The organism is Sphingomonas sp. Leaf67 (genome assembly GCF_001421965.1).
GTDB lineage: Bacteria > Pseudomonadota > Alphaproteobacteria > Sphingomonadales > Sphingomonadaceae > Sphingomonas.
Genome location: NZ_LMLP01000025.1, coordinates 57672 through 115342 on the forward strand (window position 1 = coordinate 57672; position 57671 = coordinate 115342).

Below are 57671 nucleotides of genomic sequence, written 5' to 3' on the forward strand. Positions count from 1 at the left end.
TCCGGGTTGACCGGCATCCGGCAGCCGCGGCACAGGTCGTGGGTGCCCTGCGTCAGGCCGTGGCCGACGGCGACGCGTTCGTCGAAGACGAAGCATTCGCCCTGCCACGCGCTGGCGTCGGCGGGGACTTCTTCCAGATATTTCAGGATGCCGCCGTCGAGGTGGTAGACCGCGTCGACGCCTTCGCTTTTCAGGAAAGCGGTCGATTTTTCGCAGCGGATGCCGCCGGTGCAGAACATCGCGACCTGCGTCTTGCCGGCCAGCAGCTCGGTCCGATTGGCGCGGAACCATGCCGGAAAGTCGCGGAAGCTGTCGGTCTGCGGATCGACCGCGCCGGCGAAGGTACCGACCTTCACCTCATAGGCATTGCGGGTGTCGATCACGACGGTCGACGGATCGGCGATCAGCGCGTTCCACTCGGCGGGCGCGACATAGGTGCCGACGATTCTGGTCGGATCGGTGCCGGGCACGCCCATCGTCACGATCTCGCGCTTCACGCGCACCTTCAGCCGGTGGAACGGCATCGTCTCCGCCGTGCTGAACTTGGGGCTCAGGTCGTCGCAGCCGGGCAGCGCATGGATCACCGCCAGGGCGGTGTCGATCCCCTCCGCGCTACCGGCGATGGTGCCGTTGATCCCCTCGGACGCGATCAGCAGCGTGCCGCGAATGCCGGCGCGGTCGAGCACCTGCTCCATCGCATCGCGGAGCCCTTTCGGATCGGCAATCGAAACAAAGCGGTACAGCGCCGCGACGGTAATCCTGGCCATCAGTGGACGAAGCGCGCCACCACGTCGCGGTACGACCGGCTGACCTTCACCTGCGCGCCCGATTCGAGGATCAGGAAACATTCGCCATTGGTGTGCGGCTTCACCTGCTTCACCAGATCGAGGTTGACGATGGTCGAGCGGTGGACGCGCTGGAACCGGCGCGGGTCGAGGCGCTTTTCGAGGTCCTTCATCGTTTCGCGCAGCACCAGCGAATTGTCGCCGGTGTTGATGACCATGTAGTCGCCCGCTGCCTCGATCATTTCGATCGTATCGACATCGACGCGGAAGATCTGGCCGCGATCCTTGATGTTGATGAGCTTTTCGAAGCGATTGGCCCCGTGCGCATCGTCGCCGCCACCATCGGCCGCTTCCATTTCCGCCGCGGTGTCGGGGGCGACTTCGGCGAGCACTTCCTTGAGCTTCTCGACCTCGGCCTGCCCGCGCTTTTCGGAGAGGCGCTGGCGCACCCGGTCGAGCGTGTCGGCGAGGCGCGATTCCTCGACCGGCTTCATCAGATAATCGACGGCCTGCGCCTCGAACGCGCGGATCGCGTGGTCGCTATAGGCGGTGACGAACACCACCAGCGGCGGTTCGACCTCCATCAGCCCCTGCACCACCGAGAAGCCGTCGAAACCGGGCATCTGGATGTCGAGGAAGACGAGGTCGGGCTTGTGGGTCTTGATCGAACGGATCGCCTCGCGACCGTTCTGGCATTTGTCGATGATTTCGACATCGTCATGCGCCTGCAACCGCAGTTCGAGGCCCTGAATCGCCAACGATTCGTCGTCGACAAGGATGGTACGGATGGTCATGCAGCCTCTTTGGTAACGTCTTGCGTCTGGAACGGCAGTTCGATCTCGACCACGAATCCGCCCCCGTTGCCCGAACGGGTGTCGAACCGATGGTCGGGGCCATAGGCCTGCGCCAGCCGGTCCCGGATATTTTGTATGCCGACACCGGTGGACAGCGTCGGCCGCTTCGGTCCGTCGATCAAGCCGGGGCCGGTATCGGAAACGGCGATCTGCACCCGATCCCCGGCCAGTCGAGCGGTGATCGCGATATCGGCCCCATCCTCCTGCGGCGTCACCGCATATTTGATCGCGTTTTCGACCAGCGGCTGGAGCAGCAGCGAGGGCAGCCGCGCGTGCATGACGCGGGCGTCGATATCGAATTCGGTGCGCAGGCGATGTTCGAACCGCATTTTTTCGATATCGAGATACAGTTTCAGCGTTTCAACCTCCTGCTCCAGCGTGACGTGCGCGGTCGGCTCGTTCGCCAGCGTGTACCGCAGGAACGAGGCGAGGCGGCTGAGCATCACATTCGCCTTCTCGGTCTGTTTGAGCAGCACCAGCGTCGAGATCGAATTGAGCGTGTTGAACAGGAAATGCGGGTTCAGCTGATAGCGCAGCATGGCCAGCTGTGCCGACGATGCCTGCATCTCCAGCATCCGCATCTCGTCGACCTGCTGTTCGACGACCAGATAGAAATTGATGCCGAAATAGGCGGCCGACCAGCCGGCCAGCACGGTGAAATTGATGAACAGCGTACCCAGCACCAGCGAGAAGCTGACATCGGGCGACACGTTGCGGATGAAGGTGAAGACGAACGCGTCGATCAGCGAATAGGCGAAGGTCGCCGCCGACAGGGTGCACAGCGTCAGGAAGATCGCCGGCACGCGCGGCAGCGAGCGGTAATAGCCGTAGAGCACGCTCATCAGCAGCGTCAGGCAATAGCCGACGATGACCTCGACGATATTTGCCAGCACGCTTTTGAGCGACGCGGCGTTCGACAGCGTCGAGACCGAGCGCAGGATCAGATAGCCGGTCCAGCCGGCGGCCTGCAGCAGCCAGAAGGCGCGGTTCTTCTGTTCGAAGAAGGGGCGCGAGAAAATGGCGGGCTTAAGCGTCATGCGCTCCGTCGCAACTATGGCCCCTTGTCGCCGTCATATCGCGGCGGGGCCGGGATGGAAACCGGGCTGTAGCGCAAAGCCGCCCCAAACGAAAACCGCCGCCCCGTTGCCGGGACGGCGGTTCGCGTCGGTTGGTCCGGTTGGGCTTAGAAGCCGAACTTGATCGAACCGATGACGGTGCGCGGATAGCCGACCGACAGGTTCGGGTTGCCGGACGATGCATCGACCTGCGTGCTGATGTTGCCGAAATACCGCTCGTTGAAGAGGTTGCGGACGTTGAGCGACAGGTTGGTCTTGGCGAGGCCGTACTGTTCGAGGCTGAAGCGCGCGTCGAGATCGACGAGCGTATAGGCACCGACCACCACGTCGTTCAGGTCCGTCAGGAAGCGTTCGTCGACCCACTTGCCCTGCACGCCGACATTGACCGGACCGTAGTTGAATTCGGCGCGACCGCCGAACTGCCATTCCGGAGTCTCCGGCACGGCCTTGCCCTTGGTCTGCGCAACGGCGGTACCGGTGGTCTGCACGTTCGAGAGGAGCTCGGTATGGGTGTACGATGCGATCGCCGTCAGGCCCAGCCACGTGGTCGGACGCACGGTGACGGTGCCGTCGAAGCCATAGCTGTCCACGGCGCCGATGTTGCGGTCGAACGAGATGCCCTGATCGAAGTCGAAGGACGACACGATGCGGTTCTTGTACTTGATGTACCAGCCGGTCAGCTGCGACTGCACCATGCGGCTGTTGTAACGCAGACCCAGATCGAACGAGTCCGTCTTTTCCGGCTGCACGCCGATGAACGGCGCACGATACAGGTTGTCGGTGCGCGGTGCGGAGAAGCCCTTCGCATAGCTACCGAACATGCTGACGTTGGTATCGACGAAGTTATAGGTGAAGCCGGCGTTCGGCAGGATCGCGTCGTACTTGTAGGTCGTCGCGAACGGCGCATAGTACGGCGTAGCCCCCGTGGTCGGCACGACGGCGTCCGGCGCGATGATGCGCAACGACGTGAGCGGCTCGCTGGTGCAATAGGCGAAGCCCGAACCGCGTGCCTCGATCGGGCAGTTGGTCTGCAGGTCGCGCTTGAAGAATGGTGCCCGCAGACCGACCTGCAGCGTGAAGGCGCGATCGAAGAAGCGACCGATATATTCGCCCGACACCTGATTCAGGAGCGCGGTCGATTCACGGTCACGCTGGCTAATGGTGAAGCCATCGGCGGTCAGTACCGGACGACCGTTACGACCCGAGAAGATGTCTTCGGGCATGCCGTTCGAGAAAAGGTTGCCCCATTCTCCGGTCTGGCGGTGGTTGGCATTGTCGTAGGTATAGGCGACGCGGACGCGCTGGTCTTCGGTGATGTCGTAGCGCAGCGATGCGATGCCGGTGTAACGATTGGTGTTGGTGATGTTCGGCGAGAAAAAGCGGACGGTGTCGAGGACATCGCCGTCGCCGTTGAAATCAACGCCCGCCGACGTGGTCAGGCCGCCCTTTGCACGCGCCGAATTCTCGGCCAGCGTCGAGGTGCCACCGCCATGGGCCAGCGTATACTGGTACGAACCATCGAGCGTCAGCGTCAGCTTGTCGGACAATGTGAAGCGCGAGTTGGCGCGGATGTTGCCGGTGTTCGACGGGTTGACGCGAATGCCGTAATAATTCGAGCAGTTCGCGGCGTCGCCCTGCGCCTCGTTCTGGGCGGTGCCGCGAACCGGGGTCGGACGGTTGCAGAACTCGTTGTTCTCGAAATTGTTGACAGTTTCGAACTGCTGTTCGTTCAGATCGATGCGGATCGGATTGGCGGGCGACGCGCTGGCGTTCGCCGGGATCACGCCGGTGCCGAACAGGGTGCGCATGTCACCCACCGATACCGCACGATAGAAGTTGTTGCGGTTCTCGTTGTAATGGCCCGACACCCGGATGAAGTCGCCATTGTCGCCAAGCGGCTGATAGATGCCGGCGTTGAACTGCTGCTTGCGGATTTCGCCGGGGCCACGGAACTTGTCGTTCGACGCGGTCGACGCCGACAGGAAGGCGCGGGTGCCGAACGAGGTCAGGTTGCCGGTTTCGATCAGGCCGAACACGCGGTGGAAATCGAAATCGCCGTACGATGCGACCATCGTCGCCGACAGCGTTTCCGACGGGATCAGCGTGCGATAGTTGATCGTGCCGCCGGCCGCCGATGCGGTCGGGCTGTCGATGTCGGTCGCGCCGAGGTTCACGTTAATCTCGTCGACCAGTTCGGGATCGAGCTGCTGGTTCGAATAGATCGCGTAGTTGCCTGAATCGTTCAGCGGGAAACCGTCGAACGTCAGCGAGACGCGGTTGCCGTCGAAGCCGCGGATACGGATGTTGCCGCCCGACGAACCGAACGGATCGCTCTGCGTGAAGTTGACGCCGGGAACGATGTTCAGTGCGTCGAGCACCGTGTTTCCGGGGGTCTGCTTGGCAAGAAATTCCTGATCGAGCACGACGCGTGCCTTGGGGCCGTCGGGGATCTTGATGCCGTCGACGCCATTGTCGGTGCGGCTGCCGGTGACGACGATGTCTTCCGATTCGAAATCGGTCGAACCGGTCGATTGCGCGAAGGCCGAGGCCGGGAGCAGGAGCGCGGCAAAGGCCACGCCGGCATGGAGCTTGGTGTTCATAGGTCCCCTTGGAATCGCAAATGGGTGGCGCGACTCTCTCGCTGGTTCAGGCGGTGCGCTTCACCGTCCCGGCGCCAATGAACGTCCCATATTTCTATTTTGCGACAACCGGAAGCGGGGGCATCAGTCTGTTTTGATGCGTTGCAAAAACATCACGTCGTCGCGCCGGATACGATCGCCGACCATGCGGCTTCGTCGATCACGCGGATACCCAGTTCCTCTGCCTTGGCCCGTTTCGATCCGGCATCGGCACCGACCACGACCAGATCGGTCTTCTTCGACACCGACCCGGCGACGCGGGCGCCCAGCGCATCGGCCTGCGCCTTGGCCTCGTCGCGGCTGAGGGTTTCGAGCTTGCCGGTGAAGACGACGGTCTTGCCGGTCAGTTCGCTCTGCGTCGTCGCATGGGCGATGTCGTCGGGGCGGACCTCGCGCAGCAGGTCGGCGACGACGTCACGATTATGTTTTTCGGCAAAGAAGGCGAGCAGCGCGTCGGCGACTTCGGGGCCGATCCCCGCCGTCTCGACCGCGGCGACCAGCGCGCGGCCGCGGCGCAGCGTGAATTTGCGGTCGTTCTCGCCGATTGCCGGCTGGGTGATGCGGCGGACATGGAGCGCGCGGCGGATCATCGCGGCGAAGTCCTTTGCCGAAGTCCAGCGGCGGGCGAGGTCGCGCGCGGTCACTTCGCCGACATGGCGGATGCCGAGCGCGAACAGGAACCGGTCGAGTCCGATCGTGCGGCGCGCGTCGATCGCCGTCAGCAGCTTGGTCACGACGAGGTCTGACATGCGCTCGCGCTGGACCAGCGCTTCGCGGTGGGTGTGCAGGCGGAAGATGTCGGCGGGCGAGGCGATCAGCCCGTCGCGGAAGAATTCCTCGACCCGGACCAGCCCGAGTCCCGCAATGTCAAAGGCGTGGCGCGAGACGAAATGGATCAGCCGTTCGACCCGTTGCGCCGGGCAGACGAGGCCGCCGGTGCAGCGCACCACGACTTCGCCCTCGCCGCGCTCGGCGAGCGAGCCGCATTCGGGGCATTCGGTCGGGAACGCCCAAGGATCGCGGACGTCGTCGCGGGTCAGGTTGTCAACGATCTGCGGGATGACGTCGCCGGCGCGCTGCACGACGACGCGGTCGCCGGGACGCGCGCCCAGCCGCTCGATCTCATCGGCATTGTGCAGCGTGGCGTTGGTGACGACGACGCCGCCGACCGTCACCGGCTCCAGCCGCGCGACGGGGGTGAGCGCGCCGGTGCGGCCGACCTGGATATCGATCGCCTTCAGCGTGGTCTGGGCGCGTTCGGCGGGGAATTTGTGGGCGATCGCCCAGCGCGGCGCGCGGCCGACGAACCCCAGCCGCTCCTGCCAGTCGAGCCGGTCGAGCTTGTAGACGACGCCGTCGATATCGAACGGCAGGTCGGCGCGGCTCCCCTCGATCGCGCGATAGACGGCCAGTGCTTCGGTCGCGCCGTCGCAGCGCTGAAAGGCGTCGGCGATCGGGAAGCCCCAGTCCTTCAACACCGCAACGACACCGGCTTGGGTGTCGGCGGGAAGCGCGGTGATTTCGCCCCAGCCATGCGCGAGGAATTTGAGCGGGCGCGCGGCGGTGACGGCGGCGTCCTTTTGCCGGAGCGACCCGGCGGCGGCGTTGCGCGGGTTGGCGAACTGGCGCGCCTTGGCCGGGTCGACCGCATCGGCCAGCAGGCGCGCGTTGAGCGCGGCGAAATCGTCCTTCGCCATATAGACCTCACCGCGCACCTCGAACACGTCGGGGGCGGCGGCGGGCAGGGTTTGCGGAATGTCGGCGATGGTCGCGACATTGGCGGTCACGTCCTCGCCCACCGCGCCGTCGCCGCGGGTCAGTGCGCGGACTAGTTGGCGGCCTTCGTAGCGCAGCGATGCCGAGAGGCCGTCGATCTTCGGCTCGGCAGTCAGCGATACGGCTTCGTCGTCGGACAGGCGCAGGAAACGGCGGATGCTGGCGACGAATTCGGCGACGTCCGCATCGGCGAAGGCGTTGTTGAGGCTGAGCATCGGGCGGGCATGGGCAACCTTTGCCAGATGCCCCGACGGCGCGGTGCCGACGCGCAGCGAGGGGGAGTCGGTGCGGACCAGCGTCGGAAACGCCGCCTCGATCGCGCGATTGCGCCCGGCCAGCGCGTCATAGTCGGCATCGGTCAGCACCGGCGCGTCCGCCCCGTGATAGGCGGCATCCGCCTCGGCGATCCGTTCGGCCAGTTCGGCCAGTTCGGCGGCGGCTTCGGCTGGCGTGGCGGGCAGGGGGGACGTGGTCATGTCCGGATCGCTACCCGGTCGGCGGGCCGGCGATCAAGGGGAAGGGGCAGTGTCGGCGTGCTTCATTCCTTGCGGCGGATGGTTATGCGGCGTTCGACCACGATCGGGCGGTCGAAATGGAGGCCGGCGCGGCCATCCTCCGCCCAGCGGATCGTCGCGGCAGCCCAGTGGCCGCCGCCGGTATCGATCCGGACGACCGATCCGATCGCGGCTTCGCCGAAATCGACCAGATCGATCAGCGCGCCGGTGGTCGACAGGTCGCGGATGCGCGCCGGGCGGGTGCGACCACCCAGTTCGATCGTGGTCGATCGCAGCATCCGCGTCCGTGCCGCGCGTTCCGCCTTTGGCCCCTGTGGGGTCAACGCGCCGCCTTCGTTCAACAGTCGCGCGGCGGCGGTGGCACCGTCGAGCGGCGCGCCATAGACCAGGCCCTGCACGTCGGTGCAGCCAAGGTCGCGCAGGACCGCCAGTTCGTCATGATATTCGATGCCCTTGGCCGTCGTGACGATACCGAGCTGGTCGGCGAGCGTCACGATCGAGCGGACCACGGCGGCGTTGCGTCCTTCGGGATCGCTGACGCCGCGCACGAACGACCGGTCGATCTTGATCCGGTCGAACGGCAGGCGGCGCAGGCAGGTCATCGACGCCTGTCCCGCCCCGAAATCGTCGAGCGCGAGGCGGATGCCGATCCCCTGCAACGCGGCGAAGGTCGCGACGGCGGCCCGCATGTCGCGAAGCACGCTCGCCTCCGCAATGCTTAATTCCAGCCGTTCGGCGGGCAGCCCGGAGCGCGCGACGGCGTTGGCCAGGATGGCGGTCAGCGCCGGATCGGCGAGTTGCGCGCCCGACAAATGGACCGACAGCCGCGTGGCTTCCGGCCAGGACGCCGCATCGTGACAGGCGGTGCGCAGGACCCATTCGCCGATCTGCCCGGTCAGCTTGCATTCCTCCGCCACGCCGAGGACATCCTGCGGCGGCACGGTGCCGCGGGTCGGATGGTCCCAGCGTACCAGCGCCTCGAACCCAGTGATCCGCCCGTCTTCCAGCGCGACGACCGGTTGATAGACGATGCGCAATTGGTCGCGCGACAGGGCGACGCGCAGGTCGTCCGCCATCTGCTGGCGCGATCGCGCACCTTCGAGCAGCGTATCATGGAAGAAGCGGTGGACCCCGCGTCCGGCATCCTTGGCGGCATACAGAGCGAGATCGGCGTGGCTGACCAGCATGTCGGGGGTGGCCCCGTCGTCGGGCGATACGGCGATGCCGACCGAACAGCCGATCGATACCGTATGGCCGTTCAGGAAATAGGGTTGCGACAGCGACGCGATGATCGCCTGCGCCAGCGTCGCCATCTGCGTCCGGTTGCCCATGCGCGGCAGGACGACCTGAAATTCGTCGCCGCCCAGCCGCCCGACGAGCCCGGCATCGTCGACGACGCGGAGCAGCCGTTCGGCGACCTGTTTGAGCAGCGCGTCGCCGACCGGATGGCCGAGCGTGTCGTTCACCGCCTTGAACCGGTCGAGATCGAGCAGGAACAGCGCGGTGCCGTCATAGCCCGGCTGCGCCAGCGTCTGTTCGAGTGAAATATGCATCCGCTGGCGATTGGCTAGGCCGGTCAGGCTGTCGAACAGCGCGAGGCGGGTGATCTCCGCATCCGATTCGCGCACCGCCGCCATGTCGGTGCCGGTGCCGACGAACCCCTCGAACCGGCCGAACGGATCGGTGAACGGGCTGCCCGATACGCTCCAGCTCCAGTTGCACTCGCCGGTGATGGCCGGGGTGACGGCGTAACCGGTGAACGCGGTGCGGGCCGACAGGTGAAAGGCGAGGGTGCGTTCCGGATTATCCGGTGCGGTTTCACCCCCGGCGATCCGCAACAAATCGGTAAGCGCGGAGCCGACCGGGTCGATGTCGGCTGCGGCGAATACGCCGACGATCTTGTCGCTCAGATAGGTGACGCGGCCGTTGCGATCGGTCTGCCAGAACCAGTTCGGGCCGTGATCCTCCGCCTCGCGCAGCAGCCGGACGGCACGCTCGGCGGGCAGGCCGGCCGAATCGTCCGGCCGCTGCACCCACGATCGCAACGTTGCCTTCATTCCGCCGATCGCCAACTGTCCGTCCCTTTCCGTATCGGGGCGATGATAGCGGCGCATCGTGAACGAATTCTTTGCAACGGGCCGCTTCCTGCCTGTAGGGCAGTATGGAAAAATGACCGATATGGACCCTGCGATGACCATCACCGAAGCCGATCTGATCGACAGCGTGGCCGATGCGCTGCAATTCATCAGCTACTACCATCCGATGGACTATATCCGCGCGCTCGGGGAGGCCTATGCCGCCGAAACCTCGCCGGCCGCCAAGGACGCGATTGCGCAGATCCTGACCAACAGCCGGATGTGTGCCGAGGGGCATCGCCCGATCTGTCAGGATACCGGCATCGTCACCGTGTTCGTCAAATGGGGCCAGAATTGCCGGCTCGACAGCGACCGGTCGTTGCAGGAGGTCGTCGACGAGGGCGTGCGCCGCGCCTATCTCCACCCGGAGAACAAGCTGCGCGCGTCGATCCTCGCCGATCCGGCGTTCACCAGGCGCAATACCAAGGACAATACGCCGTCGGTGCTGCACGTCGAAATGGTGCCGGGCGACAAGGTCCATGTCGATGTCGCGGCCAAGGGCGGTGGCTCCGAAAACAAGTCCAAGTTCAAGATGATGAACCCCAGCGATTCGATCGTCGACTGGGTGCTGGAAATGATCCCGCAAATGGGCGCGGGCTGGTGTCCGCCGGGGATGATCGGCATCGGCATCGGCGGCACCGCCGAAAAGGCGATGGTGCTCGCCAAGGAATCGCTGATGGCCCCGATCGATATGGGCCAGTTGAAGGAACGTGGGGCCCAGACCGATATCGAGGCGCTGCGGATCGAATTGATGGACAAGGTCAACGCCCTCGGCATCGGCGCGCAGGGACTGGGCGGACTGTCGACAGTGCTCGACGTGAAGATCCTCGACTGGCCGACGCACGCCGCGTCGAAGCCCGTCGCGATGATCCCCAACTGCGCCGCCACCCGCCACGCGCATTTCACGCTGGATGGCAGCGGTCCGGCCTATCTCGAACAGCCGAACCTTGCCGACTGGCCCGACGTCAACTGGACCCCGGACAAGGCCGCGATCCGCGTCGATCTCGACACGCTGACCCCGGACGTCGTCGCAACGTGGAAGCATGGCGACCGGCTGTTGCTGAACGGCAAGATGCTGACCGGCCGCGACGCCGCGCACAAGCGGATCGCCGACATGCTGGCGAGGGGCGAGGAACTGCCCGTCGATTTCCGCGGTCGCGTGATCTATTATGTCGGGCCGGTCGATCCGGTCGGCGAAGAAGTAGTCGGCCCGGCCGGTCCCACCACCGCGACCCGCATGGACAAGTTCACCCGCATGATGCTCGACCAGGGCCTGCTGGCGATGGTAGGCAAGGCCGAACGCGGTGCCGACGCGACCAAGGCGATCGCCGAACGCAAGTCCGCGTACCTGATGGCGGTCGGCGGGGCGGCCTATCTGGTCGCGCGGGCAATCAAGGGGTCGAAGGTCGTCGGGTTCGAGGACCTCGGCATGGAAGCGATCTACGAGTTCGAGGTGCAGGACTTCCCGGTCACGGTCGCGGTGGATAGCGAAGGGCAGAACGTCCACCACCTCGCGCCCTTGGTGTGGCGCGAGAAGATCGCGAAGGAGCGGTTGCTCGAAGGGGCGTGATCGTCTTCGGGTAGCGCTCCTTTGCCCTTCCCGCGCAGGCGGGAAGGGCAAAGGAGCGGGCGGCGTGTCCTCACCCATTCCGTCATCCCGGCGAAGGCCGGGATCCAAGGTTCCGCAAACCCCGAACCCGGCGATCGTGCGGCACGGTGGATCCCGGCCTTCGCCGGGATGACGAAAGGGTCAGCACGTTGCTTTCCTTTCACTACGTCACCCCGCACTTGATCCGGGGTCCCTTTTCTTCTGCGCAACGTCAGCGAACGACAGGATCCCGGCTCAAACCCGGGCAGCCGGCTCAGCCGTCATTCGTCTCCGCCGTCAGCGCATCGATGAACCGCTTGCGCCACCAGATGACATCCTCATTGACGACATTGTCGATCATCCCCTGCCACCGCTCGATCCGTTCGGCGCGGGGCATGCGCAGCGCCTTGTCGATCGCGTCGGCCATGTCCTCGGCGCTGTACGGGTTCACCATCAGCGCGCCGACCGCCAGCTGCTGCGCGGCACCGGCAAAGCGCGACAGGATCAGCACGCCGGGATCGCGCGGGTCCTGTGCCGCGACATATTCCTTGGCGACCAGATTCATGCCGTCGCGAAGTGGCGTCACCAGCCCGATACGGGCGGCACGATAGATGCCGGCCAGCACTTCGCGCGGATAGCCCTTGTTCACGTACCGGATCGGCACCCAGTCGGTATCGGCATACGCGCCGTTGATCCGGCCCGATTGCTGTTCCAGCGTGTTGCGAATGTCGCGATACGTCTGCACCGCCGTACGCGACGGCGGCGCGATCTGGAGCAGGTAGACAAGCGCGCGGCGATCGGGATGGTTCTGCAGGAACCGTTCATAGCCGGCGAAGCGTTCGGGCAACCCCTTCGAATAATCGAGCCGGTCGACCCCGACGATCAGGCTGCGCCCGACCGCGCTTTCGAGCTGGTTCAGCTGCGCCGCGCGCGCCACCGGGCCGGAGGCACCGGCGATGAAGTCCTTCGCCTCGATCCCGATCGGGCAACTGATCGCACGGATCGTTCGCCCGCCGACGGTGACCGAATTGCCGTCGATCGAACCACCCATTTCCTCGCGGACATAGTTGAAGAAACTGTCGAGCCACTCCTCGTTCTGGAACCCGATCACGTCATAGGCGAACAGTGCCTCGACCATGCGCCGATGATCGGGCAGCGCGGTCAGCAACCGGCGCGGCGGCCACGGAATGTGCAGGAAGAAACCGATCCGGTTGGTGATCCCCTGTTGCCGCAGCACCCAGCCCAGCGGGATCATGTGATAGTCATGGACCCAGATCAGGTCGTCAGGCTCGATATGCGGACCGATTCGCTCGCCGAATACCCGGTTGACGCGCTCATAGCCGCCCTGGAAATCGCGTTCGAACTCGGTCAGGTCGAGGCGGTAGTGGAATAGCGGCCACAGGGTGCGGTTGGCATAGCCGTCATAATATTCCTCGACGTCCTGTTCGGACAGATCCATCACCGCGCTGGTGACGCCGCCATAGGTCTGGAACCGCAGCTCGCGATTGTCGCCGGTCTCGCCCGACCAGCCGAACCAGATGCCGTCCTCTTCCGCCAATGCGGCGTTGAGCGCGACGGCAAGGCCACCCTGCGCCCCGCCGCCGGTGCCGGGCTGGGGAGCCTGCACCCGGTTCGAGATGACGATCAAACGGCTCATCGTACGACATTCCATGACTTGCTCAGCAGGACGGCGGAATTGATCATGCCGACCAGCGAGTAGGTTTGCGGGTAATTGCCCCAGAGTTCCCCGGTTTCCGGATCGATATCCTCCGACAACAGCCCGGCGGGGGTGCAGCGCGACAACATTTCCTCCAGCAATTCGCGCGCATCCTCGTCGCGGCCGGTCGCGTGCAGTGCCTCGATCAGCCAGAAGGTGCAGACGTTGAACGCGGTGTGCGGCAGGCCGAAATCATCCTCGATCGCATAGCGCAGCATGTGGCTGCCGCGCCGCAGCCCCTTTTCCACGGCCTCCAGCGTACCGATGAAACGCGGGTCGCTGGGTTCGAGGAAGCGCAGGTCGAGCAGCTGGATGATGCTGGCGTCGAGATCGTCGCCGCCGAAGGTCGCCGACATGCGGTTCGTCTCCGGCCGCCATGCCTCGCGCTCGATCTTGGTCCGCATCGCGGTCGCCCGGTCGCGCCAGAAGGTCTCGCGGTCGTGCAGCCCCAGCGTTCCCGCGACATTGGCCAGCCGGTCGCACGCCGCCCAGCACATCGCGGCGCTATAGGTGTGGACATGGCTTTTGGTGCGCAATTCCCACAGGCCGGCATCGGGCTTGTCATACGCGGCCCAGGCACGTTCGCCGATCGGCTCCAGCGCCTCGAAATCGGCTTGCTTGCCGACCCGGAACAGCCGCTGGTCGAAAAACCCCTGCGCGTTGGACAGGATGATCTGGCCGTACGCGTCATGCTGAACCTGTTCATAGGCCTGATTGCCGACGCGCACCGGCCCCATGCCGCGATAGCCGTCCAGCCCCTCGGCCTCGCGCTCGACCAGCGTCGCCTCGCCGCCAACGCCGTAGAGCGGCTGGATCTGCCCGTCGGCGGCATTGTCGACGATGTTGCGCAGATATTCGAGATACCCCTCCAGCACGTCGAGCGCGCCGAGGCGGTTCAATGCCTGCACCGTATAATAGGCGTCGCGAATCCAGCAGTAGCGATAGTCCCAGTTGCGCCCGCTATCGGCATGTTCGGGGATCGACGTGGTCAGCGCGGCGACGATCGCGCCGGTTTCCTCATGCTGGCACAGCTTCAGCGTGATCGCGCTGCGGATCACCGCCTGCTGCCATTCGACCGGCGTGGCGAGGCCGCGGACCCAGTGACGCCATTCGTCGATGGTGTTCTTCAGCATCCGTTCGATCGATGCCGGGATTTCGTCCGAAAAGCTCTCGTCCGGGCCGAGGAAGAAATGCAGCGTGCGTTCGACGCGGAACAGCCGTTCGTCCTCGATCCAGCCGACCGGTGCGCTGGTCGTCAGCCGGATCGCCTCGCCGTCGAGCAGGTAGCGGATATGGTTCGATCCGCGGGTACGCGGGGCGGGGGCGCTGCCCCAGTCGATCGACGGGCGCAGGCGCATGCGGATGCGCGGGGAGCCCGACAGCGGCCGCACGATCCGGCAAAAGGCGACCGGGCGATACATCCGGTCGTGCCGTTTGAAACGCGGACAGAAGTCAACGACCTCGACCGCATTGCCCGCCGCATCGGTATGGCGGGTGACCAGCACCGGCGTATTGCGGATATAGCTCTGCTCGGTCTCGATGCAGCCGTCGAGGTCGACCTCCCAAAAGCCATAGGCGCCGTCCGATCCGCGCCGCCGGTCGTCGAGCAGCGACGAAAACGCCGGATCACCATCGACGCGCGGCAGGCATCCCCATACGAACCGCCCGTTGCGGTCGACCAGCGCCGATACCTGACAATTCCCGATCGGCCACAGGTCCATCGTCGCGGTCATGCGTTATTCTCCAGCCAGTCGAGGAAGGAAGCGACATCGTCCAGCCGATAGGTCGCAGCGGTATCGCGCATGGCTCCGATCAGGATGCCGGCTCCGCCATGGTGCGCCGCAACGACCATGCCGGGTTCATCGGTCAGGTCGTCGCCGACGAAAATCGGCGAATGCCCGGCAAATGGCGCAGTCTCGCACAGCGTCGCGATCGCCGTGCCCTTGTCATGGCCGTCCATGCGCAATTCGATCATCATCTTGCCGGCCTGCGTCGTCAGCCCGTCGCGCTGCGCGAAGGCATCGACCAGCGCATGTGCCTCCTGTTCGACGTCGGGAGCGCCGCGATAATGAATCGCGACGCCCAGTGTCTTGATCTCGATCACGACGCGCGGGTCGTCGCCGAAGCGATCGGAAAAAGCACGCTCGGCCGCAGTCAGACTGGCCGGGCGATCGGGCAGGAGGGTGGTGCCCCCGGCGGGCCGGATTTCGGCGCCATGGCTGCCGACTACCGTATAGTTGGCAATGGTCCGTCCCAGAAAGCCGTCAATCTGCTCAACCGACCGGCCACTGACGATCGCTACCCGCCCGTCCAGCCGTCGGGCCAGTCGCTGCAGCAGCACGTGCAGATCGTCGCCGACCACCACCCCGTCGGGGCGATCGGCCAGTTCGACCAGCGTGCCGTCGAAATCGAGGAACAGGCCGGCATCGTCGAGCAGGCCGGCAGGCGGAGCGGGAAGGTCTTGGTACGGCATCGTGCCGATGAACGCGGCGTGACCGTGAATCGTTTCGCAGGTGCGGTGTATTTTGGTTCGATGATGCTGGCCGGGGGGCCATTCCGGCTGGCAGTCGCGCGGGCTACGCGTTCCTCAAACCGTTTGCCCATTCCGCCCGACGTGCGGCGAAACCGCTACACCCTGCGCTTCGGCAACGGTCGTCCGGGCGACCGTTGCCGATCTTCACCCTATTTCCAGATTTCCCGCCGGGCATGGTCGAATACCCGTTTAGCCCCGTACCGCGTTATATGGTTCTGATCGTGGAACAGCAGTTGACCGTTTTCCTCGAACCGGCACCCCTCACGCGAGCAGAACGGCGCCGCTGCGTCGACCGTCGATGTGTTCGGTGTTCGAGCCAGCCTGTCGAACGTAGCTTTCAGGGCGAAATCCTGCCTGGCCTCGCTGTCGAACCCTGGCTTTTCCAGATTGCCACCGATCACTTCGGCAATGATTTTTCTCGCGGCTATCGCCTCGATCAACGTCGCCCGAACCGGGTCGAGGGAGAGGGAGGGAACATCCTGGACCAGGATCGTCGTCTTGCCCGCCTGCGATAGCCGTCGGGTCAGCGCGGCGAGGCCGGCATCCAACAAGCGAATACCAGAAAGCCCCTTCGTGGCGTCGCTCGTGCTGACATATCGGGTCGGACTGGATTCCTGAAGCGGAGAGCTCCAGAGCCCGGCAAGAATGACGCGTTCGATCGAGGTATCGCTGGTCAGGCGCTTTGTCGCCGCTTCCAGAAACGCACTGCATTTGCGCGTCAGGTCGGGTTCCTTCTGTCGATACACCGACACGCCGGTCAGTGGCCGGCAATTCTGTTTGGTCAACACCGTGGTGCCCCAACCGCGATCGGAGGCCAGCGCGGTTCCTGTCCGGCCAAGCGCTGCAGCGTGGCTATCCCCGAAGATAGCGATATTGGGACCCGTTGCTTTCGTTTCGTTGCAAAGCGGTAGCGTGCTCGGGGTAACCGCGCTGGCGTTGACGAGGCAGGGGTAGCCCTTGTCCGCGGTTGCGTCCGCGTCGATCCGCCGGACATGGTCGCTCAACCGCAGGGGCGAGTCGGAAATCTGGTGAAGGCCGAGCGAAACAGCGACCACGGCCGCAATCCCCGCCGCATAGCGCTTTACCGTTTTGGCGTCTTCGAACCTGCGCACCCGGAACGGCGTTTCGATGTACCGCCACGACAGAAATCCGAACACTACCGACAGCAGGACGGCACCAAAAATAGCCTCCTGCGACGGCGCGCGCGCGGAACAGAGATATACCAGGGCGATCAGCGGCCAGTGCCACAGATACCAGGAATAGGAAAATTTGCCGATTGCGACCGGCAAACGGGTCGATAGCCACCGGTTCGCCAAGCCGCCTTGCGTCATGATGACTAGTGTTGCCCCCAAAACGGGAGCAGCAACCAGCCAGCCGGGAAACGCCATCGCCTCCGTATAGAGGAACATCGGCAACAAGATCGCCGCCATCCCCAGAATGCTCAGCGGCGTACGGAGCCTGCCCGGCAGGCGACTATTGCCGTTCGCCTGCCAAACGGCGAGCGTCGCGCCAATGCTCAATTCCCAGGCACGCGGCGGCAGCAAGTAGAAGGCGGCGTTGGGAGAATTTTCGGTCAGGACCAGGTTCAATACAAACGATATCGCCGTGATCGCCAGTAGGACGCCCAGAACCGGAATTCTCTTCAGCTTCAGTGTGGCGATAATGACGAAGGGGAACAGAAGATAGAATTGTTCTTCGATGCCAAGCGACCATGTCATCAGCATGGGGTTGTATTGCGCGTCCTGCGAAAAATAGTCGTTCACGGACCAGAAACGGATGTTCGATACGCCGAGCAGCGCGCTCAAGGTGCTCAGCGATGCATCGCGTGCCTCGCTGGCACCAAGGATAAGCGCACCTCCCGCGAGAACCGCCATGCTGACGGCGATCAGGGCGGGGGCGATCCGCCGGGCGCGGTGCGCGTAGAAGCGCGCGAACGAGAAGTGCCCCTTGATCGCTTCGCGATAGATCGTGCCGCCGATCAGGAAGCCGGAGATGACGAAAAACACGTCTACGCCGACGAACCCGCCTTGCAGAAACTGCAGCTTCGCGTGGAACAGAACCACGCCCAGAACTGCGATCGCCCGCATTCCGTCGATGTCGGCGCGATAGGCTACCCGTGCGTCGCCGGCCGAATGGTTTGCCGATGATGGGTCGGGACGTTTCGTTCGTTCCGCAGGCATCAAGGTTAATACTGACATGGTCGGTTCCCCCCGGAATTATTCGCTTGCTAGTTGCAAATGGCGCTACTGTCCAGCGTCGGTGGTTCCGTGAAATTGGCAAGTGCATCCAGGTTCAGGACTGTATGGTTAAGAAACGAGTACTGCGTGGGATTTTCGGGGAACGCGTGCATCGCCTGCATGAATAAGGTAATCCACCATCAATTCGATACTGTTGTCGCAGGGCGACGATCCAGTAGCGAATCCGCCGGTGGCGAACCTGGCGCGACGGGACCCGTAATTGCTATGGGGTCGTTCTGATCGGGTCAAAGCGGGGGTGGCGAACCCGATCCGCACCCATTATGCACACCGTCATGACAGCCCGGATCATCGACGGAAAAGCCTTCGCCGCCCAGTTGCGTGCGCGCGTCGCTACCCACGCCGCTACGTTTGCGAAGAGCGCCGGGCGATCCGTCGGCCTCGCCGTGGTGCTGGTCGGCGAGGATGCCGCCTCTGCCGTCTATGTCCGGTCGAAAGGGAAGGCGACGCGCGAAGCGGGTATGGCCAGTTTCGAGCATCGCCTGTCGGCGGACGTGTCGCAGGACGAACTGATCGCGCTTGTCGAGCAACTGAACGCCGATCCGGCGGTCGACGGTATTCTCGTGCAATTGCCGCTGCCAAAGCACCTCGACAGCGATGCGGTGCTGCTGACGATCGATCCAGACAAGGATGTCGACGGCTTTCACCCGGTCAATGCCGGGCGGCTGGCGACCGGGTTGCCGGGGATGGTGCCGTGCACGCCCTATGGCTGCCTGCTGCTGCTGCGCGATGAACTGGGCGACCTGTCGGGCAAGGAAGCCGTGGTCGTCGGCCGGTCGAACATCGTCGGCAAGCCGATGGCGGCGTTGCTGACCGCCGAAAGCTGCACGGTCACCATCGCCCATTCGCGGACCCATGATCTGCCGGGGCATGTCGCGCGCGCCGATATCGTCGTCGCCGCGGTCGGACGCGCCAATTTCGTCAAGGGGTCGTGGCTAAAGCCCGGTGCGACGGTGATCGACGTCGGCATCAACCGTACCGAAGACGGGCTGGTCGGCGATGTCGACTTCGCCGCCGCGCTGTCGCTCGCGGGCGCGATCACGCCGGTGCCGGGCGGGGTCGGGCCGATGACCATCGCCTGCCTGCTGCGCAACACACTAGTCGCCGCGCATCGGCGCGAGGGCCTGCCGTTCGACGACACCGCGCTGTGATCGAGCTGTTCGTCTCGTCGCTGATCACCTTCTTCGTGGTGATCGATCCGCCGGGCTGCGCGCCGATCTACGCCGGGCTGACTACCGGCGCGTCCGACGTACAGCGTCGCGCGATGGCGATCCGCGCGGTCGGCATCGCCACCGCGATCCTCGTCGTCTTCGCGCTGTTCGGGCAGGCGCTGCTCAAGGCACTGGGCATCAGCCTCGACAGTTTCCGCATCGCGGGCGGCATCATGCTGTTCCTGATCGCGCTCGAAATGGTGTTCGAAAAGCGCACCCAGCGCCGCGAGGACCGTGCGCAGAAGATCATCGAGACGCACGAGGTCGAGGACGTGTCGACCTTCCCCATGGCGATGCCGATGATCGCCGGGCCGGGATCGATCGCGTCGGTAATGCTGCTGATGAGCCAGGTCGGCGACTGGACCGCGCGGGCGGTGGTGCTGGGCGCGCTGGCGTCGATCCTGCTGCTGACGCTGATCGCGTTGCTGGCGGCGGGACCGCTGATGAAGCTGCTCGGCGCGCGGATCGAGGCGGTGATCACCCGGCTGCTCGGCGTGCTGCTGGCGGCACTCGCGGCGCAGTTCGTGATCGACGGGCTGCGGGCCAGCTTTGTGTAGAAATTAGAAAGTGTTGCGGAATAGTTACAGCTGACATGTAATTTCCGATATACGTACACCTGTATTTGCAAAACCTCTTGTATCGACGGATACTTGACCGTGTTCGAGCCGCCCGTTGCGCGGCGCGACTGCTTGGAACGCCCGTCAGGGTTTAAGGGGATTGCTGCTTCCATGATTGCTTTGTCGATGCGCCCGTCGTTGCGCCGCGGAACCGCTTTGTCCGCGCTCGCTGCCGCCAGCGCCGGTCTGTTCGCCGTGCCGGCTTCGGCACAGGAAGTCGCACCGGCTGGCGCCACCGTGCCAGCGCCGGCGAATCCGACCGATGATACGTCGCAGGACATCATCGTCACCGGCTCGATCCTGCGCGGCACCGATAGCGGCATTTCGCCCGTCACCACGCTTACCACGGAAAACCTTGACGCGCGCGGCATCAACACCGTGCAGGACGCGATTCAGCTACTGTCGTCGAACAACGGCCCGGCGCTGACCAACTCGTTCACCGCCAACGGCGCTTTCGCCGGCGGTGCATCGGCCGTGTCGCTGCGCGGCCTGTCGACCAGCTCGACGCTGGTCTTGTTCGATGGCCTGCGCGCCGCTTACTATCCGCTCGCCGATGACGGTTCGCGCAACTTCGTCGATCTGAACACGATCCCTGACGACATCGTCGAGCGCGTCGATGTGCTGCGTGACGGTGCTTCGTCGAGCTACGGCGCCGACGCGATCGCGGGTGTGGTCAACATCATCACCAAGCGTTCGTTCAAGGGCATTGGTGGTCGGGTCGAAGCCGGCATTTCGGAAGACGGCATCGCCGCCAACCAGCGCCTGACGCTGACCGCCGGTACCGGCGACCTCGATGAGCAGGGCTACAACGCGTATATCAGCGGCTTCTATTTCCGCAGCGAAGGCGTCGCCAACAAGGACCTGCGTGGCGTATTTGCGACCGACGACCAGCGCAGCATCGGTGGTCCCAACGGCATTCTGAACGGTGAAGATGAGAATGGGCAGATCAACGGATTTTCCGTCACTACGCCTGGCAGCACTTTCTATGTTCGTCCGGGTACGACTGGCCGCTACCAAATCCTGAACCCAGGCGCAGGCTGCTTTGCCGGCCGTTCGTTCACGCCGACCGCCGCCGATCTGGTTCGGACGAACTCAAACGGGGATCCTGTCAATCCAACGTTGCCGACTAGCAACGTCTGTCAAGAAGATCTGACCTATAATTACGGCAACGTCACCCCGGATATCGAACGTTTCGGCGGTTCGGCACGCTTCACGGCGAAGGTGGGTGACTCCTCGGAAGCATATCTGTCGGTCAACTTCCAGCAAACGACGTCGAGCTACTATGGCACGCCCGGTGTTATCCGCGCCAATGCGCCGACCGGCATCCTATTCCCGCAATTTTCGACTGCATCGGGCGCTGCCCGCTTCGCTGCCGGTTCGGCGGTTTTGACGCTTCCGGTTTTCGTCTGCGCCGCACGTGTCAATTGCAATGCGACCAACGGCACGCGGAACCCGAACAATCCGTTTGCGGCCGTCGACCAGACAGTCGAAATCGTTGGCCGCAACCAAGAGCGGACGTATAACGAGACGCGCAGTCGCGTATATCGCGCGGCGTTCGGACTGAACGGCACGATCCTCGGCGACGTCGATTACAACTTCAACGCAACCGCGATGCACACCGACCTGCGCCGCAAGCAGGATGGTTACGTCTTCATCCAGAACCTGTTGAACGTCATCGCCGACGGTTCGTACAACTTCGTCAATCCGGGCCAGAATTCGCAGGCGGTTCGCGATTACGTGACCCCGGTGAACATTACCGACACCTCGTCGGATCTGTATCAGGCACAGGTCACCTTCTCGAAGGAACTGTTCAACCTTCCGGGCGGTCCGGTCCAGCTGGGTGCCGGCGGCTCGATCTTCTACGAAGCGGTCAACGCGCCCAGCGCCAACCCCGACACCAATGGCCCGACGCAGCGTTATTTCACGATCAACGCTTTCGGGACCGAGGGTAACCGCACCGTCAGCTCGGCCTTTGCCGAGATCCAGGCGCCGGTGTTCGATCAGCTCGATGTCAATGCGTCCGGCCGCTACGATCATTATTCCAGCGGACAGAGCAACTTCTCGCCGAAGGTCGGTGCCCGGTTTACGCCGATTCGCCAGATTTCGATCCGTGGAACATGGTCGCGCGGTTTCCGCATCCCGAGCTTTGCCGAAGCCAACGCGTTGCCGACGACGGGCTATGTAGCGCAGTCGATCGCCGCGGTTCCTGCCAGCTTCCGCGCACAATATGGCACGGCTTGCGCAAACGATTCGACCGCGGCGACTGCATGCCCAGCCTATCTGACCACTTATTCGATCGGGTCGACCACGCTTGCCTCGCCCAATCTGCAGCCTGAAAAGTCGCGCAGTTATACCGCCGGCATCCAGTTCTCGCCGGTGCCGAACTTCACGTTTACCGCCGACTATTTCAACATCAAGAAGACCGGCGCGATCACCTCGCCGTCGAACGCGGCCGCGATTGCCGCTTATTATGCCGCTCAGCCGATCCCGACCGGGTTCAACGTCATCGCCGATGCGCCCGACGTCAACCTGCCCAACGGGCGGCCGCGTATCGCCTTCGTCGAATCGCAGCTGATCAATTCCGACACGATTACGTCGGAAGGTATCGATTTCGGCCTGACCGGTCGCGTCGACTTCGGCGGTTTCCAGTGGCGCACCGCGGCCAATGCCAGCCTGTTGCTGGAACTCAGCACGACCTTCCCGGACGGTTCGAAGGAAACCTATGTCGACACGCTCGGCAACTTCAACCTGACGGCGGGCAACGGTACGTTCAAGTGGCGCGGCAACTGGGCGAACACCTTCTCGTTCGACAAGGTCGACGTCACCGGCACGGTGAACTACGTCTCGGGCTATGACCTGTCGGCAGAAGATCAGGGCGGCAGCTATCGCGACTGCTCGCTGGCACCCGAATATGTCGACTGCCGCGTAAAGAGCTACATCACGGCCGACCTGAACGTCAGCTTCAACGTCAACGACAAGTTCACCTTCTACGTGAACGCGCTGAACGTGTTCGATCGCCTGCCGCCGATCGATGTCGTCACCTATGGCGCGCATCTCTACAACCCGGTGCAGGGTGGCAACGGCATCTTCGGCCGCAGCTTCCGTGCAGGCGCGAAGTTCGGCTTCTAGTCGCTTCCGTCGTCTCGTCGATGGGCCGTTCCTCCACCGGGAGGAGCGGCCCATCTTGTTTGCGAGCTGCCGCTTGCTGATGCGACCGTGATTCCGTGTTGGTGTAACAGGCTTTACGGCCGGTTGCCGGCACCGTTCCGACGGAGGGCCAGTCACGACCCGGGGACTGTATCGATGTTGCAATACACCACTTCACACAGGGCGAGGTCATATCGATTATCAGTTAAAGCACATGAGAGACATTACTGTAGGAATACATCTGTAACCGTAAATGACGCCGTTTATCAGTAATTTAACCTGATCGGTCTCTACGAAATCCGTGGATATTGTTGCGACTGTTACCGAAAAGTCACTTGGCGACGATTTCGTTACAATAGTGATTCGGTACGATTGCTTCGAAACTTGCGCACCCGTTAGTCTCGAATTGTTGCGCCACTTTTACGAGCGCCGATAAGACAGGGGCAAATATGAAGCTTAATGTAAGAACTGCGTTGCTCGCCTCGACGCTGATGGTCGGCTTCTCGACCGCCGCGATGGCGCAGGAAACGACCACCGGTGTGGTTTCCGGCCCCGTGCCGCAGGAAGCGCCCTCCGAGGATATCGTCGTTACCGGGTCGCTGATCCGCAATCCGAACCTTGTCCAGTCGTCGCCGGTCAATTCGGTCAGTTCGGAAGAGCTGGAACTGCGGCAGACCAACGTCGCCGAACAGTTCCTGCGCGAATTGCCAGGCGTGGTTCCCAGCATCGGCTCGGCCGTGAACAACGGCAACGGCGGCGCGTCGTTCGTCGACTTGCGTGGCCTCGGTGCCAACCGCAATCTCGTGCTGCTCGACGGATCGCGTATCGCGCCGGCAGGTCTCAGCGGCATTACCGATCTGAACAATATCCCGCTTGCTCTGCTGGAGCGCACCGACATCCTGACGGGTGGCGCTTCGACGACCTACGGTGCCGATGCGGTATCGGGTGTCGTCAACTTCATCACGAAGCGTGACTTCGCGGGAATGGAAGCGACCGTCAGCGAACAGATCACCGAACGTGGCGACGGCAACATCTTCCGCGGCGATCTGACCCTAGGCGCGAACTTCGATGACGGACGTGGCAACGCCGTGTTCAGCATGGGCTATCAGAAGGCGAAACCCGTCCTTCAGGGTGATCGCGACTTCTCCGAATTCAATATCGATTCGTACAGCGGTGCACAGGGTGGTTCGGGTACGACCGTTCCGGGCCGCTTCACCGGTCTCGGCCTTGGCAGCAATAACCAGATCGACGTGGCGACCGGCCGTCTGGTACCGACCTATGCGCTGTTCAACTTTAACCCGCAGAACATCTTCCAAACGCCGTTCGAGCGTTACAATATGTTCGGTGCGGCGCATTACGAAGTCACCGATAATATCGAAGTATATGGCCGCGGACTGTTTTCGAAGAATACGGTTCAGACCGTCATTGCCTCGTCGGGTACGTTCGGCAACTCGCTGACCATCCCATACTCGAACCCGTACCTTCCGGCCGCAGCGCGGAGCCAGATTTGCGCCGCAAACGGACTGACCGTCGCGCAGTGCAGTGCGGCTGCACTCGCAACGACGACCAGCGACCCGAACTATCGTACCTTCACCAGCAACGTCTCGCGTCGTTTCGTCGAAGCCGGTCCGCGTCTGTCGACGTACACGACCACCCTGTTCGATTATCGCTTCGGCGTTCGTGGTGACATCACCAGCAATATCCAGTTCGATCTTTCCGGCGGATATGGCGAAAGCGAGAATGCGCAGCGCCAGAGCGGGAATGGTACACGCACTCGCCTGCGTCAGGCGGCGTTGGCGACCAACACCGCCACCTGCGTCGACAACAGCAATGGCTGCGTTCCGATCAACCTGTTCGGTGATGCCGGCACGATCACTCCCGACCAGCTCGGCTTCCTGCTGGGCGTGACGAACGGCACGACCACCAAGACCACGCTGGCACAGGCCCGCGGCGTCCTGAGCGGTGATCTTGGCTTCAGCAGCCCGTTCGCATCGGACGCGGTTTCGTTCGCGATCGGTGCCGAGTATCGCAAGTACACCGCAGCGGTTGTATCGGACGAACTGACGCAGCGCCCGAACGAAGTGCTCGGCAACGGTGCGGCATCGCCTGATGTGGCAGGCCAGTATGACGTGAAGGAAGGCTTTGCCGAACTGATCGTGCCGCTGGTTGCGGATCGTCCGTTCTTCCATAGCCTGACGGTCGAGGCCGGTGGTCGCGTGTCGTCCTATTCGACGGCGGGAACCAACTGGACGTGGAAAGCCGGCGGTACGTGGGAACCCGTTGAGGCAATCAAGGTCCGCGGAAACTACCAGAAGGCGGCTCGCGCACCGAACATCAACGAGCTGTTCGCGCCTTCGGTTACCGACCTCAATAACTCCGCTTCCGACCCATGTGCCGGTAGCGGCGTCACCGCCGGGTCCGCGCTGGGACAGGTCTGCGCCGCGCAGATCGTGGCGGGCGGCGCCACTGCCGCTCGCGCTCAGCAACTGATCGGCGCGATTCCGCTGCCTTCCGCCGGCCAGGTCAACGTCTCGACGGGCGGTAATCCAAACCTGAACGTCGAAAAGGCGACGACGTGGACGATCGGTGCCGTGCTGCAGCCGGAATTCCTGCCCGGCTTCAACGCCAGCGTCGATTATTACAATATCGGCGTTCAGGACGCGATCACCGCGCCGACGATCGGCGACGTGTTCGCCAGCTGCTATTCGCCGCTGCAGGCAGCATCATCGGCGGCATGTCGTTCGATCGGTCGTGATCCGGTGGATGGCAGCCTGAATGGTGAAGCGACCGGCCTTGCGTTGCCGCTCTCCAACCTTGGCCGCATCCAGACCGACGGTATCGACGTCGCGTTGAATTATCGGCAGAAGTTCGGCTTCGGCGCGCTCGCCCTGTCGTTCATCGGCAACTGGACCAACAGCAACAAGTTCCAGGCGACCCCGACGTCGATCAATCGTGAATGTGTGGGCTATTACAGCGTCAACTGCCCGTCGATCCAGCCGGAGTTCAGCTTTAATCAGCGTACGACGTTGACGATTGGTGCGGCGGATATCTCGTTGCTGTGGCGGTATATCGATGCCGTTTCGTACGAGCCGGCGGCACTTGCCGACGACATCGCCAATGGTGGTGGCCCGCTGGAAGAATTCCGTCGCATCGGAGCCGAACATTATTTCGACCTGACGACGCGGTTCGGCGTGACGGACAATTTCGACTTCACCATCTCGGCGTTGAACCTGTTCGACAATCAGCCGAAGCTGGTCGGTGCGTCGATCGGCGCAACCGCCTACAATAGCGGTAACGTTTATCCATCGACCTATGATGCATTGGGCCGTCGCTTCGCAGCGAGCGCCCGCCTGCGCTTCTGATACGTAGATCAATGCAGTAGTAAAGATTGTGAGAAGGGGGCAGAACCACGGTTCTGCCCCCTTTTTAACTGTTAGCGTAACGTCCGATCCGAGCTAGAATGCCGGTATCGCCCGATAGAAAGGAATGTTGATGCTGATGTTCGTAACTACCATGCTGGTCGGACTCGCCGGTCAGCAGGCAACGGCACCACCACCAGCTGCAGCTACGCCTAAACTCATCTGCAAGCGGACGTTGGACACTGGATCGAACGTTCGCGGCAAGAAGGTCTGTCTGACCGCCAAGCAATGGGACCAGGTAGCACGTCAGGGCCAGGAAACCGGACGTTCGATGCTTCCCTCGCTCGTCACCCCGAACCAATAACGCACCGGCCGGGGTGACGGGTGCGGTCCTGTCACCCCACGCTCAACGTCAGCGCGCCATCCCCCTCATCGACGCGCACCGTCGACCCGTCCTTGACGCTCCCGCGCAGGATCAGGTCGGCGAGCGGATCTTGTAGATAGCGCTGAACCGCGCGCTTCAACGGCCGGGCGCCGTAGACCGGGTCATAGCCGACCCGACCCAGCCATGCGCGGGCGGCATCGGTCATCTCGACCTTCACCTTGCGCTCGGCCAGCAGGCGTCCGACGCGGCCGACCTGGATGTCGACGATCGGGGCCATGTGATCCGCCGCCAAACGGTGGAACAGGATGATCTCGTCCAGCCGGTTGAGAAATTCTGGCCGGAAATGCGCGCGCACCACGTCCATCACCTGCGGCTCGACCGTCTCGACGTCGACACCATCGGGCAGGTTGGTCAGATATTGCGACCCGAGGTTCGACGTCAGGATGATGATCGTGTTCGAAAAATCGACCGTGCGCCCCTGTCCGTCGGTCAGGCGGCCGTCGTCGAGCACCTGCAACAGGATGTTGAAGACGTCGCCATGCGCCTTCTCCACCTCGTCGAACAGCACGACCTGATAGGGGCGGCGGCGGACGGCCTCGGTCAGCTTGCCGCCTTCCTCATAGCCGACATAGCCCGGCGGCGCACCGATCAGCCGTGACACCGCGTGCTTTTCCATGAACTCGCTCATGTCGATCCGAACCATGGCATTGGGATCGTCGAACAGGAACTCGGCGAGCGATTTGGTCAGCTCGGTCTTGCCGACGCCGGTCGGCCCGAGGAACAGGAAGCTGCCGAGCGGCCGGTTCGGGTCCTGCAAGCCAGCGCGCGAGCGGCGGACGGCGGTGGCGACGGCACGCACCGCCTCGCGCTGGCCGATGACCCGCTTGCCCAGCGCGTCCTCCATCGCCAGCAGCTTCTCGCGCTCGCCCTCCAGCATCCGGTCGACCGGCACCCCGGTCCAGCGGCTGACGACGCCGGCGATATCGTCGGCGGTCACTTCCTCGCGCAGCATTGCGCCGCCGGCGTTCTGCTGCGCCGCGACCAGCTGCTTTTCCAGCGTCGGGATGGTGCCATAGGTCAGCTCGGACATCTTCGCGAGGTCGCCCGAGCGCTGCGCCTGTTCCAGCGCGACGCGGGCGGCGTCGAGCTGTTCCTTCAGCTTCGCCTCCGACGCGATTTTGTCGCGCTCGCCCTGCCAGCGCGTGGTCAGCTCGGACAATTGCTGTTCGAGATTGGCGAGTTCCGCCTCCAGCGTGTCGAGCCGGTCGATGCTGGCGGCGTCGCTTTCGCGGCGCAGCGCCTCGCGCTCGATCTTCATGCGCAGGATGCGCCGGTCGAGGCTCTCGATCGCTTCGGGCTTGCTCTCCACCTCCATGCGGATGCGGCTGGCGGCCTCGTCCATCAGGTCGATCGCCTTGTCGGGCAGGAAGCGGTCGGTGATGTAGCGGTTCGACAGCGTCGCCGCCGACACCAGCGCACCGTCGGTGATCCGCACGCCGTGATGAAGCTCGTATTTTTCCTTCAGCCCGCGCAGGATGCTGATCGTGTCCTCGACGGTCGGCTCGCCGACGAACACCGGCTGAAACCGCCGCTGGAGCGCGGGGTCCTTTTCGACATGCTTGCGATATTCGTCGAGCGTGGTCGCGCCGATGCAATGCAGCTCGCCGCGCGCAAGCGCGGGCTTCAACAGGTTGCCCGCGTCCATCGCCCCTTCGGACTTACCGGCACCGATCAGCTGGTGCATCTCGTCGATGAACAGGATGATCTGCCCGTCGCCGGCCTTCACCTCGTCGAGCACGCCCTTCAGCCGTTCCTCGAACTCGCCGCGATATTTGGCCCCGGCGATCAGCGACCCCATGTCGAGCGACATCAGCGCGCGGTCCTTCAGCCCCTCCGGCACGTCGCCATTGGCGATGCGCAGCGCGAGGCCCTCGGCGATCGCGGTCTTGCCGACGCCGGGTTCGCCGATCAGTACCGGATTGTTCTTGGTCCGGCGCGCGAGGATCTGGATGGTACGACGGATTTCCTCGTCGCGGCCGATGACCGGGTCGAGCTTGCCGTCGCGCGCGGCGGCGGTCAAGTCGCGGGCGAACTTCCTGAGCGCGTCGTAGCGATCCTCGGCCCCGGCGGTGTCGGCGGTGCGCCCGCCGCGCAGCTTGTCGATCGCCGCGTTCAGATTCTGCGCCGTCAGCCCGGCGGTGGTCAGCGCCTTGCCCGCCGGACCCTGTGACAGCGTCAGCGCCAGCAGCATGCGCTCGACGGTGACGAAGCTGTCGCCCGCCTTGGTCGCGATCTGTTCGGCCTGATCGAGCAGGCGGACGCTGTCATTGTCGAGGCCCGGATTTTGCTGCGCCCCCGATCCTGATACCGCCGGCAGCTTGGCCAGCGCCGCATCGATCTCGGCGATCGCCCGGCGCGCGTCGCCGCCCGCTGCCGTAATCAGCCCGGCAGCCATGCCCTGTTCGTCGTCGAGCAGCGCCTTCAGGATATGTTCGGGTGTCATCCGCTGATGCGAATTGCGAATCGCCACCGTCTGTGCCGCCTGCAGGAAACCTTTTGCGCGGTCGGTAAATTTTTCGAGGTTCATATTGCTCCCCTGTGATGTTGCCGGCGATATGGTGTGGTAAAAGGGCAACACAAGAGGGGATGCATCGTTAGGCACGACGTGGCGTTGGGACCCGATGGTAACGGGCGTTCGCAGGGCAGGATGGGGGCTGGTGTGGATCGTCGCGATCCTGTGCCTCGCCGTGACGATTGTGCCGCGCTTCCTCGACCGCATCTATTATCGCGGGGTGGCCAGCGACCATTTCGACGGCGCGCGCTTCGTCAATCCCGATGGCGACGATACCGCCGCGCCACCGGGCGGCAGCCGCAGCGGGTTCCTGTGGCGACAGGCGACCGGCAGCGACGGGCGTCCCGCATGGCCCACGCAGGTCCCGGTCACCCCCGCCAGACCCGCCGAACTCCTGCCCGCCACGACCCGCCCGGCGCGCGATCCGGCGCAGACCCCGTTGCGCGTCACCTGGGTCGGCCACGCGTCGGCGCTGATCCAGACGCCGGGCCTCAACATCCTGACCGACCCGGTGTGGAGTGACCGCGCCGGCCCGTTCGGCTTCGGTCCGAAACGGGTCGCGGCACCGGGTATCGCGTTGGACGATCTGCCGAAGATCGACCTGATCCTCATCAGCCACAATCATTACGACCACCTCGACCTGTCAACGCTCAAGCGGCTGTACGACCGCGACCGCCCGGCGATCGTCACTGCCCACGGCAACGACGCGATCCTGCGCCGCGCGGGAATGCAAGCGACCGCGCTCGACTGGCGACAGGCGGAGCGGGTCGGCGGCGCGACGGTCCATGTCGTGCGCAACCATCACTGGTCGAGCCGCTGGTTCGTCGACCGCAACCGTGCCTTGTGGTCGGCGTTCGTCGTCGAACTGCCCGGCGGCAATCTGTTCTTCGCGGGCGATACCGGCATGGGCGACGGCAAATGGGTCGAGGAGGCGAGGGCGGTCGGCCCGATCCGCCTCGCGCTGATCCCCATCGGAGCGTTCCGGTTTCAGCCGGGGCAGATGGCCAGCGGCGCGCATATCGGCCCGGTCGACGCGCTCGACGTGTTTCGGCGGCTGGGCGCATCGCGCGGCATGGCGATCCATTGGGGCACGTTCCGCCTGTCCTATGAAGGCTATACGACCCCGCCGAAATTGCTGAGCGCGGCAAAGGCCTGTGCCGGCGTCACCGATCGCCGCCTCGGCGCGGTGCCGATCGGTCGGCCGGTCGATATCGCGCCGATGACCGCCGCTGCCGCACCGCCATTCGATCGGGACGCCGTGCTTCGCTGTCTCGATGGTCCGGCGGGCAACGCCTTGCGCTAGGTCTCGAAACGGTGAGACTGCGCGGATGACCCGCACCGCAAACCGGTCCGTTCGCGACAGATGGATGGCGCAAATCGTGCTGACTATGCTTTCGAGCGCGCTGTTGACCTACGCCATCATCGTTTTGAACCTTCCCCCAAGTTCGTGGCATGCGCTCTGGATGATTATCCTGCCGGCCCTCGTTGGCCTCACGTTCAATCAGGGTGCCAGACAGCTTGTGATGGCGTTTGCGTTGCCCCTCGCTTCCATCGTCGCGGCTGCCGTCGTCGGCAATGCCATAGGCGGGATATAAGTCCTTCAAACCGGTTAAGAGTTCACAACCGATCACAATCGTCCTATCGGTAACAACAGATACGATCCGGCAAAGACCGGACCATTGGAGAGAGACATGCTCGATTTCGCGCTCGGCGAGATGGCCGATGCCATTCGCGAGACCACGCAGCGCTTCGCGGCCGATCGCATCGCGCCGATCGCCGCTGCCATCGACGCCGACGATCGCTTCCCGATCGAACTATGGCCTGAAATGGGTGCGCTCGGCCTGCACGGCATCACCGTCGGCGAAGACGATGGCGGCCTCGGTCTCGGCTATCTCGAACATGTCGTCGCGTGTGAGGAAGTCGCCCGCGCCTCGGCCTCGGTCGGCCTGTCCTATGGCGCGCATTCCAACCTGTGCGTCAACCAGATCGCGCGCTGGGGCAACGCCGAGCAGAAGGCGAAGTATCTGCCCAAGCTCATCAGCGGCGAGCATGTCGGATCGCTCGCCATGTCCGAAGTCGGGGCGGGCTCCGACGTCGTGTCGATGAAGCTGCGCGCCGACACGGTCGATGGCGGCTATCGCCTGAACGGCACCAAATTCTGGATCACCAACGCCCCCTATGCCGCGACGCTGGTCGTCTATGCCAAGACCGCGCCCGACGCCGGATCGAAGGGGATCACCGCCTTCCTGATCGAACAGGATTTCGCCGGTTTTTCGATCGGGCAGAAGATCGACAAGATGGGGATGCGCGGGTCGCCGACCGCCGAGCTGGTCTTCAACGACTGTTTCGTTCCGGCCGAGAACGTCATGGGGCCGCTCAACGGCGGCGTCGGTGTGCTGATGTCGGGCCTCGATTACGAGCGCGTCGTGCTGTCGGGAATCCAGCTCGGCATCATGCAGGCCTGTCTCGATACCGTCCTGCCCTATGTCGCCGAGCGCAAGCAGTTCGGCAGACCGATCGGCGCGTTCCAGCTGATGCAGGGCAAGATCGCCGACATGTCGGTCGCGCTCAATTCGGCGCGCGCCTATGTCTACGCGGTCGCGAAGGCCTGCGACGCCGGCCGCACCACCCGCCACGATGCGGCGGGCGCGATCCTGCTGGCGTCCGAGAACGCGGTGAAGGTCGCCAACGACGCGATTCAGGCGCTGGGCGGGGCGGGCTATACGAAGGACTGGCCGGTCGAGCGCTATTTCCGCGATGCGAAGCTGCTCGACATCGGCGCCGGAACCAACGAAGTTCGCCGGATGCTGATCGGTCGCGAATTGCTGGGCGGGGGGACGCGCGCGCAATGACGGTGCTGCCGACGCTGATCGATCGCGGATCGGACGGGTTCGCCGCCAACGCCGCGCACAACGCTGCGCTAGCGGGCAACCTGCTCGACCGGATCGCGAAGACCGCGCTCGGCGGGCCGGAGCGCAGCCGCGAACGCCATGTCGCGCGCGGCAAGTTGCTGCCACGCGACCGCATCCATCGCCTGCTCGACGCCGGATCGCCGTTCCTCGAAGTTGGCGCGCTGGCGGCGGGTGGCATGTATGGCGACGAAGCCCCGGCGGCGGGCGTCATCGCCGGCATCGGCCGCGTCCATGGCCGGCAAGTGATGATCGTCGCCAACGACCCGACGGTGAAGGGCGGCGCGTATTTCCCGATGACGGTCAAGAAGCATCTCCGCGCGCAGGAGATCGCTTGCCAAAACCATCTGCCGTGCATCTATCTGGTCGACAGCGGCGGCGCGAACCTTCCCCACCAAGCGGAAGTGTTCCCCGACCGCGACCATTTCGGCCGCATCTTCTTCAATCAGGCGCAGATGTCGGCCAAGGGCATCGCCCAGATCGCCTGCGTGCTCGGCAGTTGTACCGCCGGCGGTGCCTATGTCCCTGCCATGTCCGACGAAACGGTGATCGTGCGCGGGCAGGGGACGATCTTCCTCGCCGGCCCGCCGCTGGTCAAGGCCGCGACCGGCGAGGTCATCAGTGCCGAGGAACTGGGCGGGGCCGACACCCATGGCCGCAAATCGGGCGTGGTCGATCATGTCGCCGACGATGACGAAGCGGCGCTGCTGATCGTCCGCGACATCGTCGCGACCCTGCCGCCGCCGCGCCGCGCCGAACTGGCGCTGACCGACCCGCGCCCGCCGCTCCACGATCCCGCCGACCTTGCCGGGATCGTGCCCACCGATGTCCGCGCGCCCTATGACGTGCGCGAGGTGATCGCCCGGCTGGTCGACGGATCGGAACTGCACGAATTCAAGCCGCTCTACGGCACGACGCTGGTGTGCGGCTTCGCGCGCATCTGGGGAATGCCGGTCGCGATCCTTGCGAACAATGGCGTGCTGTTTTCCGAAAGCGCGCAAAAGGGGGCGCATTTCATCGAACTCGCCTGCCAACGCCGCACGCCGTTGCTGTTCCTTCAGAATATCTCCGGCTTCATGGTCGGTGGTAAATATGAGGCGGAAGGCATTGCGAAACATGGCGCAAAGCTGGTCACCGCCGTCGCGACGGCACAGGTGCCCAAGCTGACCGTGCTGATCGGCGGCAGTTTCGGTGCGGGAAATTACGGCATGTGCGGCCGGGCCTATTCGCCACGGTTCCTCTTCACCTGGCCCAACAGTCGCATCTCGGTGATGGGCGGCGAACAGGCGGCGAGCGTGCTGGCGACCGTCCACCGCGATGCCGACAACTGGACGCCGGAGCAGGCCGAAGCGTTCAAGACCGCGATCCGCGACCGCTACGAGGCGGAGGGCAGCCCCTATTACGCCACCGCGCGGCTGTGGGACGACGGCGTGATCCTGCCCGAACAGACCCGCGACGTGCTGGGGCTGGCGCTGTCGGCAACGCTGAACGCTCCGATTGGCGACCGTGCACAGTTCGGCATCTTCCGGATGTGACGCGGATGTCGCCCACCTCCCACCCGTACCCCCGCGCAGGCGGGGGTCCAGGGTTTCAAGCGCAAGCCGTTGTTCTGCTTGGCTCTGGACCCCCGCCTGCGCGGGGGTACGGCGAGTTTTTGGCGAAGCTCGCGACATTCGCAAAGGTCTCGCCTGCGCGGAGGAACGGCAGCGCGCGCGTGGAGGGTGCCGCATGACCACCATCCCCAACCTCCCCCCGATCCGCCCGACCAGGCTCACCGAACCGGCCTTCACCCCGGCCAAGACCCCGTCCGCTCCCCCGTCGGGCTTCAACCCCGGGCCCAATACCGGCATCGACAGCGTCGCCTATGACGCGATCCTCGCCATGGTCACGCGCGCCATCGCCAGCCTGCCGCCCGGCACTGCGCTGTCGAACTTCCTCCACACCGTCGCCCGCGTAACGGCGGAGGTCGAGGCGCAACTCGCCGCCTCGCCGATGCCGATGCGCGATGGTGGCACCCTGTCGGCCGAGGCGAGGGCGACCACCGCCCATGCCGAGGTAATCGCCCAGCGTCTCGCCGCCGCCTTCGCACCGGATCCCGTCGCCGCCCGTGCCGCGATCGCCGACGCCTTTCAGCCAAATCCGGTGGCCGCGCTGGAGGTCAGCGCGCGCGACCTCGCCTTCGCCGCGGCCGCCATGCTCGCCACCCGCGCCGATCCGGCGCTGCAACCGCCCGATCCTTTGCCGACCACCGTCGATCCCGACGCCGACTCCCTGCTTTCGGAACATCCCATGCGCGACCGCCTGTACCTGCTCGACCCGCAGTTCGACGATCCGGCCTTGCCCGGTCGCAGCTTCTACTGCCGCGACTGCATCGCCATCGACGGCCTGCTCGCGCGCTTCCCGGAAAAGGCTTCGGAACTGGACGTCATCCGCGTTCCCTATCCACGTCCCCGCGACGCGGTGATCGCAGTGGCGGGGGAGGCGCACCAGAACCTGCCGCTGCTGGTCCTTGGCGCCGGGGCCGATGCGGGCCTGTCGGACGGCCGGTACGGCGACACCCGCTTCGTCAGCGATTTCAAGCGCCTGCTCCATGCGCTTCACATCCGCCACGGCTTTCCGGAGGCGCATCCATGACGCTTTCCTACACCGGCGGCCCGACCTATCCTGTCCCGCCCGCCGGGCGCGCTGCCGCCGGCCTGCGCAACGCATCGCACCGTGGCACCTTCGCCAACTTCCGGGACCGGCCATGATCGAATCGCTGCTGATCGCCAATCGCGGCGAAATCGCCCGCCGCATCCTGCGCACCGCCCGCCGCCTCGGCATCCGCACCATCGCCGTCCACAGCGACGTCGACGCCGGCCTGCCCTTCGTCGCGGAAGCCGACGAAGCCGTCTGCATCGGCCCGGCCCCGGCCCGCGAAAGCTATCTCGACGGCGCGAAAATCCTCGCCGCCGCCCGCCGGACCGGTGCGGCGGCGATCCACCCCGGCTATGGTTTCCTGTCCGAAAATGCCGAGTTCGCCGAAGCCGTTACCGCCGCCGGCCTGATCTGGGTCGGCGCACCCGCCGCCGCGATCCGGGCGATGGGGCTGAAGGACGCGGCCAAGGCGCGGATGATCGCCGCCGGCGTGCCCGTCACCCCCGGCTATCTGGGCGAGGACCAGTCGCCCGACCGTCTGGCCGCCGAAGCCGACGCGATCGGCTATCCGGTGCTCATCAAGGCGGTGGCCGGTGGCGGCGGCAAGGGCATGCGCCGCGTCGAAGACCCCGCCGCCTTTGCCGAGGCCCTCGACAGCTGCCGCCGCGAAGCAGCGGCGGCGTTCGGCGACGACCGTGTGCTGATCGAGAAATACATCCTGTCGCCCCGCCATATCGAGGTGCAGGTGTTCGGCGACACCCATGGCAACGCCGTCCACCTGTTCGAACGCGACTGCTCGCTCCAGCGTCGCCACCAGAAGGTGATCGAGGAAGCGCCCGCGCCCGGCATGGACGCCGCGACCCGCGCCGCCGTCTGCGATGCCGCCGTCCGCGCCGCCCGCGCGGTCGACTATGTCGGGGCGGGCACGATCGAGTTCATCGCCGACGGATCGCAGGGCCTCTCCGCCGATCGCATCTGGTTCATGGAAATGAACACCCGGCTTCAGGTCGAACACCCGGTGACCGAGGCGATTACCGGCACCGACCTCATCGAATGGCAGCTGCGCGTCGCATCGGGCGAGCCGCTGCCGCTGCTGCAGGACCAGTTGTCGATCGACGGCTGGGCGATGGAAGCGCGCGTCTATGCCGAGAACCCGACGACCGGCTTCCTCCCCTCTACGGGCCAGCTCACCCACCTCAAGCTCCCCGATGACGTCCGCGTCGATGCCGGCGTGCGACAGGGCGATGTGGTGACGCCGCATTACGACCCGATGATCGCCAAGCTGATCGTCCACCGCCCGACCCGCACCGCCGCCGCCGCCGCGCTGGCGAGGGCCGCCGCGTCGGTACAGGTCTGGCCGGTCCGCACCAACGCCGCCTTCCTCGCGCGCTGTGCCGGTCATGCCGATTTCGTCGCGGGCCGGATCGATACCGGCTTCATCGAACGGCATCTCGACGCGCTGGTTCCGACCGGCACCCCGCCCGACACGGTGATCGGCGGAGCCGCCGCCGCGTTGGTCGCTACCAACCCCGCCGATCCATGGCACGCGCTTGCCGGCTTCCGCCTCAACGCCGCACCCGACCGGAACGTCGCTGTTGCGATAGGCGGCATCACCCATCTCGCAGAGGCTCGTCCCGCCGGCGAGGTCGCGCAGGTCGGCCCCGACCGTGTCCTGTTCGCGGACGGCGAAGCCTTTCCCTTCGCCGCGCCGGTCGCGGGGCAGGGTGGGGCGGCAAGTGCCGGCGACGGCGCGATCCTGTCCCCCATGCCCGGCCGAATCGTCGCGGTGACGGTCGCCGCGGGGGATCGCGTCACCGCCGGACAGCGGCTGGTGGTGCTGGAAGCGATGAAGATGGAACAGGCGCTGCTCAGCCCGTTTGACGGCATCGTCGCCGATCTGTCCGCGCGCGAAGGCGCACAGGTCGCCGAAGGGGTGCTGCTCGTCCGCATCGCGAAGGACGACGCATGACCGGCCGCTTCTACGACGACTGGCAGATCGGCGACCGGATCGACCATCCGATCCGCCGTACCGTCACCGAAACCGACAATCTGCTGTTCTCGGCGATGACCCACAATCCGCAACCGCTGCACATCGATGCCGAAGCGGCGAAGGCGTCGGAGTTCGGTCAGATCCTCGTCAACGGCACCTTCACCTTCGCGCTGATGGTCGGGCTGTCGGTCGGGGAGACGACGCTGGGTACGCTCGTCGCCAATCTCGGCTACGATCAACTGGTGATGCCCAAGCCGGTATTCCTCGGCGACACGCTGCGCGCCACCACCGAAGTCACCGCGCTGAAGGACAGCCGCTCGCGCCCCGATGCCGGGATCGTCACCTTCACCCATGAACTGCACAATCAGCGGGACGAGGTCGTCTGCCGCTGCCTGCGCAGCGCCTTGCTGAAGCGCCGGCCATGAGGCTGCGGTCGCTGCTGTTCGTACCCGGCGACCGGCCCGATCGCTTTGCCAAGGCGGCGGCGAGCGGAGCCGACGCGCTGATCCTCGATCTGGAGGATGCGGTTGCCACATCGGCCAAGGACAGCGCCCGCGCCGCCGTCGCCGACTGGCTGCGCGAACCGGCCCCGGTTGCGCGCTTCGTACGGATCAACCCCGTCGATGGTCCGTGCGCGCTCGGCGATCTCGATGCGCTGGTCGGCACCGGTCCTGACGGCATCGTCGTGCCCAAGGCGGAAGGGGTGGCGACGATCCTCCGCGTCGATGCGCTCCTCGCCGATCGCGGTCTGTCCGACGTGCCGTTGCTGCCGATCGCGACCGAAACCCCGGCGGCGATCTTCCAACTCGGCAGCTATGGCACGGTCGCGCACCGCCTCGCCGGACTGACCTGGGGTGCCGAGGACCTGCCCGCCGCGATCGGTGCGGCGACCTCGCGCGAGCCGGACGGGCGATATGCCGCGCCCTATGAACTCGCCCGCTCGCTGACCCTGTTCGGGGCGCACGCCGCCGGGGTGGCGGCGATCGATACCGTCTATCCGGCGATCCGCGACGCGGCGGGACTGGCCGCCTATGCCGCGCGTGCGGCACGCGATGGTTTCGCCGGCATGATGGCGATCCACCCGGCACAGGTCGCCACGATCAACGCCGCTTTCACCCCCGATGGCGATACGGTTGCGCGCGCACAGGTGATCGTCGATGCCTTTGCCGCACAGCCCGATGCCGGGGCGCTCCAGGTCGATGGCCGCATGGTCGACGCGCCGCATCTGAAGCAGGCGCTGCGGGTGTTGGCGTCGCGGGACAGCACGGTCGACCGTTCGTCCTGAACGGCGGCGGCAAGTCCCTATTCGACCGGAAGCGAGGGCGGCGGCGCGGCCAGCTTGCGCAGGGCGGCCCGTCGTTCGCGCTCGACCAGCGCCCGATCGGTCGTCAGCCGCTTGCGCACCGCGAGATAATGCAGGGCGGCGCGCCGGTCGTCCTCCGACAGCGGCGTCGTTGGCAGGTCGGCAGCGGCTTCCTCCAGCGCGGTCGCGCTCGGCGTCGGCGTTGCATGGGGCAGGCCGGCATGGCCCTGCGACGCGATATCGTACCAATAGGCCGCCGACCGCGAAAAGCCGGGCAGCGCCTGCGCCACCGCCGTGAACTGTTCGATCGCCATCGCGTGCCGCACCAGCTCGGCCTCGATCGGGATCAGCGCGCGTTCGGCCAGCAACATGCGCAGCATCGTCGCGTCGCGATCGAACCGGCCCCATGCCGCCTGGTTGAAATTCTGCTGGGCGTTCTGCAGCGTCAGCGCCTGCAATATTTCGCGCCGGTCGGGACGACGCCAGAGCCAGCCGACCCCCTGGATCGCGAACCACCCCCATCCGATCAATGCGAACCCGGCCATCGCCAGCAACAGCACCCGCCACAGCGGTTCCGCCGTCGATCCGGCGGCGATGCCGACCGCGATCGCGGCGATCGTCGCTGCCGCAAGTCCCCATCGCGGGTCGCGATACCATGTCTCGCGCACTCCGCGCCTCCTCTGCTCGCTCAACGTCGGCGACCCTATCACCAATTGCGTCATCGCCGCCACCGCGCGGTCATGCCGCCAGTTGCAACCGGTCGCGGCCCTCCGCCTTTGCGGCGTATAGTGCGCGGTCGGCCGCGCGCAGCACCGCCGCCGCGCTGCTGCTGACGTCGATCGATGCGATGCCGGCGCTGACCGTCAGTCGAACCGACGCCTGCCCATGGCGCAACTGCGTCGCCGCCACCGTCGCGCGCAGCCGCTCGCTCAAGAATTGCGCCTGGGCGATGTCCGCGCCGGGGAAGAGGACGCCGAACTCCTCACCGCCCAGCCGGGCAACGACATCGGTCTCGCGCAGTACGCCGCGCGCGATTCGCGCAAAGGATTGCAGGACGTGGTCGCCGGCATCATGGCCGAACCGGTCGTTGACCGACTTGAAGTGATCGAGGTCGAAGATGGCGACGCAGCCGCCCCGGTCGCCCGCCACAGCGGCATCGATCCGGTGTGCGAGCGCCGCATCGAATGCGCGCCGGTTGGCAAGGCCGGTCAACGGATCGGTCGATGCGGCGCGCGACAATTCAGCCTCCAATGCCTTGCGATGCGTCACGTCGCGGACCATCGAAACCGTGCCCGACACCACGCCATGGTCGTCGGTCACCGCGCGCGTATGCGCTTCGAACCAGTGCAGCGCGCCGCTGGTCACCCGCATCCGGCATTCGACGATCTGCGTCCCCTGCGGCGCGAGGATCGCGTCCCGGTGTGCGACCAGCACGATGTCGCGGTCGAGCGAATGGACCAGCTCCAGCGCGCGCGATCCCAGCAACGCCTCCGGTGTCTTGCCAAGGAGCGGCTCGATCGATGGCGAGAGATAGCAGACCCGTCCGCTGCGATCGACGCTGAGCACGATGTCGGTCGAATGATCGGCCAGCACGCGATAGCGCGCCTCGCTTTCCCGCAACCGCCGGTACAGCGATTGGCGACGGCTGAGGTCGGCTGCGACCGGAAAGGCGGTCAGGACGGTGCAGGCGATGTAGAGTTGCAGGAATTCCAGCCTCAGATTCAAATTATCGCTGACATAATTGGCTGGCCCCATGCCGTGCAGCGTCGCATAGCCGCCGATCATGGCCAGCACGATGATCGCGGCTGCCGCGCCGATCAGACCGAGACGGAAGGTCGTAAGCATGACGGGCAGAATCGGCAGGAACAGCAGCGGCAGCGTGTTCTGGCCGAAGACTCCCGCTGCGATGATCGCCGTCGTGGTCAGCAGCACCATCGCCTCGCCGCGCGTCCGTCGGGCCGCGCCGCGCCACCACCGCAGCGTGGCACCCGAAAACAGCAGCGACAGGAGCGGGGTCAGCGCGACCATGCTCAGTCCGTGACCGACGAACCAGGTTCGCCACTGCCCGGCAAAGGACAGGTCGTAGCGCATGGCGGTAACCCCTGCCGCGATCGTCGCGCCCAGCGCGGGAGCGACGATGCCGACCGCGACGACATAGCGCCAGATGCGATCGAGCGAGCCGAACGACCCGCGCCGGACGTTCAGCCGGTTGAACAACCCGATCGCCACGACGACCTCCCCGATCTTCGCCGCTGCCATCGGGATGGCGTTGACAACGCCGAAGCCGAACAGGCTCGACGCCAGCAGGCTGCCGATCGTCGCACCGATCAGGATCGCCTTCCATTTGCGACGCGAACGGGCGAGCAGAAGCGCCAGCAGAACCGGAGTAGCGGGCCAGAACGTCGCGACGCCGCTGCTATGGACCGGATTGATGGCGATGGCGGACAGCACGAAGTAGAGCAGCCCGCTGAACAGTCCGATCCGAAGTCTGGAGGTGCCGATTGCCATCGTGCAGCTTGTGGGTGCGATCGGTTAATACGGCGTATAGAATTACGTCAATCTGATCCAGTATGGTCGAATTTATCGCGTTTGCGCTGCCCGAACAGCAACTTACGTTCGAGATGGCGACGGAGGTCGCCATAATATGTTTCGAGGAAAGCAAGGTCGGCGCCGTCGTCGGCGCGGTCCAGCTTGCGACGGATCGCGTTCGCCACCGCGAACAGGTCGGCGCGGTCGTTCCGACGCAGGACGTCCTCCAGCCGCTGCAACTCGAACGCGCCATAGGCGTCGAGTTCGGCGGCAGTGAACGGCGTAATGCGGCTGCGGTCCTTTTCATGAGCGGTCTGGATCAGCAGATCCTCACCCAGTTTTCGCACCTCGCGCTCGACGACCCACGTTCCGGCGATCAGGTCGCCGGCGCGCAGACGGTCGCGATTGAACAAGGGCAGGAACAGCAGGATCAACGCCCAGCCGAGCGCCAGCACGGCCGTCCAGCGTGACGCCATGCCCTCGGCAAAGGCGAAACCGAGGAACATCAGCGGCAGGAATACCTCGATTTCGCGCATCAGATTGCGTGCCAGCACCGCCGCGCCGGTCAGCCGCGCGCCGTCCCGCGACACGACGCGCAGCTTCATCAGCCGTTTGCCGGGCGTCGCCGCGCGCCGGCCGGCTTCGTGCAGGACGAAGTAGAAATTGCGCAACACGAAAAAGCCGAGCAGCCAGACGATTGCGTAGAGCGATTGCGCGCCCTTCGGCCCACCGATCGCCAGCGCGGCGATCAGCAGCGACGTGCCGATCAGGATCAGCAGCATGATGATCGCGTCGATCGTGAACGCGCCCGCGCGCGCACCGGCCGAACCCAGGCGCAGGTTCAGCGGTACCCCCTCCGGCGTGACCAATTGCCGGTCGAGCGTGCGCGGCTGGCGGGGCTTGCGCGGTCGTTTAGCCACGACGGCCACCAAAGCTGAAATAGACAATCCATAGCGCCAGCATCCCGCCGCCGATCGCCAGACGGGCGCTGTCGTCGTTGACCAGCTGCCGGGCGAACCCCTCCAGCAGGCCGGCGATCAGCAGCATCAGGATGACGCCGATCATTATGATCGCGCCGCGCTGCCCGGCCTCCGCCGCCGCGGCCATGCGCGAACGATCGCCGGGAAAGGCGACGGCACGGCCGATATGGATGCCGGCGGCGCTGGCAAGGGCGATCGCGGCAATTTCGGTCGTGCCGTGGATCATGAGCCACGCGAACAGTCCCCAGCCGAGACCGTGCGGCACGAAGGCGGCGAACATCGCTCCGCCCATCGCGCCATTCTGCACGGCGAGGATGATCGTCGGGATGGCGAACAGAAAGCCGAGGGCGAAGGCAAGGATCGAGACCTGCGAATTATGGGTGAACAGCGATGTCGCGAAGATTTCCAGCGGAGCCTCGCCGGGTTTGCCATAGAGCGACTCCCGCAGCGTCGCGGCGGTGGCATTCATGTCGCGGCCGTTGGCGAGTTCGGGAGAGATCATCGCCGAATACCATGCGGGATCGGTGCGGACGAGGTGGTAGGCGGCAACAGCGCTGAGCAGCAGCAGCGCGGTCGACAACAGCAATTCCCACGCGATCGCACGGACTGCGCGCGGCCAATGCGTTGTGAAAAAAGCCTTTACCTGCCGGCCCCAGGGTTCGCGGGCGGAGTACAGCGCGAAATAGGCGCGGGTCGACAGCGCCTCCAGATACCCGACCAGCGATGCGTCGAGCGAGGTGGCGCGGGCGATCGAAAGTGACGAAAGTGTCGCGCGGTAGAGTCTCGGGAGGTCGATCAGGTCGGTGTCGGACAGGCGGCGGGGGCTCTTTGCCTCGAGTTTGTCGAGCAGTTCCTCAAGGCGCGCCCAGTCGGCCTCGCGTTCGGTGCGGAAATGATGCGCGCCGAAGTTGACACTCATCGTCTGCGCTCCCGGTGGCTGACATAGCGTTCGACCAGCGCGAGCGGCATCGCATCCGCCGCCGCCTCGATCACGTCGATGCCCATCCGGCGCAGCCGTTCGACGACGATCGCCCGGTCGCGCAGCAGCAGATGCGCGACGTTGGCGCGGACCAGATCGTCGGCGGTGTCGGGCACGGCATCGCGCAGCCCCTCCAGTTCGAGGTCGCGGAACAGCACGAACAGCACGCGGTGGCGCTTCAACATCCGCTGCGCCGCCGCGAGCAACAGTTCGGCGCTGGTCGTGTCGGTAAATTCGGTGAACAGCACGACCAGCGCGCGCCGGTCGAGCTTCTGGTCGAGGGTGACGAGGCCGAGCGTGTAATTGCTTTCCTCCACCCCGTAATCGATGTCGGCGGCGGCATGGTGCAACCGTGCGAATCCGCGCGTCCCGCCGGCGATGCTGCCGCTGTCGACCTGCGGCCGGGCAGCGAAGGAATAGAGCCGCACCCGGTCGCCAGACTTGAGCGCGACGAAGGCGGCGAGCAGCGCCGACGATACCGCGCGGTCGATGCGCGGCATGTCGCCGACCGGATCGGTCATCGCGCGGCCGGCGTCTACCGCGAAGACGATCATATTGTCGCGTTCGGTATGAAATTCGCGCGCCAGCAACGATGCGTGGCGGGCCGATGCCTTCCAGTCGATCGAACGGCGTTCCATGCCGGCCTGAAAATCGGTCAGAACCTGAAAATCCTGTCCGTCGCCGTGATCGCGGCGCAGCCGGTTGCCGACCGAAATGCTGTTGAGATACTGGCGCATCCCCTGATCGCGGACCGGGCGGATGTCGGGCAGGATGGCGATGGTGCGATCGGTCTTGCGACTGACCTGCCGCCATGCCAGCCCCATGGGGCCGATGCGGCGCGTCCACAGGCGGTGCAGCCGCGCCCGGCCGCGCCGGACCGCCCGATATTCGCCGGGACTGTTGCGTTCGACCGGACCGTCGATCGCGGCGGCAAGATCCGCGCTGCCCAGCCGGAACGTCTCGCCGATGTTCAGCGTCGCTGGCAGGTCGGGCAGGGTCGTCACCGGCCGTTTCGCCAGCCATGCGTCGGTGACGACCAGCGCCAGCACGCCGATGATCCAGACCGGCGCGGCGATCCACGCCGCCGGGGCCAGCACACCCAGCGCGAGACCGACCGGCGCGGCGAGCGCGGTCAGCTGGATCGCACGGGGGCTGGGGACGATCATCGCGGTGCTTCGACCGATGCGATCAGGCCGGCGACGACATCGTCGATGCGGCGGCCGTCGATCTCCGCGCTGGGCGACAGGATTAGGCGGTGGCGCAGCAGCGCGGGGGCGAGTGTCTTCACATCGTCGGGCAGGACGTAATCGCGCCCGTCGAGCGCCGCGCCGGCACGCGCCGCCGCCGCCAGCGCCGATGCGGCGCGCGGCGAGGCACCCGACGACAGGTCGCCATGTTCGCGGGTCGCGCGGATCAGACGGACGATATAGTCGATGACCTCGTCGGCCAGTCGCACCTGTCCCACCGCATCGATCGCGGTGGCGATCGTCCCGGCGTCGGCGACCCGTTCGACGCCCGAATCCTGCGGGGCGGGAGTGCCGATGCGCGTGCCATATTGGGCGACGATCGCGCGTTCGGCGTCGAGCGTGGGCCAGCCGATCGCGATCTTGAACAGGAACCGGTCGAGTTGCGCCTCGGGCAAGGGATAGACGCCCTGTTGCTCGATCGGGTTCTGTGTCGCGACGACGGTGAAACGGTCCGACAGCTGCTCGGTGCGACCGTCGATGGTGATGCGGCGTTCCTGCATCGCCTCCAGCAGCGCCGCCTGCGTCTTGGGCGGGGTGCGGTTGATCTCGTCGGCGAGCAGCACTTCGCAGAACACCGGCCCGCGGGTCAGCGCGAATTGCGACGTCTGGAAATTGAAGAGGTTGGAGCCGATGATGTCGCCGGGCATCAGGTCCGGCGTGAACTGGATACGCCCGAAATCGAGGCCCAGCGTGCGCGCGAAACTCTGCGCCAGCAGCGTCTTGGCGGTGCCCGGCGGTCCTTCGAGCAGGACGTGACCGGCGGAGAACAGCGCGATGGTGAGCAGGCGCACCGCGTCCGCCTGTCCCACGACCGCTTTCTGGATCTCCCGGTCGATCGCCGATCCCAGCGACCGTACCTCGTCGAGCGTCATGCGCCTGTTTCCTTCTTCCATATGTGCAGGTCTCTCGCCGCGACCAATGCCTCGTGTTCGCTGCGGGCATCGCGCAGGCGGCGGTCGATGTCGGAATAGCCGGGGTGGATGCGGTCGAGCCGTTCGGGCGAGGGGATTTCCCCGGCCAGCAACCGCCGCGACGTCACCTCCAGCATCGTGTCGGCATAGCGTTCGCCGGCCTGCGCGGTACGCCGGGCCAGCCGGGTCAGCGCGACGATATTGTCGATCAGCGCGCGCTTGCCGAGTGCCAGCCCACGCGGATCGGCGACCGGCGGGCCGAAGCGCCCGGCAGCGGCGATGCCGGCAAGGATCGCGGCGGCGATCAGGGCGAGGGTCACGCCGAGGAACGGGGGCAGGAACAGCAGCTTGACCAGATTGCGGTCGCCACGCGTGTAATGCAGCGACCGGTCGAATACGGCGCGGCCATCATGTTCGGGATCGATCGCGCGCAGCATGGCGAGCGCGGCCTTCGCATTGCGTTCGTCCGCCATGGCGCGGTTGTTGACCAGATCGGGATCGACCAGCACGAAGGTGTCGCTGCTGCCGACCTGACCCAGCACCGCCGCGCCGTCGCGCGCGACGATCAGCGGTTCGACGGTAGCGCCCTTTACCGCATATAACGGCCGGTCGGGGACGGCGAACGAGCGGATTTCGGGATAGTCGGCGCTGACGCCGACATTTTCGCGGTTCTCGACATGCCAGTCGACGTCGGCGGGAACCAGTTTCTGGATGCGCGCCATGTCGACCGTGCCGATGCGGCGGACCTTTCCGCCCGCCAGCGGGATCGCCTCCGTCTGCCATTTCGGCAGGACGATGAGGGTTGGATAGCGGTCGAACGGTTCGTCGTCGCCGCTGTCTTCCATCGCCGCGTTGGCGAGCGAGATACGGCGGTCGACGATCGTCTTGACGTCTTCGGGACGGGTGGTGTTGGTCGGTGTCAGGATGACGATGGCGGGATTGTTGAGCGTATCGGCATCGTTGCGGCCGGGCGGCTGTACCGCATCAACCAGCCGCTTGAACGCGTGATAGCCCGCGCCGTCCTTGCGATCGGCGGCCGGGGCATCGCCAACGGCGCGCGACAGTTCGTCGCCGAACCCCGACATCAGGATCGACGCGAGCAGCAGCAGCGCGCCGCCGATGACGAGGAGGATGACGGTACGGACCGCGAAGGGCGACGACGGGTTCACTTGGCCCCCCGCAGCGCGAAGCCGGCATAGTCGGCGCGCGCCTGTCGCCAGTCGCCTTCGCCAAGAGCGCGGCCGCCGAACAGGCTGCGTTCGACCGCCGCGACGATCCCTGCGAACACGCCGCGCGCGGCCGGGGGCAGCGCATCGGCGCGGGCGATGTCGCGGCTGGTATCGGCCGGGCGGACCACGTCGCCGCGCCATGCCGTGATGTCGTCGATGCTGCGGAAGAGGAGCAGGTGGACGGCTTCGTCGAACCGCCCGGCGGCGGCGAGCGCGTCGGCATCCTCCAACAGGGCGCGGGCGCGGGTCTCGGTCGGGGCCCATTGCGGTTCGTCCACCGCCGTGGCCGTGGCCGTGCGCCCGAAGCGTTCGCGCACCCAGTCGCGAAGGCCGGGGAACAGCGCGAAGACCAGCGTAACGGCGATGACGATGCCGATGATCCACAGGATCAGCCGCCATCCGCCGCCGACCCACTCGATGAAATCACCGATCGCGCGCAGGACCGGTTCCAGCCAGCCGGGCGGCGGATCGCGCGGCTCGAGCGACTTTTCGGGTAGGTTGAACTGGATCGACGGATCGGCGCGGATCGTCCGCCACGCCGCGGCCACCCGGTCGGAATCGATCGCGGGCGGTGCCGACGCGGCATTGTTCACGCTATTCGCGATCTGCCCCCGCGCCACGTCCGTCCTTTCGGTACGCCCCCGCGGCGTGTGCCCTGCTTGGAGCAAATCGCCGATTTACATGCAACGCTTTTCCACCCAGACTTTGGGTCGACGCCGGGGGCGGCGTTGTGGGGGGATGTAACGAATGCTGGCATTCGGGGTGTTGGTCCTGTTGCTGCCGGTGATATTGCTGGCGATCGCGCTGGGCGGGGCATGGATGGAGGGGCGGCGATCGCCCCACAGTTTCGGTATCGGGCGGGTGATCTCGAACGCGTTCGGTGCGATCGGCGGTGCCCCATTGGCCTTGCTGGCGGCCAGCGCAGTGCTGAACGCGCCGATGCAATTCCTCCTGCCGACGATGGCACAGCGCATGGGCGACACGGCAGCAATTCAGGGGCTGGCCTATTCGATGGCGCCGCTCTGGTTGATCTGGTTGTTCGTCTATCCCTTCATCAAGCTGTTCATGATGGGGATCGCCCTCGATACGCTTGCCAGCCGGCCGATCGAGTTCGGTGCGATGCTGCGCATGGCGCTGCGGCGGACGCTGCCGGCGCTGGCGCTGCTTATACTGTTCGGCATCGCGCTGGCGGTCGGCTTCGTGTTGCTGGTGGTTCCGGGCATCATCCTCGGGCTGACGTGGTTCATCGTCCTGCCGGTCATGGCCGGCGAGGGGCGCGGCATCTTCGACTGTTTCGGACGGAGCGCCGACTTGCTGCGCGGGATGCGGTGGCGGCTGTTGCTGCTGATCCTGATCGCGGTCGTCCTGTGGATGATGGCCAGCGGCCTGACGCAGGGGATCGCGCTAGCCGCCGGCGGGGCGCAGAATCTGTGGCTGGTGGCCGGTGTGCAGGCGGTGTTCGCCACGCTGATCGGCGTACTGACGACGACCGGCACCGCCGCCGTCTATCACGAAGTGCGGACCGCCAAGGAGGGCATGGGCAGCCATGACCTCGAGGCGGTGTTCGCCTGACATATCAAAAGGGGAGTAAGGCGTGATCCGAACAATGACGATGGTGGCGCTCGCCGCCGGGCTGGTCGCCTGTACCGGTGACAAGGGCGAGGTCCGCTCGGCTTCGGCCGATGCGCCGGCGGGCAAGGGCAAGGGGCCGGGCGCGGGCAAGGGATATGACCATGATCCCTATCCGTCGACCTATCACGCCTATCCGGGGCGGGCGACGCTGGTGACCAACGTCACCATCTATGACGGGGAGGGCGGGCGGATCGATCGCGGTTCGGTGCTGTTCCGCGACGGCAAGATCGTCGAGGTCGCGCAATCGATCGCCCCGGCCGAAGGCGTGAGCGTGATCGACGGGCAGGGCAAATGGGTGACCCCCGGCATCATCGACGTGCACAGCCATCTGGGCGATTATCCCAGCCCCGGCGTCGAGGCGCATAGCGACGGCAACGAGATGACCGGACCGGTCACCGCCGATGTCTGGGCCGAACACAGTGTCTGGCCACAGGACCCCGGTTTCTCGCGCGCGCTGACCAATGGCGGGGTGACGACGCTGCAGGTGCTGCCGGGCTCGGCGAACCTGATGGGCGGTCGGTCGGTGACGCTGAAGAACGTCTATGGCCGCACGATGCAGGCGATGAAGTTCCCCGGCGCGCCCTATGGCCTGAAGATGGCATGCGGCGAGAATCCCAAGCGCGTCTATGGGTCGAAGGGGCGGATGCCGTCGACCCGGATGGGCAATCTGGCGGTCGATCGCGCGACGTGGCTGCGCGCGAAGGAATATGATCGCAAATGGGACAAGTATGAGGCCGATGGCGGTGAAGCGCCGTCCCGCGACCTTGCGATGGACACGCTGCGCGGGGTGCTCGACGGCGAGATCCTCGTCCACAACCACTGCTACCGCGCAGATGAAATGGCCATCGTCATGGATATGGCGCAGGAGATGGGGTACAAGGTTACCGCGTTCCACCATGCCGTCGAAAGCTACAAGATCGCCGACCTGTTGAAGGCGCGCGGCGTGTGTTCGGCGGTGTGGGCCGACTGGTATGGCTTCAAGATGGAAAGCTATGACGCGATCGGCGAAAATCTGCCGATCCTCGACCGGCAGGGCGCGTGCGCGATGATCCATTCGGACAGCGAAAACGGCATCCAGCGGCTCAATCAGGAAGTGGCCAAGGTCATGGCGTCGGCCAGGCGTGCCGGCATGGCGGTGACCCCCGAACATGCGTGGACGTGGCTGGGCATCAATCCTGCGCGGGCGCTGGGCATCGACAAGGTTACGGGCTCGCTGAAGGCGGGCAAGATGGCCGATGTCGTGCTGTGGAACGGCGATCCGTTCAGCGTCTATACCCGCCCGCAGATGGTGTGGGTCGACGGGGCGCTGCTGTACGACGCCGATGATCCGCGGCTGCGGCCGGTGTCCGATTTCGAACTTGGCCAGCCCGGCGAAGGGGATGTGAAGTGAAGCGCCTGATCCTTGCCACGCTGCTGGCCGGCTGCACCGCTTTTCCCGCCGCTGCGCAGGACGTGACGATCACCAATGCCCGGCTGGTGCTGGGCGACGGATCGGCCCCGGTCGAGGGCGGCACCGTCGTCATTCGCGGCGGGCGGGTCGTGTCGGCCGGACGCGGGGCTGCCGCTGCCGGGGGCAAAACGATCGATGCCGGTGGGCGCTATGTCACGCCGGGCATCGTCGCGGGCTTCACCCGGCTGGGCATCGTCGAGGTCGACGGCGTGGGACCGACCAACGACGCTTCGGCGCGCGAGAGCGTGTTCAATGCCGGGCTGGACGTGACCGCCGGGCTGAACCCGCGCGCGACGCCGATCGCGATCAACCGCACCGACGGTGTTACCCGCGCAGTCGTCGCGCCCGACAATGGCGGGTCGATCTTCGCCGGGCAGGGCGCGGTCATCGATCTGGGCAACGACATGGACGCGGTCACCCGTCCGCGCGCCTTCCAGTTCATGGAATGGGGCGAGGCCGGCGCGCGCGCGGCGGGCGGCAGTCGCCCGGCGGCGATGGCGATGTTCCGCAACGCGCTGTTCGAGGCGCAGGCCTATGGCCGCAATCCGGCGAGCTTCGCCGATCGCGGCAAGGAAGCACTGCTGACGCGTGCCGATGCGCTGGCGTTGCAGGACGTGCTGTCGGGGAAGGTGCCGCTGCTGATCCATGTCGAACGCGCATCCGACATCCTCGGCGTGCTGGCGCTGAAGCGCGAGTTTGCGGGGCTGAAGCCGGTGCTGGTGGGCGCGGCCGAAGGCTGGACCGTGGCGCAGCAGATTGCGGCGGCGGGCGTGCCGGTGCTGGCCAGTGCGCTGGCCGACCTGCCGGCCAGCTTCGAACAGCTGGCGGCGACCCAGTCCAATATCGGCCGGATGAAGGCGGCGGGCGTCACCGTCGGCATCGGCATGATCGGCGACGATGAATCGCGGCAGGCCCGGCTGGTGCGGCAATATGCCGGCAATCTGGTCGCGCTGTCGAAGATTCCGGGTGCGGCCGGGCTCGACTGGGGCGCGGCGTTCGCGACGATCACCTCGCTGCCGGCGCGCGCGATCGGCATGGACGCGGAAATCGGGACGCTGGCTGCCGGACGACGCGGCGACGTGGTGATCTGGGACGGCGATCCGCTGGAAATCGGGTCGGTCCCGACGCAGTTGTTCATCGACGGAGTGGACCAACCGCTGACCAACCGCCAGACACGCCTGCGCGACCGCTATCTCGTGCCGCAGGAACAAGGTCTGCCCAAGGCGTATCAACGCTGAGCCGGGAACCGTCGGCGCGGTCGTCGATTGTCCGAAACGGACAGTGGCCGCGCCGGCGGTACCTTTGGGAGATAGACTATGCGTGCGTTGCTCGTGATGCTGGGTGGATCGCTGATGCTGGCGGCGTGCGGACCGAGCGCCGAGCAGCAGGCGGCGGCCAATCAGGCTGCCATCGCGAATTCGCAGGAAGCGCAGGAAATGGCCGCAAAGGTCAATGCGCTGGCACCCGGCCAGCGCGAAGGCGTGTTCATCCGCGCGATCCGCGACGCCGGGCTGCCCTGTCAGGGCGTGACGGCGTCGGAACGGGGTGAAAAGCCGGGCAGCTGGGTCGCGACCTGTCAGGAAGGATCGCGGCATATCATCACCTTCGGAGCGAACGGGATGGCGAACGTGACCAGCTTCACGCCACAGCCGGTGATGGCGCGGTAGATTGGGCTGACGTGGCGGCGTTGTCTTTGCCGGCGACCCCGGATCGGGTCGAGTCGTCTGTGAAAGTCGCGCACTTAGCCAGAGAATGATCGTACCCCCGCGCAGGCGGAGGTCCAGAGCCAAACAGAACAAGGACTTGCGCTTGGAACTCTGGACCCCCGCCTGCGCGGGGGTACGGCAAGGGGAGGGAGTCGGGACTTTTGCAAAGGTCTCGGGCAAGTCCGGGGTGACGATGATGAAACGGGCTTCGGTTTCGCAAATACAACGGCTCCGCAGGAGCAACGGACCGGTTCGTAACCACCGCCTGCCCGTATCGCATCCGGTTCGGAGGTAACGCCGCTCCGAAAGGGACGCGGTTGTCCTGTCCCAACGCTAAACGCTGCGGCATCAGCGTCGCATCGCGGGCTGGTGGGAACGGGCATGACGGGGTTGGTGGATTCGGCGACGGCGGTGATGCGGATGGCGCAAGCCCGGCTGGATGTCGCGGCGCATAATATCGCGAACGTGGCGACGCCGGGATACAAGCGGCGGATCGGCTTTGCCGATACGGTTGCGGCGCGCAGCGAGGTCGCGCTGGCGACGCGGATCGATGGCGCGCAGGCGTCGCTGACCGAAACCGGCAATCCGTTCGATCTGGCGATCAGCGGCGACGGATATTTCCGGGTCCGCGATGGCGAGCGCACCCTCTATACAAGGCAGGGGCAGTTCCGCCGCGACGTCGACGGGCTGCTGGTCACGCCGCAGGGCTATGTCCTGCAACAGGCGGGCGGCGGCGATCTGGTGCTGGACGGCGCGAAGATCGACCTTGCCCGCATCGCCGTCGAACGCTGCGACGATCCGGCGGGGCTGACGGCGGTCGGCGAAAGCTTCTTTGCCGGGCAGGCGATGGTCGAGACCGACGGGGCCGAAGTGCGGTCGGGGATGCTCGAAGCGTCAAACGTCACGCTGGGCGACGAAATGACCCAGACGATGGTCGCGATGCGACAGGCCGAAAGTGGCGCGCGGCTGATCCAGCTGTACGACGAATTGATGGGCCGCGCCGCCGCCACCTTCGGAGGCAAATGATGAGCGACGCCTATCAGATCGGCGCGATCGGGTTGCGCACCCAGCAACTGGCGCTGGACGTGATCGCCAACAATATCTCGAACATCAACACCGCCGGGTTCAAGCGGTCGGAAGTGCGCTTTGCCGATGTCGTCGCCAGCCGGCCCGACGCTACGTTGCTGCCCGCCGACCTGCAATCGGCGGCACCGACCCTGGCCGGGGTGGCGCTGGATTTGCAATTCATGCTGAACGATCCGGGCGAGTTGCAGCGCACCGGCGCGGCGATGGACGTGGCAATCGATGGCGCGGGTTTCATCGAATTGATGGGGCCGGACGGGCAGAGCGTGCTGTGGCGCGGTGGCCGGCTGAAGGTCGGCGACGATGGTGCGCTGACCGGGGCGGGCGGGTTTGCGCTGAAGGCCAACATCACCGTGCCCGACGATGTGACCGCGCTGTCGATCGCCGCCGACGGCACGGTGCGGGCGCAGGGCGCGGACGGTGCCGCCCCGGTCGAACTGGGGCAGATACGGCTGGTCCGGCTGAACGACGCGGATGGCGTGACTCGATTGGACGGCGGGCTGTACCGGATCGCCGATGGCACGCGGCTGGAGGAACTGGTGCCGGGCGAGGATGGCGTCGGGCAGGTGGTTCAGGGCGCGGTCGAGCGGTCGAACGTGCAGCTGACCGAGGAAATGGTGCGGATGATGCTGGTCCAGCGCGCCTATGCGGCGAATGCGCAGATCCTGCAGGCGGCCGACCAGATGATGGGGATCGCGAACACGCTGCGGCGCTGACGCGGACACGGGGAACATGCAATGCTGATGACGGTGGCGGCCGGGCTGATGCTCGTAGCCGAGGCGAAGGTGCGCGTGCGCGAGGTGAGGCTGGCCGATCTGGTGCAGGGCGCCGGGGAGGCGGGGCGGCAGGTCGTGCTGCGCCTGCCGACCGGGCGCCGGCAGTTGACGCTGCCGGCGGTAACGGTCGCGGCGATGGTGCGGCGGGCGACGGGGGTACAGGTCGGCGGGACCGGCAACGTCGCCATCACGTTTCTGGCGCCTGCGCCGGTGCGGCGCGACTGGACGCCCGAGCCGGCCCTGCCGCGCTGCAGCGAACTGACGCTGCGGTCGGTGGCGGGGCCGGTCGCGATCGAGCGGCCGGTGACGACGCTGCAGCCCGGTCGGTCGGGACGCTCGGTGTTCGTGCGCGATCGCCAGGGGCAGGTGTTCGCCGCACCGCTTGCCGTTGGCGACGACCTCTATCGTCCGGGCGGCTGGGGGGCGCTCGCCACCGATCAGCGTGCGGCACAGGTCGGCGATGCGCTGACGATCGTCGTCTACCAGAGCGCCGATGCCAGCAATTCGGCACAGAATGCGACGCGCAAGGCGAACGACCTGTCGGCATCGATCGACGCGGGACCGGTCGGCGAAGGCGGTCGCGCGGCATTGGGCGGCGGCTTTACCGGGCGCGGCGAAGCGCGACGCAGCGAGCGGCTGGTCACGCGGCTGAGCGCGACGGTCAGCGCGGTGCTGCCGAATGGCGACCTGATCGTCACCGGGCGGCAACGCATGGCGATCAATGGCGAGCGGACCGAAGTCGGGGTGCGCGGGCGTATCCGCGTGGCGGATATTGGACCGGACAACAGCATATTGTCGTCGCGCATTGCCGATGCCGAGATCGATTATGGCGGGCGCGGTTTCGTGTCGCGCGGCAGTCGGCCGGGACTGCTCAACCGCCTGTTCGGCGCGTTGGGGCTCGGCTGATGCGGTTCGCTGGTCTTCTTGCGCCGCTGTTGCTGTTGGCCGGGCCGGCGGGCGCGCAGTCGGTGCCGATCAAGGCGCTTGGCCGGTTCGATGGCTGGCGGCAGAATGCGCTGGTCGGATACGGGCTGGTCGTCGGCCTGTCGGGTTCGGGCGATACGCGGCGCAGCGTCGTTACGCGACAAGCGCTGCGCAACGTGCTCAACCGGTTGGGCACCAATGTCGCCGAGGCGGAGATCAGCAGCCGCAACGTCGCGGTCGTGATGGTGACCGGCATGTTGCCGCCATCGGCCAATGTCGGCGACCGCATCGACGCGACGATCGCGTCGATCGGCGATGCGCGCAGTCTGGCCGGCGGTACGCTGGTGATGACGCCGCTGCTGGGACCGGATGGCAAGCCCTATGCGCTGGCGCAGGGGCCGTTGCTGGTCGGGGGGCACCGCTTCGACAGCGATCTGAACCGCGAGCAGCGCAACTATCCGACCTCGGCGATCCTCGAAGGGGGCGCGACGATCGAGGCGGCGGTCGACAGCAACATCCTGAAGCCCGGCGGCGAGGTGTCGTTCCTGCTGGCCGACCCGAGTTTCGAGACGGCCGAGCGCGTCGCGGCGGGGATCGTACGCCGCTTTGGCGCGGGCGTGGCGTGGGCGCGCAATGCTGACGAGGTACGGGTGCGCTATGGCGGCGGCGCGGCGGGGCTGACCGGCTTTCTGGCGGCGATCGAGAATGTCGGGGTCGAACCGGCGGCGACGCGGCGCGTGGTCATCAACGAACGCACCGGCACCGTCGTGGCAGGGGGCGACGTGACGCTGTCGTCGGTCGTGATCGCGCAGGGCGACATCAAGGTGTCGGTCGTCGCGGAGAATTTCGCATCGCAGCCCGATTTCTATGCGGGCTTCGCGAGCGACGTCGAGGCGGGTGCGGGCGTGCGCAGCCTGATCGTCACCAATACCAAGCTGGACGTGCGGCAGGGCAGCGGCGACGCGACGATCCGCTTCGGCAACACCACCATCGCCGATCTGGTGCAGGGATTGTCGCGCGCGCGCGTCGATACCCAGCGGATGATCGGCATCTTGCAGGCCATCAAGGCCGCCGGCGCGCTGCACGCCGATTTGATCGTGAAATGAGGAAGCTGTCATGGATGCGCTGACATCGGTCATCATCGCGAGGGCGCTCGACGGGCTGACCGCCCGTGCCGAGGCGACAGCGGCGAACATCGCCAACGCCAATTCGCCGGGATACCGGCCGATGCGGGTCGATTTCGAAACCGCGCTGCGCAGTGCCGCCGGGCGAGGCGCCGATGCGGTCGCGACAGTGCGGCCGGCAACGTCGTGGGGCGTGACGCCGGCGTTCGGGACCGAGGCGCGGCTCGACCTCGAACTGGCGACCGCGTCGGAAACGTCGCTGCGCTTTGCCGCGCTGATCGACGTGCTGGGACGCGAGATGGGGTTGATGCGCGCCGCGATCGCGGGAGGACGCTGATGGACGCCGCCCGGATCAGCCGCACCGGCCTCGACGTCGAATGGCAGCGGTTGCAGGTCATCGCCGCGAACATCGCGAACGCCAACACCACCGGGTATCGCGCGCAACGGCTGCTGACCGGGCCGGCTGGCGGCTTCGGGGCGCTGGTGCGCTCGGGGGTCAGCGTGATGGGGGTGCAACCGGTCGCGAACGGGGTTCGCCGCGTCCACGAACCCGGCCATCCGCAGGCCGATGCCGAGGGGTTCGTCAGCTATCCCGACATCGACCAAGCCGGCGAGATGGCACTGATGATCCGCACCGCGCGCGCCTATGAGGCGAACCTGACCGCGATGGGGATCGCGCACCAGCTCTACGCCCGCGCGCTCGAACTGGGGAAGCAGGCATGAGTGGGGCGATACCGCCGCTGGCCGGCGTGACCACCGCGCCGCTGGCGCTGCAACTGGGGCCGGTCGCCGCGCCGCCGCCGGCACAGGGGTTCGGGGCGTTGCTGCTGTCGGGGCTGCACGGGCTGGATGCGAAGCTCGATCAGGCCGATGCACTGGTTCGGCGCTTCGCGGTCGATGACAGCGTGCCGGTCCATCAGGTGACGATGGCGCTGGAGGAAGCGCGGCTGTCGGTCGAACTCGCGATGCAGGTCCGCGCGCGATTGGTCGAGGGGTACCGCGACCTGATGAACATGCAGCTATGAGCGACGTCGCTGCTTCGCCGCGCCGGCAATGGCTGTTGATCGGTGGCGTGTTCGTCGTCGTGCTGGGATTGCTCGGCGGAGCCTATTGGACCTTCCTGCGCGATGGCTATGCGACGCTGGCCGACCATGTCCGGCCGGGCGAGGCGGCGGCGATCGTCGCCGAACTCGACAAGCGCGGCACGCCCTATGAACTGCGCGACGGCGGTACGACGGTGCTGGTGCCGAGCGGCGAGGCCGATGCGACCCGGCTGGCGATGGTGCGGGCGGATGTTGGTGAGGTCGGGTTCGAGTTGTTCAACAAGTCGGACATGGGCCTCACCAATTTCGCCCAGAAAATCAATTACCAACGCGCATTGCAGGGGGAGCTGGTCCGCACCATCGCGCTGATGGACGGCGTGGAAAGCGCGCGTGTGCACCTTGCGTTGCCCGAACGGACGCTGTTTCGCGACGACCGGATCGAACCGAGTGCGGCGGTGACGGTGCAGATGCGCGGGAGCGTGGTGCCCGATGCGGCACGGGTCGCGGGGATCCAGCGGCTGGTCGCCGCCGCCGTGCCCGACCTGCCCGCCGACCGCGTCGTCGTGCTCGACGCCGATGGCCGGATCGTGAGCGCCAGCGCCGCGCCAAAGCCGGTCGAGGGCGACGCCACGACGGCGGTCGAGAATTATTACAAGGCACGCGCCCGTGCCGCGATTGAGGGCGTCCGGCCCGGATCGCGTTACGACCTGCGCGTCGAAGCGGTGGCGCAGGGCGATACGATTATCGACCCGGCGAACTGGACGCCGGGCGAGGCGGAGGGTGCGCGCAATTTCCGGCTGCACATAACGCTGGTGACGCCGCAGCCGCTGGATGCGGGGGAGCAGGCGGCGCTGGCGGCGGCGATCCGGCCGGCGGTCGGGCTGGACGATGCACAGGGCGATCTGTTGTCGTTCGAAACGGGCATGACATCGCCGCAGGCCGCACCGGTCGTCCCGCAAACGCCGACCTATGTGCCGCCGATCGTGGCGAGCGAACCGGTTGCCGCGCCGTCATGGTGGCCCTGGGCGCTGGCGGGGATGGGCGTGGTCGTTCTGGTGATCGTTGCGATGCGTCGTTCGCGGGCGACGCGACTGTCGGGCGCGGAACAGGAAGCGTTCGCGGCGCTGCTGCGGCGGCGGATCGGGCAGGATGGGGGCGACCATGTCGCCGGCTGACGATGTGATCGCACAGTTGCGGGCGTTGCCGCCGGCCGATCGCCGTGCAGTGCTGGCGCGGCTGACTCCGGCGGAGCGGTTGCGCGTCGAGGCGGCACCTGTTGCGACGCCGTTCGCGGCGGATATCGCGGCGCGGCTGGCCGATCCGGGTGAGGCGATGACGTCGGCCGGGCGCGCGGCGCTGGCAAAGGCGGCGGAGGCGTTCGCCGCGCCGGTCCAGCCGGGGCCGGGGCCATCGTTGCTCGCCCGGTTGCGCAGTGCGATCGGGGGAGGCTGACATGGCGGTACTCAAACACGCCGATGCGGCGGTGGCCCGCGCGCTGATCGCGCCGTCGATGCCGGTCGCGCCGGACGAAACCGTCCTGCTGCGCACCGAAATCGCCGCCTTGCGCGCGGATGCCGTTCGCGCGGCGGAGGCGGCCAAGGTCGCCATCGCCAAGACGCGTGAGGCGGGTCTGGCCGAAGGGCGCAAGGTGGGCATCGCGTCGGTCGACCGTAGCGAGCGCGAGCGGGTCGACCTGCTCGCCAAGGGGCTGGCCGAAGAAGCTACGCGCCTGTCCGACCGGTTGCAGGCGCTCGACGGGCTGGCGGCGGCGCTGGCGCGGGCCTGTCTCGACCGGGTGTTCGCCCGGCCCGAGGCGATGGCGGCGATGGTCGGCAATGCGCTCGACCATCGGCTGGCGCTGCTGCGCGATCGGACCGGGCTGACGGTGCGGGTCAGCGGCGCGGACTTCACCGATGCGGCGGCGCTGGCCGGACGCGGCGAGGTGACGATCGACCCCGACCTGCCGGCGGGGGCGTGCCGGATCGGCGTGCGGCTGGGGCGGATCGATCTGGACGTGCCCGGCCAATGGGCGGTGATCGCTCGCGCGCTCGACGA

The 57671-nt window shown here is 66.1% G+C and carries 47 protein-coding genes (2 of these 47 cut by a window edge); 28 read left to right on the forward strand and 19 right to left on the reverse strand.

Annotated elements, in window-relative coordinates; all coding sequences use genetic code 11:
• The 6 genes from ASE90_RS18180 to ASE90_RS20060 all read right to left on the reverse strand — a co-directional run.
• Positions 1–767 carry the 5' portion of a rhodanese-related sulfurtransferase gene (locus ASE90_RS18180; RefSeq protein WP_056004321.1) on the reverse strand. The gene continues 166 nt to the left of window position 1, outside the view, so the window shows 767 of its 933 coding nt (coding positions 1–767); it begins with the start codon at positions 765–767; its stop codon lies off the left edge, out of view.
• Entirely contained in the window at positions 767–1579 is an 813-nt protein-coding gene (locus ASE90_RS18185) for a LytR/AlgR family response regulator transcription factor (RefSeq protein ID WP_056004324.1), read from the reverse strand. Before ASE90_RS18185 ends, ASE90_RS18180 begins: the two co-directional genes overlap by 1 nt.
• Positions 1576–2676, reverse strand: a complete 1101-nt coding sequence (locus ASE90_RS18190; RefSeq protein ID WP_056004327.1) for a sensor histidine kinase — start codon at positions 2674–2676, stop codon at positions 1576–1578. Before ASE90_RS18190 ends, ASE90_RS18185 begins: the two co-directional genes overlap by 4 nt.
• Before the next feature lie 146 nt (positions 2677–2822).
• Positions 2823–5315: a TonB-dependent receptor gene (locus ASE90_RS18195; protein ID WP_056004330.1), complete on the reverse strand. Its 2493-nt coding sequence runs from the start codon at positions 5313–5315 to the stop codon at positions 2823–2825.
• A 152-nt stretch (positions 5316–5467) separates the two neighbouring features.
• Complete coding sequence (ligA, locus tag ASE90_RS18200; protein ID WP_056004333.1) at positions 5468–7606, reverse strand: NAD-dependent DNA ligase LigA; 2139 nt, start codon at positions 7604–7606, stop codon at positions 5468–5470.
• Positions 7607–7668: 62 nt separating this feature from the next.
• Positions 7669–9702 carry an EAL domain-containing protein gene (locus ASE90_RS20060; protein ID WP_162235114.1) on the reverse strand — a complete coding sequence of 678 codons (2034 nt, stop codon included), beginning with the start codon at positions 9700–9702 and terminating at the stop codon, positions 7669–7671.
• A gap of 133 nt (positions 9703–9835) precedes the next feature.
• On the opposite strand from ASE90_RS20060, the gene ASE90_RS18210 reads away from it, so the two are divergent.
• Complete coding sequence (locus ASE90_RS18210; RefSeq protein ID WP_156361650.1) at positions 9836–11350, forward strand: fumarate hydratase; 1515 nt, start codon at positions 9836–9838, stop codon at positions 11348–11350.
• Positions 11351–11642: 292 nt separating this feature from the next.
• Here the strand turns inward: ASE90_RS18210 and ASE90_RS18215 are convergent, their stop codons facing one another.
• From ASE90_RS18215 to ASE90_RS18230, 4 genes are all read right to left on the reverse strand, one after another.
• Positions 11643–13025 (reverse strand): alpha,alpha-trehalose-phosphate synthase (UDP-forming), encoded by a 1383-nt coding sequence (locus ASE90_RS18215; RefSeq protein ID WP_056004344.1) that lies wholly within the window; start codon positions 13023–13025, stop codon positions 11643–11645.
• Positions 13022–14818, reverse strand: a complete 1797-nt coding sequence (locus ASE90_RS18220) for a glycoside hydrolase family 15 protein (RefSeq protein WP_056004347.1) — start codon at positions 14816–14818, stop codon at positions 13022–13024. Before ASE90_RS18220 ends, ASE90_RS18215 begins: the two co-directional genes overlap by 4 nt.
• The gene (gene otsB / locus ASE90_RS18225) at positions 14815–15558 is read right to left on the reverse strand and encodes a trehalose-phosphatase (protein ID WP_056004350.1); all 744 of its coding nucleotides are present in this window, start codon (positions 15556–15558) and stop codon (positions 14815–14817) included. Before otsB ends, ASE90_RS18220 begins: the two co-directional genes overlap by 4 nt.
• Before the next feature lie 209 nt (positions 15559–15767).
• A complete protein-coding gene (locus tag ASE90_RS18230; RefSeq protein WP_082449930.1) occupies positions 15768–17816 on the reverse strand; it encodes an acyltransferase family protein in 2049 nt (682 codons plus the stop codon).
• A gap of 332 nt (positions 17817–18148) precedes the next feature.
• On the opposite strand from ASE90_RS18230, the gene folD reads away from it, so the two are divergent.
• The 5 genes from folD (at position 18149) to ASE90_RS20065 (ending at position 26571) form a co-directional block, all read left to right on the forward strand.
• On the forward strand, positions 18149–19024 hold the full coding sequence (gene folD / locus ASE90_RS18235) for a bifunctional methylenetetrahydrofolate dehydrogenase/methenyltetrahydrofolate cyclohydrolase FolD (RefSeq protein WP_056004608.1): 876 nt from the start codon (positions 18149–18151) through the stop codon (positions 19022–19024).
• Positions 19021–19641 (forward strand): MarC family protein, encoded by a 621-nt coding sequence (locus ASE90_RS18240; protein ID WP_056004355.1) that lies wholly within the window; start codon positions 19021–19023, stop codon positions 19639–19641. Before folD ends, ASE90_RS18240 begins: the two co-directional genes overlap by 4 nt.
• Before the next feature lie 171 nt (positions 19642–19812).
• Positions 19813–22830 (forward strand): TonB-dependent receptor domain-containing protein, encoded by a 3018-nt coding sequence (locus ASE90_RS18245; protein WP_082449931.1) that lies wholly within the window; start codon positions 19813–19815, stop codon positions 22828–22830.
• Between the two features lie 467 nt (positions 22831–23297).
• Complete coding sequence (locus ASE90_RS18250) at positions 23298–26210, forward strand: TonB-dependent receptor domain-containing protein (protein ID WP_056004358.1); 2913 nt, start codon at positions 23298–23300, stop codon at positions 26208–26210.
• Between the two features lie 130 nt (positions 26211–26340).
• Positions 26341–26571 carry a hypothetical protein gene (locus tag ASE90_RS20065; RefSeq protein WP_156361651.1) on the forward strand — a complete coding sequence of 77 codons (231 nt, stop codon included), beginning with the start codon at positions 26341–26343 and terminating at the stop codon, positions 26569–26571.
• A gap of 31 nt (positions 26572–26602) precedes the next feature.
• On the opposite strand, the gene clpB is transcribed toward ASE90_RS20065, so the two are convergent.
• A complete protein-coding gene (clpB, locus tag ASE90_RS18255; RefSeq protein WP_056004362.1) occupies positions 26603–29179 on the reverse strand; it encodes an ATP-dependent chaperone ClpB in 2577 nt (858 codons plus the stop codon).
• A 94-nt stretch (positions 29180–29273) separates the two neighbouring features.
• Between clpB and ASE90_RS18260 the strand changes: the two genes are divergently transcribed.
• The 8 genes from ASE90_RS18260 to ASE90_RS18295 all read left to right on the forward strand — a co-directional run bounded on the left by ASE90_RS18260 (position 29274) and on the right by ASE90_RS18295 (position 37985).
• Positions 29274–30467, forward strand: coding sequence for an MBL fold metallo-hydrolase (locus ASE90_RS18260; RefSeq protein WP_056004365.1), 1194 nt, complete (start codon positions 29274–29276; stop codon positions 30465–30467).
• 64 nt (positions 30468–30531) lie between these two features.
• Complete coding sequence (locus ASE90_RS18265) at positions 30532–30759, forward strand: hypothetical protein (protein WP_056004368.1); 228 nt, start codon at positions 30532–30534, stop codon at positions 30757–30759.
• Between the two features lie 96 nt (positions 30760–30855).
• Positions 30856–32016: an acyl-CoA dehydrogenase family protein gene (locus tag ASE90_RS18270; protein ID WP_056004371.1), complete on the forward strand. Its 1161-nt coding sequence runs from the start codon at positions 30856–30858 to the stop codon at positions 32014–32016.
• Complete coding sequence (locus ASE90_RS18275; protein ID WP_056004375.1) at positions 32013–33608, forward strand: carboxyl transferase domain-containing protein; 1596 nt, start codon at positions 32013–32015, stop codon at positions 33606–33608. The genes ASE90_RS18270 and ASE90_RS18275 overlap by 4 nt, the downstream gene beginning before the upstream one ends.
• 193 nt (positions 33609–33801) lie before the next feature.
• Positions 33802–34707, forward strand: coding sequence for a DUF3088 domain-containing protein (locus tag ASE90_RS20805; RefSeq protein WP_235531950.1), 906 nt, complete (start codon positions 33802–33804; stop codon positions 34705–34707).
• A 112-nt stretch (positions 34708–34819) separates the two neighbouring features.
• A complete protein-coding gene (locus ASE90_RS18285) occupies positions 34820–36679 on the forward strand; it encodes an acetyl/propionyl/methylcrotonyl-CoA carboxylase subunit alpha (protein ID WP_056004378.1) in 1860 nt (619 codons plus the stop codon).
• Positions 36676–37125 carry a MaoC family dehydratase gene (locus tag ASE90_RS18290; RefSeq protein WP_056004381.1) on the forward strand — a complete coding sequence of 150 codons (450 nt, stop codon included), beginning with the start codon at positions 36676–36678 and terminating at the stop codon, positions 37123–37125. The genes ASE90_RS18285 and ASE90_RS18290 overlap by 4 nt, the downstream gene beginning before the upstream one ends.
• Positions 37122–37985: an HpcH/HpaI aldolase/citrate lyase family protein gene (locus ASE90_RS18295; RefSeq protein WP_056004384.1), complete on the forward strand. Its 864-nt coding sequence runs from the start codon at positions 37122–37124 to the stop codon at positions 37983–37985. Before ASE90_RS18290 ends, ASE90_RS18295 begins: the two co-directional genes overlap by 4 nt.
• A gap of 17 nt (positions 37986–38002) precedes the next feature.
• Here the strand turns inward: ASE90_RS18295 and ASE90_RS18300 are convergent, their stop codons facing one another.
• The 8 genes from ASE90_RS18300 to ASE90_RS18335 all read right to left on the reverse strand — a co-directional run bounded on the left by ASE90_RS18300 (position 38003) and on the right by ASE90_RS18335 (position 46498).
• Positions 38003–38671, reverse strand: coding sequence for a hypothetical protein (locus ASE90_RS18300; RefSeq protein WP_056004387.1), 669 nt, complete (start codon positions 38669–38671; stop codon positions 38003–38005).
• 70 nt (positions 38672–38741) lie between these two features.
• On the reverse strand, positions 38742–40511 hold the full coding sequence (locus tag ASE90_RS18305) for a sensor domain-containing diguanylate cyclase (protein WP_056004390.1): 1770 nt from the start codon (positions 40509–40511) through the stop codon (positions 38742–38744).
• A 47-nt stretch (positions 40512–40558) separates the two neighbouring features.
• Positions 40559–41452 carry an RDD family protein gene (locus ASE90_RS18310; protein ID WP_056004614.1) on the reverse strand — a complete coding sequence of 298 codons (894 nt, stop codon included), beginning with the start codon at positions 41450–41452 and terminating at the stop codon, positions 40559–40561.
• Positions 41445–42431, reverse strand: coding sequence for a stage II sporulation protein M (locus tag ASE90_RS18315; protein WP_056004392.1), 987 nt, complete (start codon positions 42429–42431; stop codon positions 41445–41447). Before ASE90_RS18315 ends, ASE90_RS18310 begins: the two co-directional genes overlap by 8 nt.
• Complete coding sequence (locus ASE90_RS18320) at positions 42428–43657, reverse strand: DUF58 domain-containing protein (RefSeq protein ID WP_056004394.1); 1230 nt, start codon at positions 43655–43657, stop codon at positions 42428–42430. The genes ASE90_RS18315 and ASE90_RS18320 overlap by 4 nt, the downstream gene beginning before the upstream one ends.
• On the reverse strand, positions 43654–44610 hold the full coding sequence (locus ASE90_RS18325) for an AAA family ATPase (RefSeq protein WP_056004397.1): 957 nt from the start codon (positions 44608–44610) through the stop codon (positions 43654–43656). Before ASE90_RS18325 ends, ASE90_RS18320 begins: the two co-directional genes overlap by 4 nt.
• Positions 44607–45818 (reverse strand): hypothetical protein, encoded by a 1212-nt coding sequence (locus ASE90_RS18330; RefSeq protein WP_056004402.1) that lies wholly within the window; start codon positions 45816–45818, stop codon positions 44607–44609. The genes ASE90_RS18325 and ASE90_RS18330 overlap by 4 nt, the downstream gene beginning before the upstream one ends.
• Positions 45815–46498, reverse strand: coding sequence for a DUF4129 domain-containing protein (locus ASE90_RS18335; RefSeq protein WP_235531952.1), 684 nt, complete (start codon positions 46496–46498; stop codon positions 45815–45817). The genes ASE90_RS18330 and ASE90_RS18335 overlap by 4 nt, the downstream gene beginning before the upstream one ends.
• A gap of 127 nt (positions 46499–46625) precedes the next feature.
• On the opposite strand from ASE90_RS18335, the gene ASE90_RS18340 reads away from it, so the two are divergent.
• The 14 genes from ASE90_RS18340 to ASE90_RS18405 form a co-directional block, all read left to right on the forward strand.
• Positions 46626–47450, forward strand: a complete 825-nt coding sequence (locus ASE90_RS18340; RefSeq protein WP_056004405.1) for a hypothetical protein — start codon at positions 46626–46628, stop codon at positions 47448–47450.
• Positions 47451–47484: 34 nt separating this feature from the next.
• Entirely contained in the window at positions 47485–48900 is a 1416-nt protein-coding gene (locus ASE90_RS18345) for an amidohydrolase (protein ID WP_056004408.1), read from the forward strand.
• On the forward strand, positions 48897–50198 hold the full coding sequence (locus ASE90_RS18350) for an amidohydrolase family protein (protein ID WP_056004411.1): 1302 nt from the start codon (positions 48897–48899) through the stop codon (positions 50196–50198). The genes ASE90_RS18345 and ASE90_RS18350 overlap by 4 nt, the downstream gene beginning before the upstream one ends.
• 78 nt (positions 50199–50276) lie before the next feature.
• Positions 50277–50627, forward strand: coding sequence for a hypothetical protein (locus ASE90_RS18355; protein WP_056004412.1), 351 nt, complete (start codon positions 50277–50279; stop codon positions 50625–50627).
• A 420-nt stretch (positions 50628–51047) separates the two neighbouring features.
• Entirely contained in the window at positions 51048–51692 is a 645-nt protein-coding gene (locus ASE90_RS18360) for a flagellar hook-basal body protein (protein ID WP_056004415.1), read from the forward strand.
• A complete protein-coding gene (locus ASE90_RS18365; RefSeq protein ID WP_162235115.1) occupies positions 51692–52465 on the forward strand; it encodes a flagellar hook-basal body protein in 774 nt (257 codons plus the stop codon). The genes ASE90_RS18360 and ASE90_RS18365 overlap by 1 nt, the downstream gene beginning before the upstream one ends.
• Before the next feature lie 21 nt (positions 52466–52486).
• The gene (locus ASE90_RS18370) at positions 52487–53431 is read left to right on the forward strand and encodes a flagellar basal body L-ring protein FlgH (RefSeq protein ID WP_056004421.1); all 945 of its coding nucleotides are present in this window, start codon (positions 52487–52489) and stop codon (positions 53429–53431) included.
• Complete coding sequence (gene flgI, locus ASE90_RS18375; protein ID WP_082449932.1) at positions 53431–54555, forward strand: flagellar basal body P-ring protein FlgI; 1125 nt, start codon at positions 53431–53433, stop codon at positions 54553–54555. Before ASE90_RS18370 ends, flgI begins: the two co-directional genes overlap by 1 nt.
• Positions 54556–54565: 10 nt before the next feature.
• Positions 54566–54910, forward strand: a complete 345-nt coding sequence (locus ASE90_RS18380; RefSeq protein WP_056004424.1) for a flagellar basal body rod protein FlgB — start codon at positions 54566–54568, stop codon at positions 54908–54910.
• Positions 54910–55296 (forward strand): flagellar basal body rod protein FlgC, encoded by a 387-nt coding sequence (locus tag ASE90_RS18385; protein ID WP_056004427.1) that lies wholly within the window; start codon positions 54910–54912, stop codon positions 55294–55296. Before ASE90_RS18380 ends, ASE90_RS18385 begins: the two co-directional genes overlap by 1 nt.
• Positions 55293–55598: a flagellar hook-basal body complex protein FliE gene (locus ASE90_RS18390; RefSeq protein WP_082449933.1), complete on the forward strand. Its 306-nt coding sequence runs from the start codon at positions 55293–55295 to the stop codon at positions 55596–55598. The genes ASE90_RS18385 and ASE90_RS18390 overlap by 4 nt, the downstream gene beginning before the upstream one ends.
• A complete protein-coding gene (gene fliF, locus ASE90_RS18395; RefSeq protein WP_056004430.1) occupies positions 55595–56791 on the forward strand; it encodes a flagellar basal-body MS-ring/collar protein FliF in 1197 nt (398 codons plus the stop codon). The genes ASE90_RS18390 and fliF overlap by 4 nt, the downstream gene beginning before the upstream one ends.
• Entirely contained in the window at positions 56778–57068 is a 291-nt protein-coding gene (locus tag ASE90_RS18400; RefSeq protein ID WP_156357907.1) for a hypothetical protein, read from the forward strand. Before fliF ends, ASE90_RS18400 begins: the two co-directional genes overlap by 14 nt.
• Before the next feature lies 1 nt (position 57069).
• A protein-coding gene (locus ASE90_RS18405; RefSeq protein WP_056004434.1) for a hypothetical protein crosses the window boundary here: on the forward strand, positions 57070–57671 show its 5' portion. 16 nt of this gene lie beyond the right edge of the window; only the first 602 of its 618 coding nucleotides appear in the window; it begins with the start codon at positions 57070–57072; the stop codon falls past the right edge of the window.

What these genes read in the sequence shown, in the direction of transcription:
- ASE90_RS18325 (WP_056004397.1), bottom strand. Translation starts at nt 44,610, where the DNA reads ATGACGCTCGACGAGGTACGGTCGCTGGGATCGGCGATCGACCGGGAG.
- ASE90_RS18370 (WP_056004421.1), top strand. Translation starts at nt 52,487, where the DNA reads ATGCTGATGACGGTGGCGGCCGGGCTGATGCTCGTAGCCGAGGCGAAG.
- ASE90_RS18250 (WP_056004358.1), top strand. Translation starts at nt 23,298, where the DNA reads ATGAAGCTTAATGTAAGAACTGCGTTGCTCGCCTCGACGCTGATGGTC.
- ASE90_RS18195 (WP_056004330.1), bottom strand. Translation starts at nt 5,315, where the DNA reads ATGAACACCAAGCTCCATGCCGGCGTGGCCTTTGCCGCGCTCCTGCTC.
- ASE90_RS18265 (WP_056004368.1), top strand. Translation starts at nt 30,532, where the DNA reads ATGGCGCAAATCGTGCTGACTATGCTTTCGAGCGCGCTGTTGACCTAC.
- clpB (WP_056004362.1), bottom strand. Translation starts at nt 29,179, where the DNA reads ATGAACCTCGAAAAATTTACCGACCGCGCAAAAGGTTTCCTGCAGGCG.
- ASE90_RS18220 (WP_056004347.1), bottom strand. Translation starts at nt 14,818, where the DNA reads ATGACCGCGACGATGGACCTGTGGCCGATCGGGAATTGTCAGGTATCG.
- ligA (WP_056004333.1), bottom strand. Translation starts at nt 7,606, where the DNA reads ATGACCACGTCCCCCCTGCCCGCCACGCCAGCCGAAGCCGCCGCCGAA.
- ASE90_RS20065 (WP_156361651.1), top strand. Translation starts at nt 26,341, where the DNA reads ATGCTGATGTTCGTAACTACCATGCTGGTCGGACTCGCCGGTCAGCAG.
- ASE90_RS18345 (WP_056004408.1), top strand. Translation starts at nt 47,485, where the DNA reads ATGACGATGGTGGCGCTCGCCGCCGGGCTGGTCGCCTGTACCGGTGAC.
- ASE90_RS18305 (WP_056004390.1), bottom strand. Translation starts at nt 40,511, where the DNA reads ATGGCAATCGGCACCTCCAGACTTCGGATCGGACTGTTCAGCGGGCTG.
- ASE90_RS18285 (WP_056004378.1), top strand. Translation starts at nt 34,820, where the DNA reads ATGATCGAATCGCTGCTGATCGCCAATCGCGGCGAAATCGCCCGCCGC.
- folD (WP_056004608.1), top strand. Translation starts at nt 18,149, where the DNA reads ATGACAGCCCGGATCATCGACGGAAAAGCCTTCGCCGCCCAGTTGCGT.
- ASE90_RS18245 (WP_082449931.1), top strand. Translation starts at nt 19,813, where the DNA reads ATGATTGCTTTGTCGATGCGCCCGTCGTTGCGCCGCGGAACCGCTTTG.
- ASE90_RS18380 (WP_056004424.1), top strand. Translation starts at nt 54,566, where the DNA reads ATGGATGCGCTGACATCGGTCATCATCGCGAGGGCGCTCGACGGGCTG.
- ASE90_RS18390 (WP_082449933.1), top strand. Translation starts at nt 55,293, where the DNA reads ATGAGTGGGGCGATACCGCCGCTGGCCGGCGTGACCACCGCGCCGCTG.
- ASE90_RS18355 (WP_056004412.1), top strand. Translation starts at nt 50,277, where the DNA reads ATGCGTGCGTTGCTCGTGATGCTGGGTGGATCGCTGATGCTGGCGGCG.
- ASE90_RS18400 (WP_156357907.1), top strand. Translation starts at nt 56,778, where the DNA reads ATGTCGCCGGCTGACGATGTGATCGCACAGTTGCGGGCGTTGCCGCCG.
- ASE90_RS18185 (WP_056004324.1), bottom strand. Translation starts at nt 1,579, where the DNA reads ATGACCATCCGTACCATCCTTGTCGACGACGAATCGTTGGCGATTCAG.
- ASE90_RS18360 (WP_056004415.1), top strand. Translation starts at nt 51,048, where the DNA reads ATGACGGGGTTGGTGGATTCGGCGACGGCGGTGATGCGGATGGCGCAA.
- ASE90_RS20060 (WP_162235114.1), bottom strand. Translation starts at nt 9,702, where the DNA reads ATGAAGGCAACGTTGCGATCGTGGGTGCAGCGGCCGGACGATTCGGCC.
- fliF (WP_056004430.1), top strand. Translation starts at nt 55,595, where the DNA reads ATGAGCGACGTCGCTGCTTCGCCGCGCCGGCAATGGCTGTTGATCGGT.
- ASE90_RS18385 (WP_056004427.1), top strand. Translation starts at nt 54,910, where the DNA reads ATGGACGCCGCCCGGATCAGCCGCACCGGCCTCGACGTCGAATGGCAG.
- ASE90_RS18190 (WP_056004327.1), bottom strand. Translation starts at nt 2,676, where the DNA reads ATGACGCTTAAGCCCGCCATTTTCTCGCGCCCCTTCTTCGAACAGAAG.
- ASE90_RS18275 (WP_056004375.1), top strand. Translation starts at nt 32,013, where the DNA reads ATGACGGTGCTGCCGACGCTGATCGATCGCGGATCGGACGGGTTCGCC.
- ASE90_RS18290 (WP_056004381.1), top strand. Translation starts at nt 36,676, where the DNA reads ATGACCGGCCGCTTCTACGACGACTGGCAGATCGGCGACCGGATCGAC.
- otsB (WP_056004350.1), bottom strand. Translation starts at nt 15,558, where the DNA reads ATGCCGTACCAAGACCTTCCCGCTCCGCCTGCCGGCCTGCTCGACGAT.
- ASE90_RS20805 (WP_235531950.1), top strand. Translation starts at nt 33,802, where the DNA reads ATGACCACCATCCCCAACCTCCCCCCGATCCGCCCGACCAGGCTCACC.
- ASE90_RS18210 (WP_156361650.1), top strand. Translation starts at nt 9,836, where the DNA reads ATGACCATCACCGAAGCCGATCTGATCGACAGCGTGGCCGATGCGCTG.
- ASE90_RS18260 (WP_056004365.1), top strand. Translation starts at nt 29,274, where the DNA reads ATGGTAACGGGCGTTCGCAGGGCAGGATGGGGGCTGGTGTGGATCGTC.
- ASE90_RS18365 (WP_162235115.1), top strand. Translation starts at nt 51,692, where the DNA reads ATGAGCGACGCCTATCAGATCGGCGCGATCGGGTTGCGCACCCAGCAA.
- ASE90_RS18340 (WP_056004405.1), top strand. Translation starts at nt 46,626, where the DNA reads ATGCTGGCATTCGGGGTGTTGGTCCTGTTGCTGCCGGTGATATTGCTG.
- ASE90_RS18315 (WP_056004392.1), bottom strand. Translation starts at nt 42,431, where the DNA reads ATGAGTGTCAACTTCGGCGCGCATCATTTCCGCACCGAACGCGAGGCC.
- ASE90_RS18230 (WP_082449930.1), bottom strand. Translation starts at nt 17,816, where the DNA reads ATGTCAGTATTAACCTTGATGCCTGCGGAACGAACGAAACGTCCCGAC.
- ASE90_RS18320 (WP_056004394.1), bottom strand. Translation starts at nt 43,657, where the DNA reads ATGATCGTCCCCAGCCCCCGTGCGATCCAGCTGACCGCGCTCGCCGCG.
- ASE90_RS18295 (WP_056004384.1), top strand. Translation starts at nt 37,122, where the DNA reads ATGAGGCTGCGGTCGCTGCTGTTCGTACCCGGCGACCGGCCCGATCGC.
- ASE90_RS18215 (WP_056004344.1), bottom strand. Translation starts at nt 13,025, where the DNA reads ATGAGCCGTTTGATCGTCATCTCGAACCGGGTGCAGGCTCCCCAGCCC.
- flgI (WP_082449932.1), top strand. Translation starts at nt 53,431, where the DNA reads ATGCGGTTCGCTGGTCTTCTTGCGCCGCTGTTGCTGTTGGCCGGGCCG.
- ASE90_RS18270 (WP_056004371.1), top strand. Translation starts at nt 30,856, where the DNA reads ATGCTCGATTTCGCGCTCGGCGAGATGGCCGATGCCATTCGCGAGACC.